Here is a 57,671-nt window from a genome sequence, read left to right on the forward strand (position 1 = left end):
GACGCCGAATAACGCAGGAGGCACAATGACAACGGTTCGCGCAGCAATCACTCAGACCACTTGGACAGGCGACAAGGAGTCGATGATTCAGAAGCACGAGCAGTTCGCTCGGGATGCGAAGGCGCAAGGCGCCCAGATCATCTGCTTCCAAGAGCTTTTCTACGGTCCCTATTTCGGGATCACTCAGGACAAGAAGTATTACCGCTACGCCGAGCCTGTTGATGGCCCGATCGTGACGCGCTTCCAAGCCCTGGCTAAAGAGCTCGATATGGTCATGATTCTGCCGATCTACGAAGAAGCGATGACGGGCCTGTATTACAACACCGCCGTCGTTGTTGACTCCGATGGCACCAACCTTGGTTCGTACCGCAAGCACCACATTCCTCACCTCGACAAGTTCTGGGAGAAGTTCTACTTCACGCCCGGCAACTTGGGTTTCCCGATGTTCAACACCGCCGTCGGCAAGGTGGGCGTTCACATTTGTTACGACCGCCACTTCCCCGAGGGATGGCGCGAACTCGGGCTCAACGGCGCCGAGATCGTCTTCAACCCGAATGCCACGAAGCCCGGACTCTCCAACCGCCTCTGGGAGGTTGAAGGTCCAGCAGCAGCAGTGGCCAACGGCTACTTTGTGCTTCAGCCCAACCGTGTTGGTCTCGAAGACAACGAGTACGGCGACGAAGCTGTCGACTTCTACGGCACCAGCCAGGTCATCGACCCCCGCGGAAACTTCGTGGGCGAACGTGGCTCAGGAACCGATGAAGAGATCATGATTCGCGATCTCGACATGGATCTCGTGCAGGAAATGCGCGACGACTGGCAGTTCTACCGTGACCGTCGCCCCGACGCCTACCTGTCGATCCCTAAGTAAGCCATAACTTCAGCCCCCGGTTGTTTTGGCGCCCGGGGAACAGTAGGCACACGACATCGCAGAGGAGCGAATCATGGCCACCACTCTCATTTCCGGCGGTACGGTCGTCAGCTCAACGGGGCGCGCCCCAGCAGACGTCCTGATCGACGGCGAAGTAATCAAAGCTGTGTTGTCTCCCGGCAGCACACTTTTTGGAACTGACATTGCGGCATCCGTCGACAAGGTCATTGATGCCACGGGAAAGTACGTCATTCCCGGTGGCATCGACGCCCACACGCACATGGAGCTGCCCTTCGGTGGCACCGCGGCAATCGATACGTTCGAGACGGGCACTCGCGCTGCGGCGTGGGGCGGCACGACCTCGATCATCGACTTTGCGGTGCAGACCTTTGGCGAGCGCATCCAGGATTCGCTCGCTGCGTGGCACGGCAAAGCGGCGGGCAACTGCGCCATCGACTACGGCTTTCACCAGATCGTCGGCGACGTCACTCCCGAGTCGCTCAAGGCGATGGAGAAGCTGCCAGACGAGGGCATCACGAGCTTCAAGATGTTCATGGCGTACCCCGGAGTTTTCTACTCGGATGACGCACAAATCCTCAAGGCAATGCAGGTGTCTCGCGACACCGGCTTGATGACGATGATGCACGCCGAGAATGGGCCGGTCATCGACGTTCTCGCCGAGCAGCTCGTGGAGCAGGGCAAGACTGACCCGTATTATCACGGTGTCGCTCGTGCCTGGGAGATGGAAGAGGAAGCGACGCATCGAGCGATCATGCTCGCGAAGCTCACTGGCGCCCCGCTCTACATCGTTCACGTGAGTGCGAAGCAGGCGGTCGAACAGATCGCCACCGCTCGTGATCGCGGCCAGAACGTCTTTGCTGAGACCTGCCCGCAGTACCTCTACTTGAGCCTCGAAGAACAACTCGGTGCGCAGAGTGAGCAGTACGGCCACTTCGAGGGTGCCAAGTGGGTGTGCTCGACTCCGCTTCGTTCACGCGAAGAGGGCCATCAGGATGCGATGTGGCAGTCGCTGCGCACGAACGATGTGCAGATGGTCTCCACCGACCACTGCCCGTTCTGCATGAAGGACCAAAAAGAGTTGGGCCTTGCGGACTTCCGCAAGATCCCCAACGGCATGGGAACCGTCGAACACCGCATGGACCTCATGTATCAAGGTGTTGTCACCGGCGAGCTCACGCTCGAGCGTTGGGTCGAACTGACGAGCACCACCCCCGCTCGTATGTTCGGAATCTACGGACGCAAGGGTGTCATCCAGCCCGGCGCCGACGCCGACATCGTGGTCTACGACCCCAATGGTCACACCTCGATCGGTATGCCGGTCGACGAAAACGGCAACCCCACCGGCAAGAAGCACCACATGAACATGGACCACGCTGCCTGGGAGGGCTTCGAGATCGATGGTCACGTTGACACTGTTATCTCGCGCGGCAAGGTCATCGTCGATGACGACCAATACCTCGGCACCAAGGGTGACGGTCGCTTCATGAAGCGCGGCCTCACTCAGTACCTGACCTAAACGGTTTCGCTGCAGCATCCGCTGGCTACCACCAGCGGATGCTGCACTTTAAACGACCTTCCACCACGAATGAGGAGCCCCATGGACTTCGGAGCAGTACTTCAGACCAACCCGCCGTCGGCACGAACCGTTCAACTCGCGAAGCTTGCAGAGGCGCACGGCTTCACCTACGTCTGGACCTTTGACTCGCACATCCTGTGGCAAGAGCCCTATGTGATCTATAGCCAGATCTTGGCCGAGACCCGCAAGGTGATCGTCGGACCGATGGTGACCAACCCGGCCACGCGCGACTGGACCGTCACGGCGTCTACCTACGCCACGCTCAACGAGATGTACGGCAACCGCACCGTCTGTGGCATTGGCCGCGGCGACTCGGCTGTGCGCGTGACCAACGGCAAGCCCACGACCCTAAAGGATCTGCGGGAGTCGATTCACGTCATCCGCGAACTCGCGAACTCGCGTTCGGTCGAATATGGCGGAGCGCAGTTGCAGCTGCCATGGAGCAAGGGCTCTGAGCTCGAGATGTGGGTTGCGGCCTATGGCCCGCTCGCGCTCAAGCTCACCGGTGAAGTCGGAGACGGCTTCATCTTGCAGCTCGCTGACCTCGACATTGCCGCCTGGATGATCAAGAAGGTGCGCGACGCTGCTGAAGCTGCGGGACGCGACCCGATGTCGATCAAGTTCTGCGTTGCAGCGCCCATGTACATCGGTGATGACTGGGAGCACATGCGCGACCAGTGCCGCTGGTTCGGAGGCATGGTGGGAAACCACGTGGCCGACATCGTGAAGAAGTACGGCTCTGACGGAGACGTGCCGAAGGCTCTCACCGACTACATCGAGAAGCGTGAAGGCTACGACTACAACCAGCACGGTCAAGCGGGCAATACGCACGCGGCGTTTGTGCCCGACGAGATCGTCGATCGGTTCTGCGTCATGGGAACCGCTGAGGAGCACATCGAGAAGCTCGAGAAGCTGCGCGAACTCGGTGTCGATCAGTTCGCCGGCTACCTGCAGCACGACAACAAAGAAGAGACCATGCGGGTCTACGGCGAGACGGTAATCCCGGCCCTCACCGAAACAGTGACGGCGAAGGTCTAACCCGATGACGGCAACCCGAAACGATAAGCGTGGGGAGGTTGCCGTCCGCCCTGCGAGTTCGCCGGGTGCGGTGGCTAACCCCGCGCGCACTCGGCTGCTCGGCGGCTTCCTCTGGGGCATCGCTGGCGTAGCGCTCATCGCACTCATCTGGGAGGGCTACAAGTTCTTCGGTCCCGACAACGGCGTGCTCATCGGCGAACTTCGCGTGCTTCCGCGCACGACCGACCTCGCTATGCCTCACCTGTGGGACATGATGACGCGGCTCGCGGAGCCCGTCACGCGAGCAGATGGTGCGCTTCCGCTCTGGGCAGTCGTGGCGCTTGCCTCGCTCATGACGCTCGGAATCGCTGCTGCTGGCTGGGCTGTCGGAGTGATTGTGGGAGTCGTTTTTGCGCTCCTCATGCAACGCTGGCGTCTCGCCGAATTCGGCCTCCTGCCCTGGATCGTCATCAGCCAAACCGTGCCGCTCATCGCCTTTGCGCCGATCGTCAAGAGCTGGGGCTCGCGCGTGGAGATCGGCTCCTTCGAGTGGCAAGACTGGATGTCGGTCGCACTCATTGCGAGCTATCTGGCGTTCTTCCCGATCACCGTTGGTGCGCTCAAGGGGCTGCAGTCTCCCGACCGCATCCACGTTGAGCTCTTCGACACGTATGCCGCTGGCTACTGGCCGACGCTCGTGCGACTGCGCTTGCCCGCAGCCGTTCCATACCTTCTGCCTGCGCTGCGACTCGGAGCAGCGAACGCTGTCATCGGCGCGGTTGTCGCGGAAGTATCGACCGGACTTCAAGGCGGCATCGGACGCCTACTCATTCAATTTGCCGGTCAAGCATCGGGCGACCCCTCGAAGGCGTGGGGCCCCATCTTCGGCGCAATCGTGCTCGGCCTTGTGGCGGCCGGTTCCGTTGCACTGCTCGGCATCATTCTCAAGGACTACCGACGAACCGAGGAGGCCGCATGAGCGACCAGATCCCGACCACCACTCCCGCCGCAGAAACGGTGACGACCGATGTTTCGGATGCTGCTGTTGCCGTTCGCGGTCTCAACAAACAGTTCCAGACTGCCTCGGGCATCGTTCACGCGCTTGAAGGAATCGACCTCACCGTTGAGGCCGGCGAGTTCGTCTCCCTCATCGGCCCGTCGGGCTGTGGCAAGTCAACGCTCATGAGACTCATTGCTGACCTCGATGTTCCGACTTCGGGGGAGCTGACGGTGTTCGGTAAGACGGCGACGCAGGCTCGCCTCGACCAGGACTACGGCATCGCTTTTCAGCAGGCCGGGCTTTTGCCGTGGCGCACGGTGGCAGCGAACGTTGCGCTTCCGCTGGAACTGCACGGGGTGGCATCCGCTGCTCGGCGCACTCGCGTTGCTGACCTGCTCGAGATGGTTGGCCTCACCGAGTTCGCTGACCGTTTTCCTGACCAGCTCTCGGGCGGAATGCAGCAGCGTGTGGCGATTGCCCGCTCGCTGGCAGAGCAACCGCGACTGTTGCTGATGGATGAGCCGTTCGGCGCCCTCGACGAGATGACGCGCGAGAAGATGCAGACCGACCTCGTGCGCATCGCCGCCGACACCGGAGCTGCTGTCGTATTCGTGACGCACTCGATTCCTGAAGCCGTGTTCCTCTCCGACCGCGTTGTGGTCATGTCGCCGCGGCCCGGTCGCATCAGCGACATCATCCCGATGCGATTGGATGCTGCTGACGGCCGCGAAGAACGTGACGACGACCTGCGCGAAGCATCCTCGTTCTTCGAGATGGTGACCGAAGTGCGTGAAGCACTGCACGGCGGAGCCTCGGATGCGGAAAACCCCGCACCGCGCGCCGCCAGGGGAGTGGACACCCGATGACGACAAACACGACCGCCAACGCGATCATCGGTGCCGGAACCGGTGCCACGCGCACCAAGGGCTGGAGCCCGCGAACGGAGTCGATCCTTCGCGTGGTCGCGCCCGTCACGCTCGGAATCATCGTGCTCGCCATCTGGCAGTTTCTCGTCACCGTCGGTGGCGTCTCCGACTACCTGCTGCCGAGCCCGACATCGATCATGGCGGAACTGGTCGCGTACTGGCCAGCCGTCGTCTCGGCAACGGTGCTCACCGGCACGAACAGCCTCCTGGGTTTGCTCGTCGGTTCGCTGCTCGGGATCGTTCTCGCGGCGGTCGCCGCCCGGTGGCGCATCGCCGACCAGATGAGTGCACCGATCATTGCCGCGCTCGCGGTTGTTCCGATCGTGGCTCTCGCCCCGGTGCTCAACTCCATGTTTGGGGCCGACAGCCAGTTCGGTCGCCAAGCGATTGCCGCTATCGCGTCGTTCGTTCCCATCTTCATCAACACCCTGCGCGGGTTCCGCCAAACGCGGCCAGTGCACCGTGACCTGATGAAGGCCTACGCGGCAAGCTCCGGACAGATGTTGCGCTCGCTCACCCTGCCGACAGCCCGCCCCTTTATCCTCACTGGCATCCGCATCGCTTCGTCGCTCGCCGTCATCTCTGCCCTCGTGGCGGAATACTTCGGTGGACCACGCGGCGGACTCGGCAGCCTGATTGCGACCTCGGCAGCCTCAAGCGCGTATTCCCGCGCGTGGGCCTATGTCGGGGCATCCATCGCTCTCGGCCTGCTCTTCTACCTCGCGACGCTCGCACTCGAACGACTAGTGCTGCGCCGTGTACCGACCGGGGGCTCCCGATGACAGCACCCCGCGCAGAAAAGGGAAGGAGATAACCGCTCCACCAGCTCTACCAGCAGTATCCACTTGCACCGTGAATCTGGAAGGTCTGACATGAAGTTCACCAAACGCCGCGCACTCGCGGCTGGAGCGTTCGCCGTAACGGCAGCGGTCCTCCTCGCAGCATGCTCCACCGCCGAAGAGCCCACCAGCGAATCGGGTGAAGCCCTCACCGAAGTGAAGCTCCAACTCCAGTGGCTCCCTCAGGGACAGTTCGCTGGCTACTTCGCCGCAGCCGATCAGGGCTATTTTGAAGAAGAAGGCCTCAGCGTCGAAATCATCCCGTCGGGTGGCGACATCGTTCCGCAAGACGCTCTCGCCAACGGCGACGTTGACTACGCCGTAGCTTGGGTTCCCAAGGTTCTCGGCTCCATCGAGCAGGGCGCCAACCTCACCGACATTGCTCAGATTTTCCAAAAGTCGGGCACCCTTCAGGTGTCCTGGGCTGACTCGGGCATCGATTCCATCGCTGACTTCGAGGGCAAGAAGATTGGCTCGTGGGGTTTCGGAAACGAGTGGGAGATCTTCGCAGCAATGGCTGCTGAAGGACTCGACTCCTCGACCGTGCAGATCATCACGCAGGACTTCAACATGAACGCGTTCCTGCAGGGCGACATCGACGCAGCACAGGCCATGACTTACAACGAGTACGCTCAGCTGCTTGAGTCGACCGACCCCGACACCGGAGAGCTGTACCAGCCTGAAGACTTCAACGTCATCAGCTACGAAGACACCGTAGGCGCCATGCTCCAGGATGCAATCTGGGCTGACACCGAGCGTCTCGACAGCGACGAGGACTACCAGGAGACCACGGTCAAGTTCCTCAAGGCTGTAGTTAAGGGCTGGATCTACTCGGCTGAGAACCCTGAAGGTGCTGCTGAAGGCACCGTCGCTGCTGGTTCCGGTTGGGGCCCCAGCCACGAACTGTGGATGGTCAACGAGACCAACAAGCTGATCTGGCCGGCCGAGAACGGCATCGGCGTCATCGATGAAGCCGCGTGGGACCGCACCGTTGAAGGCGCCATCAGTGCCGTCAACGAAACGGGCGCAAGCCCCATCACCACGGCACCGCCGGCAACAGCATGGTCGAACGACTGGATCATGCAGGCACTTGAAGAGCTCGAAGCCGAGGGTGTAGACACCACCGGTTCCAGCTTCGCACCGATCGACGTCACGCTCCTCGAGGGCGGCAACTAGTCACACTGAATAACCGCTAGTCGGATGCCGCCCTTACTCTGGTGAGGGCGGCATTCGTTGCTTTCACGGCGTCACACCAGCGCCCCGCACCACCTTCTCACCATCTCCTTGCCACCCCGGATCGAAAGGCCTCGCGCCATGACCGAGCAGAACACCCCCGACCTCGATGCCTACGCGCTCGAGCTCGATCAGGCGCACATCTTTCATTCGTGGTCGGCGCAGACTCCCGCCCATGCTGCGGCCGTGAGCATCAAGAGTGGGCTCGGCACCCGCGTGTGGGATCACGCCGGAAACGAATATCTCGACTTTTCTAGCCAGCACGTCAATGTGAATCTGGGGCACCAGCATCCGGCCCTGCTCGAAGCTATCCGGGTGCAGTCTCAGCTGCTCGCGACGATCTCACCGCCGACGGCCAACATCACTCGTGGCGAGGCGGCAAAGCGATTGGCTGCCATTGCGCCCGAGGGATTCAATCGCGTTTTCTTCACCAACGGCGGCTCTGACGCCAACGAGAATGCAATGCGGATGGCGCGGCTCTACACCGGGCGCGACAAGATTCTCTCGGCGTACCGCTCGTATCACGGCAACACCGGCAGCAGCATTGTGGCCACGGGCGACCCGCGTCGCATCCCCAACGAGTTCGCGCGCGGCCACGTGCACTTCTTCGGCCCTTACCTGTATCGCTCCGAGTTTTGGGCGACGACGCCCGAGCAAGAAAGCGAACGTGCGCTGCAGCATTTGCGACGCGTGATCGAGGCCGAGGGCGCAGAGACGATCGCCGCAGTGCTGCTCGAACCCGTGCCGGGGACTCCGGGCATCATGCTTCCGCCGCCCGGCTACCTCGCTGGCGTGCGCGAACTGTGTGATCAGCACGGCATCCTGCTGATCTTCGACGAAGTGATGTGCGGCTTCGGGCGCACCGGCGAGTGGTTCGCGTTCGACGCCTTCGATGCGCGACCCGACCTCATCACCTTCGCCAAGGGAGTGAACTCGGGCTACGTTCCCATCGGCGGTGTGATCATCGATGACCCGATCGCAGCGCACTTCAACGACCGGGTGTTCCCCGGCGGGTTGACGTATTCGGGGCATCCGCTGGCTGCCGCCACCGTCGTGGCGTCGCTCGACACCATCGCCTCCGAAGGCGTGCTTGAGCACGTGCGCGATATCTCGGAGAACCACCTCGGGCCGGCGCTTGAGGCTCTGGCCGAACGGCATCCGTCGATCGGTGAAGTGCGCGGTCGCGGAGTGTTCTGGGCTCTCGAGCTCGTGACCGATCGGGCGACCCGTGAACCCGTGCCGGCCGCAACGATGGGGCGCATTCGGGCTGGCCTCGTGGAACGCGGTCTGCTGCCCTTTGTGGCGGAGAACCGCATCCATGTTCTGCCCCCGTGCGTTGTTACGCCGACCGAAATCGCCGAGGCGATGGAAATTTACGATGCGGTGCTGACGCTCGAATTGGGGTAACCCGGGAGCTGTGACGCACGGTTCAATCGCGCCCCCGATTCGTATACTTGGGTGAAACTCAATTTGTGGGTTCGGTGAGGGGATGACCATGGTCGAAATGAGCGGCACGCCTGGAGGGTCGGAAGATCCGCACGAATTGACCAAGGATTACGCGGAGCTCGAAGAGTCAGAATTCATGCTCGCTCCACGCCGGTATGACCCCGAAAACCTTGCAGCCGGTAAGAAGCTCAACGCAACGAAATTGCACAAAGCCCTGCTCGCGATGGACGAATCCCTCGGTGGTGGTGGCACAATCACCGACCCTGCCGAGTGGGTCACTCAAGAAACCACGGATCTGGCGCTCAGCGATTTCGCCGGCGTGACGATCTTTGCTGAGGACGGTGCGGTGCGGGCCGTCGCGATCGAATTGGGCTCGCCGACCAAGCAGCAGTGGAGCACGCTGTACCCTCAGCTGCGCCGTCTTGCGAGAACCCTCTGGGTGCACTTCGCGCATGATCAGTCTGAGACCTGGGCAGCGAACCGCGAGTAGTCGTTCTCGAGTCACAAGATCACGGGAATTGCACAGGGTGATGAATCAGAATCTGTGCGGAGCAATCGAAGATTCACGCGTGTAGAAAATAGTGAGAACAATGACCCCCATCGCCGCAGAACGCGCATCGTGGCGGTTCGTCGCGATGGCCTGCCTCGCGCTGGCACTCATCACGGGCATTGTGGCGATGCACTCACTTGTGTTGTCCACCTCTCATTCTGAGTCGGCGATGGCGGCCACCATGTCGATGGGGAGCCCCACCGTCGAGGAAGCAACATTGATTACCCCAGCGCTCAGCGCAGTTGACTGCTCGGGATGTGGTGGCGACGCATCCATGGCTCTTATGTGGTGCGTGCTCGCCCTCCTCACCGTTTCGCTCCTCCTTGCCTCGCCCAGACTGGTGCGGGGATGGGGTCAATACCTTGAGCAGCGGCTGATCGCTCCGGCGCAGTCTCCGCGATGGGCGCGTGTGGTGCCGCCGCCGCATCCTGATCTCATAGCTCTCTGCATTAGTCGCACCTAGGAGGCGCACTGTCGATTTAGTTTCGACACGCCTTACGCGGGACCGTTCTGGTCACGCGCCTTTAGTGATTAATTTGGAGAACTTGAGAGATGAAAAATCGAACCGCAGCTACGGCTGCAATCGCCCTGACCGCGCTGGTTGCGCTCTCGGGGTGCGCAAACGCTATGACCCAATCTGGCCACAACCCTGACTCGTTGCCCACAGAATCGGTAGTGGTCGCCGACGCGAACAGCGCGGATGTCATGTTCACGGCCATGATGATTCCGCACCACGAACAGGCGGTTGAGATGGCTGACATGGTGTTGGAGAAAGACGGCATCGACGAGCGCGTGGTGACGCTCGCCCAAGAGATCAAGGCAGCTCAGGGCCCCGAGATCGAGCTCATGACCTCGTGGCTAGAGGGCTGGGGTGTCGGGATGACAGACGGTATGGACGGCATGGGTCACGGTGACGGGATGATGAGCGACTCCGACATGGCCGACCTCGAAGCAGCAGACGGAGACGATGCGTCTCGCTTGTTCCTCGAGCAGATGATTGTGCATCACGAGGGCGCGATCGACATGGCTGAGCTGGAGATTGATTCGGGACAGAATGAGGATGTCCTTGCTCTTGCCCAAGAGGTCATGGATGCGCAGACCGTTGAAATTTCGCTCATGCGGAGCATCATTAGTTCGCTGTAGCGAAGCAGGGTCCGCCGTTTTCGGGCGGCGGGCCATTGCTGTCGTGCAATGCTCAATTGGCTTCGCAACGGATAGGTACTCGCATGGCTACACGTACAGACAAAATTTCGCTCATGGGCTCAGTGTCGTTAGGCACGGGGGTGATGATCGGCGCGGGAATTTTCGCTCTCGTCGGCCAGGTCGCGGAGTTCGCTGGAGACTTCTTCCCGCTCGCGTTCTTGCTCGGCGCGATAGTCGCCGCTATCAGCTCCTACTCGTACGTGCGCTATTCGAGCGTGAACCCGTCCTCGGGCGGAATCGCGATGTTGCTGAAGGACGCCTACGGCCCCGGTGTCGCCGCCGGCTCGTTCTCGCTATTCATGTACGTCTCGATGGTGGTGGCTGAGAGCCTGTTGGCGCGCACCTTCGGCACCTACCTGCTGCGGCCGTTTGGGCTGCAAGATTCTGTGATTCTGGTTCCCATCTTGGGCGTTGCCGCAATCGTCACCGCCGCGATTGTGAACTTCGTCGGCAATACCCTTGTCGAACGCTCGGCGACAATCACCGCAGTCGCCAAAATCATGGGGATCGCCGTGCTCGCTATTGCGGGTCTGATTGGCGTCGCGGCGGCAGGTGACGGATTTTCGGCGAAATCTTCTGGTGACCCCATCAATATCGTCGGGGTCCTGGCGGGAACAACACTGTGCGTTCTCGCCTACAAGGGCTTCACGACGATCACTAATCAGGGTGACGACATCCGAGATCCGAAACGAAACATTGCTCGCTCCATTCTGATTTCGCTGGCAATCTGCACCTTCCTGTACTTGCTCATCACGGTGTCCGTGAGTTCGAGCATCGGTGCGAGTGGGGCTGTGGATGCTCGCAACTACGCTTTGGCACAAGCCGCGGAACCGTTCTTCGGCGCGTGGGGTGTCGGAATCACCGTTGCGATCGCTGTGGTGGCGACGCTCTCGGGGCTGCTCGCGAGTTTGTATTCAGTGTCGCGGCTCTACGGGATGCTGCAGGAGATGAAGCAGGCTCCGTCATTGCCGAAGTCGGTTCCGCATCAGCCCATGATCATCACGGCGGGCCTCGCCATTCTCGTCACCGTTTTTCTCGATCTCAGCCAGATCGCGTCGATGGGTGTCTTTCTCTATCTGACGATGGATATGGCGGTGCAGTGGGGTGTTATCCGCCGACTGCGGGCCAAGATTGAGGCGCGAATCTGGCTTCCGGTGCTGACCATCGTGCTGGATCTCGCCATCCTGATCCCGTTCGCGGTTCTCAAGGTTCAGAGCGATCTCTTTACAGTGATCGTGGCCGCTGTGGTCGCGGCCGCCATTGTCGCGGCTCAGGTCGTGACGGTTCGCACGCGTTCGAGTCGGTAGGGGTAGAGGTGTGCTGGCGTAGTATCTAAGCATGCATGCGGATACGAAGATAGAGAAAATTCAACCGGATAACGACTATGTGGAGATCGCGGTTGAGGTATTTCGGCTATTGGCAGATGCCACAAGAATTCGCATCGTGTTGGCGCTGCAAGATGACGAGCTGTCGGTGAACCATCTCGCCGACATCGTGGACCGCAGTCCGGCCTCGGTGTCTCAACATTTAGCAAAGTTGCGGTGGGGCAAACTCGTGCAGGTGCGCAAGCACGGCAATCGTGTGTTTTATCGGTTGACCGACGAGCACGCGAAACGGTTAGTAATCGAGGCCATCCTTCAAGCCGAGCACACAGTGGATGAATCGCCCGCGCACCACGCATGATCGAGGTTCTGCGCAACAGGACCTACCGAGCACTGTTCAGCGCGCAAGTGATTGCCCTTCTCGGGACAGGGTTACTCACGGTCGCCTTGGGGCTACTGGCGTTCGATCTTGCCGGGGATGCCGCTGGCCGAGTGCTGGGAACGGCTCTCACTATCAAGATGGTCGCCTATGTGGGTGTTGCACCTGTGGTCGCGGCGCTGGTCGACCGGATTCCGAAAAAGGCTGTCCTAGTCGGGGCCGACATCGTGCGCATCGCAATCGCGCTGATGCTGCCCTTCGTCACGGAAGCGTGGCACATCTATGTGTTGGTTTTCATACTGCAGTCCGCGTCGGCAACCTTTACTCCAGCGTTCCAGTCGCTAATCCCTGCCGTGGTGCCCGAGGCACGTGACTATACGCGGGCCTTATCGCTATCGAGGATGGCTTACGACCTTGAGGCCTTGCTGAGCCCAACGATCGCCGCAGTGTTGCTGACCGTTGTCAGCTACAACAACTTGTTTGTTGGCACTGCGATTGGTTTCGCTGGGTCTGCGATGCTGGTCGTGGCGACTGCACTTCCGCGGCATCCGTTGGATCAGGAATCCGGCACCTTCTGGCAGCGGCTTCCGGCTGGCGCATTGGTGTTCTTTCGGACCCCGAGCTTGCGGTTTCTGATGCTGACAAATGTTGTTGTCGCAGCGGGAACTGCGCTGGTTCTCGTGAACTCCGTTGTCTATGCCAAGGGAATCTTCGAGCTAAACGATGCTGCGTTGGCAATTGCTCTCGGTGCCTATGGCGTCGGCTCGCTTATTGTCGCGGTGAACGTACCGAGGCTTGCCGATCGCATCGGCGTGACGCACACGATGCTCGGCGGAGCAGTCGTCGTCGTTGGTGGGCTGATTGCTGCCATCGCCGTCACCATTCTCGCTGTCACCACCTCGACCGGATGGTGGGCACTGCTCGCGACCTGGCTGGTCCTCGGCATGGGGAACGCCCTCATCAGCACGCCATCGTCGAGGTTGCTTGCCGACGCGTCCACGCCTGCTAACCGCAATCTTGTCTATACCGCGCAGTTCGCGCTCTCGCACTCGTGCTTCCTTGTGACCTATCCGGTGGCGGGATGGCTGGGAGCCGTTAGCCTTCCGATCGCCACGGCCAGCCTCGCCCTCGTTGCGCTGGCGGGTGCTGTCGGCGCGTTTCGTATTCGCCGGCGCGCGATAGTTCTCTCACAGTATTGGGGAAACACGGAATCACGTACTGGTCGCTAAGGACTCGGTGCCGGATGCGAGCCGGCCATCCGCTAGTCGCGCCTCGCTATTCGCGCTCGTCGGCTCCGCGGGCGAGGCGTTGCGAGACCCAGACGGGAATGAACGAGGCGAGAATCACGACGGTTGCCACTACGTTGACGAGGGATGCCTCGTTGGGTCGTGCCATTTGGTTCATGATCCAGAGCGGCAGGGTGTCGACACCAGGCGGGGCCGTGAAGATCGTGACCACAACTTCGTCGAAGCTCAGCGCGAAAGCGAGAATCGCGCCGGCAACGAAGGCGCTGCGGAACTGCGGGAACGTCACGAGCCGGAACGTCTGCAGCGGGGTCGCTCCGAGGTCGCGGGAGGCTTCTTCGATGCTGGGGTTGATGCGGCGCAAGCGGGCGAGCACGTTGTTGAAGACCATGACAATGCAGAAGGTGCCGTGGGCGATGATCATGCCGAAGTATCCGACCTCAATGCCGATCGGTTCGAGCACCTGGTTATAGGTGTTGTTGAGGGCGACACCGGTCACGATGCCGGGTAGGGCGATTGGTAGCACGACGAGCAGGTTCACGGTCTGCTTGCCGAAGAAGGTGTAGCGCTGCAGGGCGAAGGCCACGAGCGTGCCGAGGATGAGGGCGATTGTCGTTGCGCCGAGGCCCACGATTACCGAGTTGAGCAGGGCGGCCCGGATGGGTTCGCTCACGAACGCCTTCTCCCACCAGATGGTGGAGAACTCGGCGATCGGCCAGCTCGATAGGCGCGCGGCGCTGAAGGAGTTGATCACGACGAGGAACAGCGGGATGTACATGAACGCGAGGGCAATCGCGACGATAGTGCCGAGGGTGAACTTGGCGCCGAGGGAGAGTCTCAACATGGCGGCATCACATCCGTTCCAGTGCGCCAGTGCGTTGAACACTGAGCAGATAAATGACCACGAAGGCGATCGGCACGAGCGAGAACGCGGCGGCGATCGGAGGGTTCAGGTTGATGTTCGAGGCGATGATGCTGCCGATCATCTGCGTTGAGCCACCGACGAACTTGGCGGCGATGTAGTCGCCCAAGCTGAGGGAGAACGTGAAGATGGAGCCGGCAATGATCGCGGGCTTGATCAGAGGGAGAACGACGGTGCGGATCGTGAACCCGGCCCCAGCGCCCAGGTCAGACGACGCGTCGAACAGGTTCGGTGGCAGCTGGCGGATCGCGGTGTACACCGGCACCGCCATGTACGGCAGCCACAGGTAGGTGAGCGTCAGCACGACCGTGACAATGCTGAAGCCGGGGCCGCTGATGCCGAGCGGGCCGAGCATTGAGTTGAAGAAGCCTTCTTCGGTGAAGGTGATGCGCATGGCCAGAATCTTCACGAGGTAACCGGCCCAGAGCGGCAGAGTGATCGCGACAGCCAGAATGGCGCGCAACTTGGGTGAGGCGACCTTCGCCATGAAGATGCCGAGCGGAACCGAGATCAGGATGCTCAACACCGTGACCGCGAGGGCGATGCCGAGAGTGCGCAGCGAGGTGGTGGCATACGCGGGGTTCGCGATGATCTGCTCAAAGTTGCGGAGGGTGAAGCCCGGCTTCACCTTGGAAGTAAAGGGGTCGGTCACCCAGAACGCCGTCACGAGAAGCATGACAAGCGAAAAAATGTAGATGCCGATGAGCCACAGCATAGGCAGCGCCAGCAGTGCCGAGAGTTGCGCGCGGCGATTCATGGGAGTCCGATCGGTTGGTGCGTGTGGGGAGCTGCTGGTCGAAGCTTGCTGGTCGAGCGAGGGATGAGGGGTGAGCGGGCGAGGCCGCCCACCCCTCGGGCTAACTAGCTCTTAACGGAGAGCCAGGCATCCGTCCACTGCTGGAAGTTCGTGCAGGTGACGTCAGTGCGGCCATCGATGCACTGCTCGATGGGTGTTGTCCAGAACCAGACGTTGCTGAAGTACTCTTCGTCGGTGGCGTTGAAGTACTCGCAGTGTGCTGCGGCTTCGTCGCTCGTGTCGCAGAAAGCAGCGTTGGCAGGAGCCATACCGAAGTTGGTGGCGATAGCGCCGTTCACTTCGGCGGAGCTGGTGTAGTCAACCCAGGCGTAAGCACAGTTGGGCGACTCTGACTCGGCGGCGATCATCCACGCATCCGACCAACCGGTCGAACCCTCTTCAGGAAGAACGCTCTTGAACTTGTCGTCGTCGGTGAGCTTGCGCAGGATCTCCCACGAGGTGCCGAGCGCAGTGGTGCCACCGGCGAACGAGGTGATCTGAGCGGCAGGGTCGGCCCAGTACTCGGAGACGATCGAGTTCTGCTGCTTGAGCAGATCGATCGCAGCGTCGAGCTGCTCTTGGTCGAGGGCGTACGGGTTGGTGATGCCGAGGTCAGGCTCGTGAGCCATCAGGTACACGGCAGCGTCAGCGATGTAAATCGGTGCGTCATACGCGATGATCTGGCCGGCGTAGGGGCTGTCAGCTTCCCACGCAACATCCCAGCTCGTGGGCTCTTCGGTCACAACATCGCTGTTGTACTGCAGGATGTTGGCTCCGCGGCCAATCGGAACACCATACGACTGGCCGTTGATGGTGTCATAAATCTGACCCTTCATGCCCTCAACGATGTCGTCACCGAAGTTGGGAACCAGGTCGAGGTTGATCGGCTGAACGTCGCCACCGGCGATGAGACGAAGGCTCGCATCACCCGAAGCGGAGACGAGGTCGTAGTCGCCCGTGCGCATGAGCTGAACCATCTCGTCGCTGGTGCCAGCCACGCGACGGTTGACCGTGCATCCGGTTTCTTCAGTGAATTCGTCGGACCATGCCGGCTCAACGAAGCCGCTCCACGCGACGATGTTGACTTCGCTTTCCATCTCGCCCAACTCTTCGAGCATGGGGATATCCGGAACGTCGATAGAAAGCCCACCGGTTGCGGTGCTGTCGGTTGCAGCCGAACAGCCCGTGAGGGCGAGAGCGGCAACAGCGATGAACGCTGCGCCGGTCATGATTTTAGATCTCATGATTACTCCTTGATGTGATGAATGGGTGCTGTGCTGTGCTGTGCTGTGCTGCTGGTGTGGATGTGGCTGGCCCGGTTGTGCCGGAATCGCCGGTATTGCAGGGGTGATCTGTTAGCCGATGCGCGAAGCGTGATCGGTGGTCCATTCGACGCGCACCCGGTCGCCGCGTGCGAAGGCGGATTCGGCGGAGGGGTGATGGTCGTTGGCTCGTTCGGCAATCACGCGAACACCCGATTCGGTGTCGACGAGAAAGCGCGTGGTTGGTCCGGTGTAGACGGTTTCTGACACCGTGCCGAGCAGGGAGACGGCTCCGGCGCTCGCCGCGGTGTCGGCGGTGAGCAGGCGCACACGTTCGGGGCGCACGCTCGATTGCACGCCATCCGCAGAGAGTTCGGCGGGGATGAGGTTGGAGAGCCCCAGGAAGCGGGCGACGAACTCGGTCGCGGGAAATTCGTAGACTTCGCGGGCGGTGCCGACCTGTTCGACGCGGCCGTTGTTGAAGACGGCGACGCGGTCGCTCAGGGTGAGGGCTTCTTCTTGGTCGTGGGTGACGAAGATGAACGTGATGCCGACTTCGCGCTGAATTTGCTTGAGCTCGATCTGCATTTCTTCGCGCAACTGCTTGTCGAGCGCACCGAGCGGTTCGTCGAGCAACAACACTTGGGGGCGCAGGATGAGCGCGCGAGCCAGCGCGATGCGTTGGCGTTGGCCGCCCGAAAGCTGGTGGGGCAGGCGATCGGCCACGGCCGAGAGGCGAACCTGCTCGAGCGCGACGCCTACCTGGGTTGCCCGTTCGGCCCGGCTGACGCCGGCAACCCGGAGGCCGTAACCGACGTTCTCGGCGATCGTGAAATGCGGGAACAGCGCGTAGTCCTGAAACACCGTGTTGACCTGGCGGGCGTGCGGCGGAACGGCGGTCACGTCAGTTCCGCTGAGGTGGATGCTGCCGCTCGTGACGTTCTCGAAGCCAGCGATCATCCGCAGCACGGTTGTCTTGCCCGAGCCGGAGGGGCCGAGCATCGAAAGAAACTCGCCGGGCTTCACGTCGAGGTCGAGGGATTCGACAGCGGTGAAGTCACCGAATGTCTTGGAGACACCGGCGAGGCTGACGGCGCCGGGCGCAGGAGTGGGATCCGTGGCGGACGGGGCTTGCTGGGCGGACGCATGCACGAGTGACTCCTTGGAACGACGGTGATCTCTGAGTGAGAGTAAACCTATAGAACCAGAGTTCATATTTCAAGCGTGTGTCCGAATCGTCACAAAAGGGCAACGGCTCAGGTGATCGGTGCGAGAATTGGCCAATGCACTCGACCGACTCGGCAGACGCGCCGCGAAAAAGTGCGGTGGTCGCCGACGACACCGCACGCTCTCGCGATGCCTCGAGGCCCGGCCGGTTGCAGGGTGCGCTCTTTCAGTCGATCGGTGATGCCGGTCGCGCCGAGCTCGTGGAACGCCGTCTCGCCAGCGCAATTACGGGCGGCCATCTGCGGGCAGGGGAGCGTCTTCCCTCCGAAAACGACCTCGCTCGAAGCTTCGGCGTCGCGCCGACTACCGTGCGCGAATCGCTGCTGGCTCTGCGCAGCCAGGGCCTGGTGGTGACTCGTCGCGGTCGCAATGGCGGCAGCTTCGTGGCGGACTCAGCCGATCCGGTTGCCCACGCGCGCACCGCCTTGGCGGCAACATCCCGCGTCGCACTTCGCGATTTGGGCGCCCACTATGCGGCCATTACCGCCGCCTGCGTTCGTTTGGCAGCGCGCCGAGCGGTGCCCTCGGAGGTGCAGCAAGTGCGCTCGCGCCTGGCCCGCCTCGACGAGTCAGATCTCGAACAGTGGCGCAGCACCCTCGACGATGCGCAGATCGAACTCGTCGCGCTGAGCCAGTCGGCCCGTCTCACTCGTGAACAGATGCGATTGCAGGCCGAAATGTCACCGATGCTTCGCCTGATTGACGTGGATGAGACATCCCGTCAGGCCCAACCTGCGCTGTTGGCGAGTGTCGTGGATGCGGTGGAAGCCGGCGACGACCACGAAGCCGTTGCGGCCACCGAACGCATGGTGGATGCCGTGATCAACGCCCTCATCGATTTGCAGTCGCAATCACGCTGAACTAGCGGTGCAGGGCATCTGGTGCATAAGATGCCACGAACAGGATCAGTCAGAGTAGGCGGCACCCGATGATTACCAGCCATAACGCGGCGCAGCGATGACGACAGCAACGAGCACGAGCACAGCAGCTCGCGCGGCGGCCATCGTCTCGCAGTATTTCAGCGCCCCGATCGCCAGTCTCGAAGCCACCGCACTTCTGCTCGGCACCGAGCTAGCGGCATCCGGAAACCTCGGCCCGCTTTCGTCTCAGCAGATTGACGCGCTAGTGGAACCGCACGCTCTCGCGACGGTTGCGCTGCCCGATGTTCACATCTACGGTGCCGGGTTCATCGCCGCCGTTGGACTGCTGACGGATGAGCGAAACCACCTCTCGTGGTGGCAGGGCGATGACCCCAAACGCCTGCTTTTGGCCGCGCAATCGGTGAACAAAGAGCACATCGATTACAGCGAACTCGAGTGGTTCCGTGTGCCGATGGAGACCGGTCGCGGTCACGTTGCCGGGCCCTATGTCGACTACCTCTGCAGTGATGAATACACGATCACGATCGCCGCGCCCGTGCACATCGACGGCACCTTCGTCGGGGTCGCTGGCCTCGATCTCCTCATCGATTCGGTCGAACGGCAGCTGCTGCCCAAGCTCGCCGAACTCGGCGACAAAGTGACCCTCGTCAACAGCGTCGGCCGCGTCGTTATCTCGACGGATCCGCGTCACGCGACCGGCGACGCCGTGCGCGGTGGCGCACTTGCCGAACTCGAGCGCACTGCCTGCGAGGGCGTCGCGCTGGAGATTATCGCGGAGTAGTCGGGTCGCCAGTTTTCTCGGCGGGGCTTAGGGCGAGCGCGAGCAGAACGATCGCGGAGATGGCGAAGAGCCCGATGCCGACGATCGTGGTGGTGCTTACCCAGGGCGAAGCCCAGACCGGGTCGAGGCCCTGTTCTTCGCGAAGGCGGTAGTTCATGCCCTCGATTACGGTGAGGGTGATGGCGGTGATCAGGCCGAGGCCGCCGACGACAGAGAACCACACAACGATGCGCTTCATGAGACGTGTTCCAATCCTGCGCTGCGAGAGGAGTTCGCGAGCATCTTCGTAAGAACTTCGAACTGCAAGTCATCGCGCCGCGGGGTGCCGACGCGCTCATCGCCGTAGGGAAACGGTTTCGTGATGCCGGTGCGCACGTAGCCGCGGCGTTCGTAGAACGCGATGAGTTCTTCCCGCACATCGATCACGGTCATCTGCATCACGGTGACTCCCCACTCCCGAGCCGCGTAGTTCTCAGCCTCGGCGAGCACGACGGATCCGAGTCCGCTGCCCTGCTGGGTGGGATCGACGGAGAACATCCCGAAGTAGCCCTCGCCGTCGACATCCGCCACGTGCGCACACGCCACAAGCTGGTCGCCTCGCTCCGCCAGCAGGATGGTTGAACGGCCCCGCGACAGATCCGTTTCCAACGCTGCGGCGTCGATGCGCTCGCCATCGATCAAGTCGGCTTCGCTCGTCCATCCGGTGCGGCTGGCTTCGCCGCGGTACGCCGACGTAACCAGTGCGACCAGGGCGGGGATGTCGTCGGTCGTTGCTGCGCGGAAGGTCAGGGTCGTCATGGCAGCAGCTTAGGCGCGATCGGAGGGTGGGGCGAAGCCTCCGCAAGCGAGGGTGACCGTGTTGCCGTGGGCAGACCACCGGGCGTTCTGCGCGACCATAATGGGTGAATGCCGATCCTCAATAAAGACATGACGCTGTGCATTTCGCTGGCCGCACGCCCCTCTAATCTCGGCACGCGCTTTCACAACTATCTGTACGACGAACTCGGCCTCAACTTCATCTACAAAGCGTTCACGACGAGCAACATTGAGGATGCCATCGCCGGGGTCAGGGGCTTGGGCATCCGGGGTTGTTCCGTTTCGATGCCGTTCAAAGAGGCAGTGCTTGAGCTTGTGGATGTCGTCGAGCACTCGGCCGCAGCGATCGAGTCGGTGAACACGATCGTGAACAATGACGGCGTGCTCACGGCATCCAACACTGACTACGAAGCTGTCGCGGATCTGATCGCACGCCACCAGCTCGACCCGTCTTTGTCGGTGCTGGTTCGCGGATCGGGTGGCATGGCCAAAGCGGTCGTCGCTGCCTTCCACGGTGCCGGTTTCACTGATGTGACGGTGCTCGCGCGCAATGTCGAGGCGGGCGAAGCGCTGGCCGCGAAGTATGGCTACCGCGCCGTAAGCCTCGACCCGCAGCCGGGCCACGCGGTGATCGTCAACGTCACCCCGCTCGGGATGGCGGGCGACTCAGCCGACGAACTCGCGTTCACACCCGACCACATCCGCGCCGCGCAGACGGTGTTCGATGTGGTGGCGTTCCCGGCCGAGACCCCGTTGATCCGGGCGGCGCGGGATGCCGGAAAACTCGTCATCACGGGCGCTGAAGTCATCGCGCTCCAGGCCGCGGCGCAGTTCGTCCGCTACACCGGGGTCACGCCGACGCCCGACCAGATCGCGCGTGCGTCGGCGTTCTCGCGGGAGTAGTGACTCGTTCTGAGGCTGAACGCGACGCGCTTTCCTTGTCGATGTTCGAATTTCGTATTACATTAAACATATGAGTACAGGTGAATCGGTAAACGGAGTACCCGTCACGGAAGAGCAGATCGCCGCATGGGCTGCTGAGGCAGAGGTAGGGTATGACGTCGCCAAGCTGAAGGAGCGTGGGCGGGGTCGTCCCGGACGAGGCGCTGAGCCTTCGCAGGTCGTCGCATTGCGGCTTACACCTGACGAACTCGCAGCGATTGACGCCCGCGCTGCACGCGAACATAAGACTCGCTCGGAGACTATTCGCGACGCGCTCACCTCGTACGTCGCGTGAAAGTTCACGATTCGCTCTCAAGCATGGCGTTCGGTCGGAAGACTCAATCCAAGCTGCGACATGGTAGCGCTGGTTTGAAGACCTTGATGATGATTCGCATGCGCGCCAGCTGCGTTTAGGATTCGACACGCAGGGTCGACTGCTGGAGACAGTTGTTCTCGTTTCCGACAGCGGAGATGAACTGATCATCCAGGCGGCGAAAGCGCGGTCACAAATGTTGGAGCTGCTGGAGTCCGGCTTTTGCAGAGATCAGCTGCCCTCGACCGGCTCACCAAGATCAGACTCGATTTCTCAGCATTCTGCTGGGGAGTTAGCGTGGGCCGCGAGCTGAACCAAACCCGCGACGCCGAACCCTCACCAGCCTTGACGCTCAGCTATCTCTTCTCGACTGCTTTGGACCGCTTCCACGAGTTCGCTGAGCGATTCGGCGAGCTCTGCGTGGCCATTGGCGCGATCGTACCTAAGCAGCCTTATGTTCATGTCGTCTCGAATTCCGCCGTCGCGACTCTCATGTACCTCATCGGCTGGAGACGTCATGAAGTGCACCGGAGCTGACGGATGAGCGCTTGCGTGGTTCTCCAGAAAAAGGACTAGATCGGGATCGCGCAGGCTGGTTCCAATAAACAAGAAAGTGTGGGTGAGCAGCAACGCGTCGATAAGTGTCTGAAATGCGGCGTATTTGTAGCGTAGGGCGGCGTAGTCGCGCCTCGTGAAAATCGTGGTCGATGGTTGATCAATCGTTCCGTGGACTTTCAGCACCCCGCGGTAATCGCCTCGCATCAACTCCGATGTGTCCGGGTCGTAGTAGTGAGAAATTCGGACCGTTTGGCCGGACTCTTGCTGGGCATAGACGTCGTAAATTTTGTCGAAGTTAGGCGTAGCAACGATGCGGCTATCTAATTGGAAAATTGAAGTGTGGGTGGCCGAGGGGGCGTATTTCGGCGTTACGAATGCTGCGGTGAGGAGACCGTTCCACTCGTCTCGCAACGACGCCTGCAGCAGGCCACAAGCGGAAAGGTAGTCTCCCTCGGCCATCAACGCTTTCACGGGGCCTCTGTCGCCAGGCATTTTGTCTACGCAAGCCTGTAGAAATTCTGACCAATCAGGCGGGCGACTAGTGCCATCGGCGACAGAGACGGACCCTGCTGACGCTCCGGCGCCTAGATAAATAACCACTCGTCGTCTGGCTATTGCGTCTATGAGGGCGCTGGGCCAAGTGATCATGATAGACGAGCCATGTTCGCGGAGAGATTTTTGGCGATTTCTCCAATGATCTTCTCGAACTCCTTCACTTTCTGGAAGTGAGCACCTACCACACCGTCGGTGCCTTTGAGTTCGAAAATAGGTTTGCGAGAACTCTGCGACATTGGGACAAGGCTGTGCAAATTAGGTATGGTTCCCAGATTGTAATCAGAGAGGTTCAGGCCACCAGTCACAGTATCGTCGATGAAATTACGATCGATTGCGAACGGTATTTTTCTCATCAACTCCTCATAGGCTCGCACCGGACGCCTAGATCCCGTTGCGTCACGTTTCGCTGTGTACTGCTGCGATACGTACCCGGCGAACTGCAAATGCCAATCAGGGTCCGACACTTCGAGTTCATCGAGCTCTTGGCTTTGCTGCAGTCCAGACTCCAGCTGTTTTTTCCATTTCTCGACTGAGTTGGAGATATTTTCCATAGCCCGAAGACTAAAGATGTCGATCGACATCGGCAGCACAAAAAAGTCTGCAGCGAGAAGCGCGGCCCGATTGATCGCTCCAAGGGACGGCCCCATGTCAAAAAGAACTAGGTCATAGTCTTGACACTTTTCTAGCAAGTTCGAGAATACGAAGCTCGTTCGAAGTCCACGAGTATTCCCCGCGACAGCTTGCACCCAATCTGTCGCGAGGAGGTCCTCTGTGAGTGCTAATCGGGGGTCTCCGGCGATGACATCAACGCCGAACGCATCGCTCCGAATAGGCAAAAGGTCGGTTGAGAAGCCCCGCCCCTGGGCGAGTGGGCGAATTACTTTGTCTACCGTGAATTTGTCGTTCTCGTAAATATCGTTGACAACTTCATCGCCGAAAAGATTCTGAGTCGCGTTGCACTGTGGGTCAGCGTCCACGATTAGAACTGAGTAATTTAGGCGCAATGACAAATAGGCCGCAAGATTGCACAGAAGAGTGGTTTTGCCCACCCCTCCCTTGTTGTTGAATACGGCTATCGACTGCACTGATGCTCATTTCTTCACAAGATTGATTGATCGCATTCTATGGGGTGGAGGCGAAAACGGAGAGTATCTCGTTTGCCTAATTGTCTCCTCATTTCGTTGAGTGCGGTCGGTGGAGGGGTGCCGAGCACGGGCGAGATCACCGACGCTATCTAACCTTTGGGTCGCCGCAACCGCAGAATCGTCGATTCCAATGCGGTTCGAGAGATGCTTAGAGCGCTCCGAGCGCTGTAGGCCTACCTAATCGGCGCGATGTGGGTGTTCTCTTTGCATGATGAGGCTTGTGAGCGGCGAGGTTCCATTGCGATTGAGCAGCTACTCCCGCACCGACACCGTCACCGTGAACTTGCTGTTGCGTCCGGCCTGGCGGGTGGGGCCGACGGTGCGGTTCAGGTAGTCGCGGTATCCGAGGTGCGTGTTGAAGACGACCCAGAGTTGGCCGCCGGGTTTGAGCACGCGGCGGGCGTCAGCCAGCATCCGCAAAGCAACGCCGGCATGCACTGTCGCGCCGGTGTGGAAGGGCGGATTGCACACAATCAGATCAGCACTGGCCGTCGGCCGTTCGGTGAGGGCATCTTCGCGCGCTGCCTCAACTCGCGCTCCGACACCGTTCGCGTCGGCCGTTTCGCGGGTCGATGCGACAGCGGCGATGGACTGGTCAATGGCAACCACGTGCAGGTCGGGGCGGGCGAGAGCGAGCGATGTGGCGAGCACTCCGGTGCCGCTGCCGAGGTCAACTGCAGTGGCAGCATCCGGTTTCATCTCGGGCAGGAACGTCAGGAGAAAGCGGGTGCCGATGTCGAGGGTGGCCCCGGCGAAAGCACCGCCGTGGGCGCTCACCGTCAGCTCATCGACGGGAAGCTCGGGCTCGCGCAGCACTGACGTCGTCGGATAGCGAGCTTCGACACCGTCGCGTCGCGGGCCCAACGACGTGAGCGTGCGCGACTTTTGGCGAGCACGACCGGCGTTCACGTCATCGAAGGAGCGGCCGAGGATCTCGTTCATCGCTAAGGTCATGTGCTTGATGCGACCGCCCGCAATCACCACGACGTCGGGCGACGCGAAGCGGGCAATGGCCTGAGCCCACTCATCCAACTCGGCCAAGCTGCGCGGCAATTGCATCAGCACCAGGCGGGCGCCCGACAGCAACTCCGCGCCCAAAGTGTGCGACGTGTAGTGCGGCGCAAGATCGCCGGCGTTCTCGGCCAGGGCCAGCTCCGACACCAAAGAATCTTGAAACACGCGGATGCCGCGGCAGTCGTGCAACGACGCCGCGCCCAGCGTGAGCGCCCCATAGTTGTCACCCATCACGACGAGTTCACCGGGTTGGATATCGGCCAATTGCGATTCGGCCTCGTCAAGAATGAGGCGATCGCTGGCATCCACCGCGAAAAGGTTGGGGGCTTCCACGTCGGGCCAACGTCGCAGAGTGGCGAACAGGTGCTCAGACATAGAGGAAGCTCTTTCGGTGGCGCGGCACCGCAGCAAGGCTGAGCGGCTGAGCCCAATCGTAGCCGAGCCCCTTAACCCAGAAAGCGCGCAGCCCCGGCACTAGTGGGGCCACTCGCTCACGGGAATCTAGTTGTAGCCGCGTGTGATGTGGGGCTCGTCAATGCACAGAGGGCATTCCTCTAGATGCGCCGACGGGATGCAATCGCACATTAGCTATTGGGAACGAGCGTGTACTTAGTAGAGAGGTACTCGTGGATGCCTTCCGAGCCGCCTTCGCGACCGATGCCGGACTGCTTCACTCCGCCGAAGGGGGCGGCCGCGTTGGAGAGTACGCCAACGTTGAGGCCCATCATGCCGGTGTCGAGGGCATCGATCATCCGGTTTCCACGGGCAAGGCTTTCGGTGAACACATACGAGACGAGACCATATTCGGTGTCGTTCGCGAGGCGCACGCCCTCGGCTTCGTCGGTGAACTCAACGATCGAGACGACCGGTCCGAAGATTTCTTCCCGCAGGATGTCGCTGTCGGCGGGAACGCTCGACACGATCGTGGGCTCATAGAAGCTTCCTTCGCCGTCAACGCGCTTGCCGCCGGAGACGAGGGTCGCGCCGCGCTTCACGGCATCCTGAACCAACTCGTCGGCTTTGTCGACGGCCTTGTCGTTGATGAGCGGGCCGATGTTGACGCCGTCTTCAGTGCCGCGACCGATCTTCATGTCGGCGACGCGAGCAGCGATCTTCTCGGCGAACTCGGCAGCAACTGAGCTGTGCACGATGAAGCGGTTGGCGGCGGTGCAGGCCTGGCCGATGTTGCGGAACTTAGCCGCAATCGCACCGTCTACTGCCTTGTCGAGATCGGCGTCGTCGAAGACAACGAACGGGGCGTTGCCGCCGAGTTCCATCGAGGTGCGCAGAACGTTTTCGGAGGCCTGCTTGATGAGCGCCTTGCCCACCGGGGTGGAGCCGGTGAACGAGAGCTTGCGCAGGCGAGAGTCGGCAATGATCGGCTCCGACACTTCGGAGGAGCTCGAGGTCGTGACGATGTTGAGCACGCCAGCGGGCAGGCCAGCCTCTTCGAAGAGCTTCGCCAAGAACAGGGTGCTGAGCGGCGTGAGCGCGGCGGGCTTCACCACGACCGTGCAACCGGCGGCCAGTGCAGGGGCAATTTTGCGGGTCGCCATTGCGAGCGGGAAGTTCCACGGCGTAATAAGGAAGCACGGACCAACCGGGCGCTGCGAGACGATCATGCGACCGGTGCCCTCAGGGGTGTTGCCGAAGCGACCCGAGATGCGCACGGCCTCTTCGCTGAACCAGCGCAAGAACTCTCCGCCGTAGGTGACTTCACCGTTGGCCTCGGCAAGCGGCTTGCCCATCTCGAGCGTCATGAGTAGGGCGATCTCGTCGCGGTGCTCCTGCACGAGATCGAAGGTGCGACGCAGAATTTCGCCACGCTCGCGAGCAGGTGTCGCAGCCCAGGAATCCTGAGCGGCCACTGCGGCGTCAAGGGCGCGCATGCCGTCTTCTGCCGAGGCATCCGAAATGGTGCGGATGACCTTGCCAGTAGCCGGGTCAGTCACGTCAAGCGTCTTGCTGCCTGTTGCGGCAACCCACTCACCGCCGATGAACAACTGGTTCGGCACTGCTTCAAGAAGCTGGGTTTCGGTGGAGTTCGTCATTCGGTGTGCACCTTTCGTGGTGGGGAAATCTGCAAGTCAGTCAAACAGCGCTAGCTGAACTTCGGCTTGGCGCCGCGTGGGCGGGCACTGAGCGCGCGCCCAGTGCCCGCTGGCCGCGAGCTAGGCCTTGGCGAGAGCGTCGCGAACGACGTCGAGGCCGTCAGCGATGAGCTCGTCAGAGATGGAGAGCGGCGGGAGGAAGCGGATGACGTTGCCATAGGTTCCACAGGTCAGCACGACAACACCGGCGGCGTGCGCTGCAGCCGCGACCTTCGACGTGAGGGCTGCGTCGGGTTCTTTCGTGGTGGGGTCGACGAGTTCCATCGCGATCATGGCGCCACGGCCACGAACATCTCCGATGCGGGGGTCGCCGGCGCGGAGTCCGTTGAGGCGGCCACGGAAGGTGGTTCCGATTTCACGGGCACGCTCAATGGCGCCCGATTCTTCGAAGGTGCGGATGGTGGCGAGCGCTGCGGCACAGGCGATGGGGTTTCCACCGTAGGTTCCGCCGAGTCCGCCGACGTGGGCGGCATCCATGACATCGGCGCGACCGGTGACGGCCGAAAGCGGGAGGCCGCCGGCGATGCCCTTGGCGGTCACCATGATGTCGGGAACGAGGTTCTCGTGGTTGGAAGCGAAGAGGTCTCCGGTGCGAGCGAAGCCGGTCTGCACTTCGTCAGCGATGAAGATCACGTTGTTGGCGGTGGCCCACTCGCTGAGGGCTGGCAGGAATCCGGGGGCGGGCTCAATGAAGCCACCTTCGCCCTGGATGGGCTCGATGATGATCGCGGCGAGGTTGCTGGCGCCGATCTGCTTCTCGATCTGCAGGATGGCGCGGGCTGCGGCATCCTCACCACTGATTCCGCCATCGCGGAACGGGTACGACATCGGTGCGCGGTAGATCTCGGGCGCGAAGGGACCGAAGCCGCTCTTGTAGGGCATCGACTTGGCGGTGAGGCCCATCGTGAGGTTGGTGCGACCGTGGTACGCGTGGTCGAAGGCCACAACGGCCTGCTTGCCGGTGAAGTAGCGGGCGATCTTGATCGCGTTCTCGACAGCTTCGGAGCCCGAGTTGAAGAGGGCGGTGCGCTTCTCGTGGGTGCCGGGGGTGATTTCGTTGAGCTTCTCGGCGACCGCGACGTAGCTTTCGTAGCCGTTGATCATGAAGCACGTGTGGGTGAACTGGGCGACCTGAGCGGTGACAGCTTCGACAACGGCGGGTGCCGCGTTGCCCACACCGGTCACGGCGATGCCGGATCCAAAGTCGATGAGGGTGTTGCCATCAACGTCGAGAAGCACGCCACCACCGGCAGCTTCGACGAAGACGGGGAGAGTGATGCCGATAGCGGAAGGAACCGCCTGCTTTTTGCGCTCGAGCAGTGCCTGCGAGCGGGGCCCGGGAATCGCGGTGACGAGGTTGCGCTTCTGCGGAAGCGAGGGTCCGCCAACCGGGGCCGGGGCCGCGGGAGCCGTGGAGGTGGAAGAAGAAGTAGACATGGCCACCGGTATCCAATCTGTGTAGACGATGTTCGTTCGTGCAGGCGAGCTGCGGCGTGCAAACGTTTGGTTCAATTTAGTTCGCGGATGCCCGGCACAACAGGCACAGAGTGGCACTCGTTGCGGCAATAACTGACAGAATGGCAGCAGGAGGATTGCCATGCCCACACCCCTCGCCGACGTGATCGCGACCGAGCGTCTCGCGCTGCGTCCGCTCACCGCCGCTGACACCTTCGAGCGCACGGTCACGTGGGTGCACAACTCCGACCTCGATGATCCAACGCCCTTCGTCACCGAGGGCCAATTGCTGCTCACGACCGGGCGCCAATTCGTCGACAACGCCGCCCCGGATGCCGAGCCCGACTTCGATTCCTACGTCGCCAGGCTCACGAGCGCTGGCGTCGCGGCGATCGGTTTCGGTACCGAAGTGATCACCCACGGAGTGCCAGCCGGCCTTGTCGCAGCGTGCTCCGCCGCCGGGCTTCCGCTCTTCGAAGTGCCGTACCGCATCCCGTTCATCGCCATCAGCCGCCTCGTCGCCGACAACGAAGCCGAGCAAGCGCGCGCCGGCTTCGACCGCGCCCTCGCCGCCCAAAACGACATCGCCAGCGCCGCCGTCGGCAAAGGCCGCCTGCCTGCTGCGGCTGCCCGCGCCGCCGAGCACCTCGACTGTGGCGTCTGGATTTTCGACGCCGACGGCGAGCTCGTCAGCGACAGCTCCGAACCTCAGCGCGGCGGCCCAAGCGGGCGCGGAGTCGCCGGCCGTGCATCCGCCAGCCGTCCCGCGGATGCCGCCCCCGCCATCCGCAGTTCGGTCACGACCTTGCTGGGTCGGGCTCGTCGCGCGCGCGTCGTTGAGCAGTTGCCGGGTGAGTACCGCGTGGTGCAAACGCTGGGCCCAAGCGGACGCTTGTGCGGGGCTATCGCGTGGTCGCGCGACACCGAATTTGGGGCACTCGACAATTCGGTGATGACGGTGTTGGCGGCGCTCGCCGAGGTGTCGCTCGAGCAGACCGAGAATTTGCGGGTGGGCCATCGGGCGATTCTGGAGCAGCTTTTTCAGTTGTTGAAGGATGGCCGGGTCGACAGTGTGCGGCGTGCGGTGCGGGTGGCCGGCATCGAGTTGCCGGCGGAACGTTTCGCGGTCGCGGCGCTGGAGTTGAGCCAGACCACGGCGAGCGTTCGCGATGTGCTCGAGCGTTGGGCCGCTCGTGCCGAGAGCACGTTTTTTGCGGTGGCCGATGGCCGGCACTTGCTGGTACTGATCGATGCGAGCCAGCTGCGTGCCGAGAAACGATTCTTTGCCGCCAACGAACTCACCGTTGGGCTCTCGGCGGTGCTCGGGTGGAGCGAGCTGAACGTCGCGATCACCCAGGCGGTGCGCTCGCTTGAGGCGGCGCCGGCCGGAACAATCACCGAATTTGACAGCCTCGTGGGCGAGAGCTTTTTCGGGTTGCTGGCGTCGAGTTCGGTGGCCGATATTGCTCACGCCCGCCTCGCTAGCGTCATCGAATCGGCCGACGGCCTCGCGCTGCTGCGGGCGGCGCAAGTGTGGCTGCGGCACAACGGTCAGTGGGATCCGGCGGCACGCGAGTTGGGCATCCATCGGCACGGGTTGAAGTCGCGGATGCAGCGGCTCGCCGACCTCACCAATTTGAGTCTCGACACCTTCCAGGGCCGTGCCGAGTTGTGGGCGATGTTGGCTGCGATCGACCTCGGTGAAACCGGCTCGTAGCCGCATCGAGAATCGGCGCGCAAAAACTCTAACTTCCAATTTTCAGGATTTCGCCTGTAGCCTACGAACAAATCTCGGCGGCGTCGCCGGTCATTTTCGAGCAGCGAGGAGCCTCTCATGAAGACCTTTCAAGTGATCAATCCCTACACCGGCGAAGAGGGCACGGCCCACCCCGCTGTCAGCGACGAAGTGATCGAGCAGATCGTCGCCGCAGCCCACTCTGAATACAACGGCGGAATGAACCGTGATCAGGTAAAAGAGCGTGCAGCGATCGTCACGCGTATCGCCGACCTTCTCACCGAACGTTCGGCCGAATTCGGCGAAATTATCGTGCGCGAAATGGGCAAGCCTTTGGCCCAAGCGGTGGGTGAAGTTGAGTTCTCCGCCGACATTTTCCGCTACTTCGCCGACAACGCTGAAGCGTTCCTCGCCGACGAACAAATTCCCGCCGGATCGGGCACTGCGTGGATTCGCAAGAGCCCCATCGGCCCAGTTCTGGGCATCATGCCGTGGAACTTTCCGATCTACCAGATCGCTCGTTTCGCCGGCCCGAGCATCGTTCTCGGCAACCCTGTTTTGGTGAAGCCAGCGCAGCAGTGCCCCGAGTCATCGGCCGCACTTGAAGCGCTCATTCACGAGGCCGGTTTGCCGATCGGTGGCTACCAAAATGTGCTCGCCGACAACGACCAAATCGCCGCGATGATCGACGACCCCCGCATTCAGGGAGTCTCGCTCACGGGCTCCGAGCGTGCCGGTGCGATCGTCGGCGCTGCGGCCGGAACCAACCTCAAGAAGAGCGTGCTCGAACTGGGTGGCTCCGACCCGTTCATCCTCATGTCGACTGACGACATGGATGCCACGGTCGAGGCTGCAGTTGCGGCTCGTGTCGACAACAACGGCCAGGCCTGCAACGGCGCCAAGCGCTTCGTCATCATCGACTCGCTCTACGAAGAGTTCGCCGAGAAGTTCAGCGCCGCGATGGGTGCCATCACGGTCGGTGACCCCATGGATGAGAGTACCGAGCTCGGACCGCTGTGTTCCGTAGCCGCCGCCGAAAACCTCGAAGAGCAGGTCGCAGAAGCAGTGGCTGCCGGCGCCACCTTGCGCGTCGGAACCGGCAAGCGCGACGGCACCAAGTTTGCGCCAGCCGTGCTCGAGAACATCAGCCCCGAGAACCCTGCGTACATCACCGAGTTCTTCGGACCGGTCGCTCAACTGCACCGTGTAGCCAGCGAAGAAGAGGCCATCGTGCTCGCCAACGCGACGCCGTTCGGCCTCGGTTCGTACGTCTTCACAACGGATGCCGAGCAGGCCGACCGCATCGCTGACGGCATCGACGCTGGCATGGTTTACATCAACGAGGTCGGCGCGGATGCTCCCGAGCTGCCTTTCGGTGGAGTCAAGAACTCCGGCACCGGTCGCGAACTTGGTTCGCACGGCATCGACGAGTTCATGAACCGCAAGCTGGTCAAGCGCCCGTAAGTGCCGGGGCGCCTCGGCGCCCTACGCGCCTTCAGCGAGAGCTCGGGCGGCCGCTGCTTCAGCGGTTCGTCCGAGCTTGTCAAGGCTTTCGGCGAGATCAAACGCGGTGATCTGACGCAGGCGCTCGTGGTCGGCAGCTTGCTCCATCACTGACTGCAGCACCGCCACAGCTTCGTCGTGACGCCCCTCGCCGGCCAAAACGTTGGCAACGAAGCGTTCGCAGTTCGCACCCGCAACGGGATCGCCTGCCGCGCGGTATTCATCCGCTGCTGTGAGTGCGAGTGCCACCGACTCCTTCGGCTTGCCGAGGCTCGCGAGAGAGCGTGCCTTCGAGTCGGTCACGTCGGCGTGCAACCAATCGGCGTTGTGTTCGGCGGCCAACGCCAGCACCTCATCCAGTGCCTCAAGGCCGGCGGCGTTGCCCGCTTCGGCGTGAGCGCGCCCCGACTGGTGCAGCACGCGCACAAGCAGGTTGAGGTCGTCCGGTGTAGCGCGAGCATGCGTCACAGCATTCTCAAGCAACGTTGCGGCCGTCTCGTGGTCGCCGTGTTGCGCGTGCACACTCGCGCTGTCAGCAAGAGTCCGTGCTGCGCTTTGGGTGTCTCCGGACTCAAGGTACAGCTCCGTTGCGGTCTCCCAGGTGCCAACAGCAGAACCCGGTTCGCCAGAGTCAGCGAAACCGTGCCCGAGCCAAAACAGAGTTTCGCCGCGGCTGCCGGGCGCGGCCTGCGCAGCAGTCTCTTCTTCGAACAGCGAGAGCAAAAGCTCGATGGCTTCTGCCGACTCTCCGCCGCGCACGAGCGCTCGGCCGAGGGCGTAGCGCGCCCCTACGGTCTCGATCTCGAGGCGTTCGGCATAGCGGATTCCGAGACGGAAGCGACCAGCGGCATCCGTGAACTGTTCGGCTTCGTCATAGAGGCGTCCGGCCAGAATGGTGGTGTCGTGCAGCGGGCCAGCAGCATCGATTGCATTGGCGCATTCGGCCGCCGCATCCGCGCTAGCGGCACCGGCAGCGAACTGGCCGCCACTGCCCAAAATGCGGGCACGAAGCGCGTGCGCGTGAGCCAAAACACCGCGGTTGGATGTCGCCCCCAGCAGATCATCAAGGTGCGCGAGTGCGCGATCAGTGTCGCCAGCGGTGGCCGCCAGATCGGAAAGATACCGCAGCGCGTGGGCGCGCAGCAGGGGCATCTCGCCAGCCTCGGCGTGCACGAGTGCACTCGCCGCGAGCTTCGTCACAGCCTCGAGATCGGGCTCCTCGCCGCGCAGCAGCACGCTCAGCAGTGACAGCTCGATGTCGGCGATCTGGGCGGGAGCCAACTCCTCCGAGACGCCAACAGCGACGCTCAGTTTGTCGAAATCGTCTTGCTCGGCGCGACCAAACAGAGAGAGGCCGAGCAGCTCTTCGAGCGACGCTTGCGCCTCGTTGCCGTGCTCACGGAGAGCCGGGATACGTTCGGCGAGAGCAGCCTCGGCTGCAGCGAGATCGCCGGTAGCCACGAGTCCGGCAACCAACGTGCTGAGGGCAGCCGTGCGCTCCGTGCCCGTTGCCAGTTCCGCAGCCTTACGCGCGGCGGGCAATGCGGTGGGAAGCCAACCAATTGCGGTCAGCTCTTCTGCTCGCAGCAGCCAGCCGGCGGCATCCGTCGGTTCGGCGTCGGCGGGAGTGGGGGCGGCAAGAGTTTCACTCGTGAGGCTGAGGGGATAGTTCTCGTTAGCGAGATTTTTAGCCTTCTGGATGCGCGTGGCGCGGTAGTTGTTGTCGGCGCGTTCGTCGAATTGGTCGCCGATCCGGCGCGCGGCAGCCCACGTGGCGGTGGCAAGTTCTTCGGCGGTCCAGGTGCCGTCGTGCTCTCCGAAGAGTGCCGTGAGTTCGTTGCTTTCGGCGCCGCGAACAACTTGCTCGCCGAAGCCGGCGGCGGTCACGGCGTCGAGCAGCACACCAGCGGCGACGAGACCGGAGAACTGGCCGTCGGCGTTGAGCTGGTCGTGCACAAACCACGAGAGGTGGCGTTCGAGCATGGCCAGGCCGCGGGCTTCATTGCCGGTGACGGCGCAGAAGATGAAGTGATTGGCGATGATGCTGAGGTTGTCGGCGTTGTCGCGCGCGAGGTTGTAGCTGCGAAAGTGGGCGGCGCGAGCATCATCGAGGCGGCCGGCGCGCAGGTAGGGGAGCAGGGCGCGCGAGAGGGCGGCTTCTGGCTCATCGCCGCAGCTGTAGCCACCTTCGATGAGTTCGTCGAAGAGCACGATGGCTTCGGCGTCGCGCCCGGTTTCTGTGAGGAAGCCGCTGGCATCGCTGCGCACACAGGCGTCACAGTGGCTGTAATCGTCGCGGGGCGTCACGGCGAGTTGGGCGCGCAATTCTTCGGCGCGGTCGAGCTGGCCAAGACGCCAGGCCGTGGCGAACTGGGAGGTCAGCACGCCGCTCTGGCCGATTCCGGCGTCGCGGTAGTGGCTCTCCATGTCGGCGAGAGCGCCGGAGATGTCGTCGGTGCCGAAGATGGGTGAGCTCGCGAGGGTCGTCGCGATCCACTTGAACTGCCACATGAGCCCGGCACCACCTTCGACCACGTCGTCGGGAAAGCGCACAGGGTCAGCGTCGTGCTTGGCGAGGCACCACGCGAATGAGGAGAGCAGAGCTTCGGTGTCGCCAAGCTGATTCGCGGATGCCGTCAGCCGAATGCGCGCACGGTACTCCAACTCTTCGTCCCCCAGTTCGACCGCGAGCGCAATCGCCTCATCGACGCGAGCTCGTTCCTCGGGGCCGAAGGCCATCGTGTCGATCTCGCTGAACAGTTCGGTGATGCGGGCGACGCTCATAGGGAAGAACTTTCTGGGAGGGAATCACCGAGTGCGACACTCATGGCGATCAGATCTGACATGGAATTGGTCATCATGGCGCGGTCGCGCACGCTGAGGGGGCGTTGGCTGGTGAGCAGGGCTTGAACGTAGAGCAGTTCGATGGTGCGGGAGAAGACGGCGTCATCACTCAGGGTGGAGAGGGTGACGACGACGGGGTTGTTCCAGTTGAGGCACAGGCGGGCGAGGGATTTGCTGGTGCCGTCGCTCGCGAGGCGTTCCTCGGCGAACGCATCCATTTTGCCGAGCACGTCTTTCCACAACCCGGGGCGACTGATTTCGCGGGCCGCCCGACGGTCGATGGAACGCAAGACTTCGGGGTCGGCGAGGTAGAGGCCCGTGACGTCGGTGGCGGTAACGCCGCGCACAATCACAGCGCAGCCGGCATCCGCGAGCACAGCGCTGGCACGGTCTTCGAGCTTTGCGACGACACTGCGCGCGTCAAGCGGTGGCACCTCGAGAAAGTCGAGTTCGTCGAGCACGCTCACGCGGTCGACGGTGAGTCCGTTGACAAGAGTGGGGAGCAGGCGGGCGATCTCGGTGTCGTAAATATAGCCACCGTTGATCACTGGACGGTCGGGGCTCGCGATGCTCGCGATCTGCCGAAATTCGTCCACCGTTTCGGCGTAACGCAACTGGGTGTGATCGCGCGTGAGGCTCTCAATCGTCATGCGCCCCAGCGTGGTTTCGACGCTCAGCCACGGAGTGATGAACTTCGCGAGTTCTTCGTCGTGGATCACGAGCGACTTGAGAGCGAGTGAATGAATCTGCACAAAGTCGTTGAGCTGGGCCGGATGCCGGGCCGCCATTTCGAGCACCCACTGTCGCAGCACCGTGCCGATTGCTGCCCGCGTGTGCTCGAGGATGTCGTCGTCCACGAGCGATTCGCGGCTTGCCGTCGGGGTGAGCGAAGTGCTGTTCAGCACGACGCGCACGAAGAACGCCCAGTCGGGTAGCAGCGCATCCACGTTCTCGCTCAGCAGCATCCGGCCAAGGTAAACGCGGTTTGCTTGACGAGCCCCTGGCGGTGGCGAGTGGGGCAACACATAGGCGACACCCGTGGTGCTGGTGCCGGGCACACTCAACGGAATGGCGGCGAAGGGCTCAACGCCGAGCAACTCGCGACCGTAGATCAGCAGCTCGGATGCCGTGGCGGTGTGAGCATCGAGGAACGGCGCATCGTGCGTGACGGTTTCAACACCGCCGCCGGGCAGGTCAACGCGAACCCCCACCGGCAGAAACTCGGCGAAGGTCTTAGCCAGGGCGAGCACCGTCGAAGTGCCGAGCAAGTCGTGCTGATCGAAGCGCGGCTTGAGCGAGACGGTGGTGCCGATGGGGAGGTCGCCCTCCAACTCGCGCACGCTGAACGTGCCGTCGCTATTGCCGATCCACTCCACTGGGGCTGAGCCGCGAGCGGAGCGGGACTGAATCACAATCTGGTCGGCCACCATGAAGCAGCTCAATAATCCGATGCCGAACTGCCCGAGGTAGTCGCTGCGCGGCAGATCGAAGATGTCGCGTTTCGAGGAGCGCCCGACGGTCGAGAGCAGCTCGGTCATTTCGTCGGCGGTGAGCCCGATGCCGTCATCCTGAAACTGGAATGTGTCGTTGTGCTCGCTGAGGGGAGTGATGCGGATGCCGCGGCTCGCGTCGTCACCGTCGAGCTCAACCCGGGCGGCCAGCGCATCGCGCCCGTTCTGCAGTAGCTCACGCAAATACACTCGCGGACTCGAATAGATGTGCTTGCTCAGGAGGTCAACGACTCCCGTGAGGTTCACTTGAAAGGAGTGGAGATCGTCTCGGGAATCGGCGTTCACCCCAAAAGTCTCTCATCTGTTGGTCGATCTCTCGAAGTACACAGCGTTCACCTAGCCACGAGAGACCGCGCGGGTATAAAGTTGAGTCATCTCAACTCAAGTTTGTGGAGGGTTTGTAAATGGCGAACATGCAGGGTGCCCCAAGTACCGATGAAGAGCAAAAAAGTGCTCTCGAAAAGTACGGGGTAAATCTCACCGAGATTGCACGCAGTGGCAAACTCGACCCCGTGATCGGGCGTGACGCCGAAATTCGTCGTGTCAGTCAAGTGTTGACGCGACGCACGAAGAACAACCCTGTACTCATTGGTGAGCCCGGCGTCGGAAAGACGGCTGTTGTTGAAGGCCTCGCTCAGCGCATCATCGCCGGAGACGTTGCCGACTCCCTCAAAGACAAGCAGCTCATCTCCCTCGACCTCGCTGCCCTCGTCGCCGGTGCCAAGTACCGTGGCGAGTTCGAAGAGCGCCTCAAGGCCGTGCTCAAGGAGATCAAAGACTCCGACGGCCAAGTCATCACGTTCATTGACGAACTTCACACCCTCATGGGTGCGGGTGGTGGCGACGGTTCGGTCGCGGCATCCAACATGCTCAAGCCCATGTTGGCCCGTGGTGAACTGCGACTGATCGGTGCCACAACGCTCGACGAGTATCGCCAATACATCGAGAAGGATGCCGCGCTTGAGCGCCGCTTCCAGCAAGTATTCGTCGGCGAACCTTCTGTCGAAGACACCGTCGCGATTTTGCGTGGCCTCAAGGAGCGTTACGAAGCCCACCACAAGGTGACCATCGCGGACTCCGCGCTGGTGGCGGCCGCAGCACTCAGCAATCGCTACATCTCGGGTCGCAAACTGCCCGATAAGGCGATCGACCTCATCGACGAGGCGGCAAGCCACCTCAAGATGGAGATCGATTCCTCGCCCGTTGAAATCGACAAGCTCAAGCGTGCTGTTGACCGCCTGCGCATCGAAGAGCACGCTCTCAAGAAGGAAAAAGACGAGGCCTCGAAGGCGCGACTCGCGAAACTCCGCGAAGATCTCGCCAGCCAGAGCAAGTTGCTGAACGAGTTGGAAGGGCGCTGGAAGCTCGAAAAGGCGAGCCTGACCGACGTCGGTGAGCTGAAGACTCGCCTCAACGATGCTCGTATTGCCTCCGAGCGCGCGATGCGTGACGGCGACTACCAAAAGGTGTCGAAGCTCGAGTACGAGACGATCCCATCAATCCAACGCGCCCTCGTCACCGCCGAAAGCAACGAGCCAACCGGCCCCCGCATGGTCAATGACCAAGTGACCGAAGAAGACATTGCTGCCGTTGTGGCCGCGTGGACGGGCATCCCTGTCGATCGCCTCACCGAGGGCGAGACTGAGAAGCTCTTGCACCTCGAAGCGGAACTCGGCAAGCGTCTCATCGGTCAAAAGGAAGCCGTGCAAGCGGTCTCCGAAGCGGTTCGCCGCACGCGGGCCGGAATCTCCGACCCCGACCGCCCCACCGGCTCGTTCCTCTTCCTCGGCCCCACCGGCGTCGGAAAGACCGAACTCGCGAAGGCGCTCGCGCAATACCTCTTCAACGACGAGAAAGCTCTCGTGCGCATCGACATGAGCGAGTACGGAGAGAAGTTCTCTGTCTCGCGCCTCGTCGGTGCCCCTCCCGGCTACATCGGATTCGAACAGGGCGGTCAGCTGACCGAGGCTGTGCGCCGTCGCCCTTACTCGGTGATCCTGCTCGACGAGGTCGAAAAGGCGCACCCTGAGGTCTTCGACATTCTCCTGCAGGTGCTCGATGATGGTCGTCTCACCGATGGCCAGGGCCGCACTGTCGACTTCCGCAACGTCATCCTGATTCTCACCAGCAACTTGGGCAGCCAGTTCATCACTGACCAAGAGCTGCCGTGGGATGCCCGCAAGGCTGCCGTCGATGACCTCGTACGCAAATCGTTCAAGCCGGAGTTCATCAACCGTCTCGACGACATCGTGGTGTTCCAGCCGCTCTCGACCGATGACCTCAGCCAGATCGTTGAGCTCGACATCGACCGTTTGGGCAAGCGCCTCACCGATCGTCGCCTGCAGCTTGCTGTGACCCCGGATGCTCGCACTTGGCTTTCGGAGCGTGGCTACGACCCCATCTACGGCGCACGACCGCTCCGCCGACTCATGCAGCGCGAAATCGACGACAAGCTCGCCAAGGCGTTGCTCGCTGGCGAGATTCGCGATGGTGACACCGTGCTCGTGGGGCTCGCCGAGAACGGCGAAGGCCTCGAGGTGTCTCGGTCGGAGCCTGACGCCGGCTAACCCGCGCGCTTAGGCAACCGCTAAGGCAACCGCTGAGACGAACTGCTTAGAGGAACATGGGCCGATCGTCGTCGTTCTCGGTGTCGATCGCGAGTTCGACGACGACGGGAACGTGGTCGCTTGGGCCATCACCCTTGCGCTCTTCGCGGTCAATCGATGCGCCCGTCACGAGTTCGTCGAATGCGGGCGAACCGAGCACGAAGTCGATGCGCATTCCCTCATCGCGAGGGAACCGCAGGCGCTGGTAGTCCCAGTAGGTATAGCCCTCGATGTTGCGGCTGCGGAGAGTATCGATCATCCCGGCCTCTTCAAAGGCCCGGAAGGCTGCGCGTTCAGCGTCGCTCACGTGAGTCTTGCCCTCGAAGGCTGCGATGTCCCAGACGTCGTGATCGAAGGGGGCAATGTTGAAATCACCCATCAGGGCGAGAGGCTGTTCCGGATTGTCGCGCATCCATTGAGCAGCTTGCGTCTTGAGGTTGGCGAGCCACTCGAGCTTGTAGGGGTAGTGCGGGTTGTCGAGCTCGCGGCCATTGGGCACGTAGAGGCTCCACAGCCGGGCGCCCTCAATGGTGACACCAAGAGCGCGCGCTTCGATCGGCACTGTGCCGTCATCGAGCGCTTTGCCGAACCCTGGCTGGGTCTCGAAGCCGACCGAGACATCCTCCATGGGGAGGCGGCTCGCGAAGGCCACGCCATTCCACTGGTTGAGGCCGTGGAGCTCGACCTCGTAGCCCGCTTCGGTGAACGCTTCGAGAGGAAATTGCTCGGGCTTGCACTTGATTTCTTGCATCGCCAGTACGTCAATATCTTCGCGGAGCAGCCAGTCAACGACGCGGCTGACTCGGGTTCTGATGGAGTTCACGTTCCAGGTGGCAATGAGCATGCTTCAACGGTAATAGGTCTACCCCCGCATTGGGCGACGACAGGTGCGGCCTCGCCCCGTAAAGTCATCGTATGCAGCAAGATATCCTTCTCGACGAAGCTGCGGCAAAGGCTGACCGTCTCGACCGCCGCAACGCGACAATCCTCGCCATCTTGGGCTTCGTGGGCGTCACCATCTCGGGTGCTTTGCTGGTTTTCGGCGAGACCATCCTCTAGGAGGTCCGCGACAATGGGTATTCTGTACTCGTGACCGACGCCAAGCAACAGCTCATTGAGCACATTTCCGCCGATGCCGTGTTCCACGGTGATTTCACTCTGACGAGCGGAAAGAAGGCCACCTACTACGTCGACATGCGTCGCGTAAGCCTCGACCACCGCGTCGCTCCGCTCATCGGTCAGGTCATGATTGACCTCATCGCCGATGTGCCAGACATCGTTGCTGTCGGAGGGATGACGATGGGGGCCGACCCGATCGCCGCCGCGATTCTTCACCAGGGTGCGGCCCGCGGCCTCACCTACGACGCTTTCGTCGTGCGCAAGGAGCCCAAGGATCACGGCCGTGGTCGTCAGGTCGAAGGGCCTGAGCTCGAGGGCAAGCGCGTCATTGTTCTCGAAGACACCTCAACGACCGGCGGTTCACCGCTTGCCGCTATCGAGGCGCTCGAGAAGGTCGGCGCGATCATTGCCGGCGTTGCTGTCGTTGTCGATCGTGACACTGGCGCCAAGGAGCGCATCGAGGCCGCCGGCTACCCCTACTTTTCAGCGATCGGGCTTGGTGATTTGGGGCTTACTCCGTGACCTCTGGCGACAACGGCTCGGGCGCTGGTGACAACCAGGAACCTCGCGAGTCCTCCTTCAACTGGGGACTCACTCCGACCGAGCCCGAATCGCCACCCAAGCCCACCCGGGCAACTCCTGTAGACCCGGAACAACCCGCCGATTCTGACGTTCCGGCGAGCTCACCGGCACCCGAACACCCCCAGGCTCCTGCGGCTCCCCAGGCGCCCACACCTCCGCAGGTTCCCGAGCATCCCGAAACGTTCGTTGCCCCCGCTGTTCCGCAGCCAACCGCGCTTGAAGTTCCTTTGCCGCCAATGACGCCATCGCCAGGCACGCCGCCGCCGGCAACGCCCGAGGTTCCTGGGCTTCTCAAGCTCCCGCCGATGCCGGGCGAACAGCCTCCCGTGCAGCCGCCAGCATCCCCTGCCGCGTCACCAGCGGCCGCCCACTCTGCCGATTCTGCGCAGCCCGCCGATCCCGTTGTTCCTCCGCGCGAGCCTCTCATCGAGCCGCCGCCGACCGAAGCAATCAACGTCGCAGACCTGCCAACCGGCGCCATGGATATCTCTGATCTCCCCACCGGGGCGATGGACATTTCCGATCTCCCGACCGGCGCGATGGATATCGCCGACCTGCCGACCGCCGCGATCAGTTCGGCTGATCTGCCGACAGCTGCAATGGATGCCGCCACTCGGCGACAGGCTCAGCTGCCGGCGTCGGTTGACCAATCGCTGGAAGGCGCGACCGAAGTCATGGGAGCGCAGTCGCTCGAAGGCATCTCGGCAGAGTCGGAATCTGTCGAGCACGACGCCGTGAGCGACCTCTTCGGTGAAGACAAATTCGTGGAGTACGAAGATCAGGCGCTCGTCGCGCAGGTGCCAGCGGTCATTTCACGACCGCGGGTTCCCCAGCCTCCTCGACCGCCGATTCCGCGCGGTCAATTGATCGGGCTGGCTATCGCCGGAGGTCTGGTCGCGGCGCTCGCCTTGGTCGCACTGTTCTTGGCGGGTACTCGCCTCGGCCCCTCCGTAATGCCTGCTGCGGTTGCCTCGCCGACCCCGTCGGCGACAGCTACTGCCGTTGTTCCCGTTGTGGGCCCTCTAGCACCGGGAACCTATCAGTGGAATGAACTCGCCGGCGGCGAGTGCCTTGACCCCTTCGCTTCTGCCTGGGAGCAGGAGTACACCGTGATCGATTGCACGCAGCCTCACGCCGCGCAGTTGCTCACGATCGGCCTGTTCGAGGATGCAGCGTCGGATCCTTATCCAGAAGCAGAAGAGCTCGCATCACGCACAGCGACAGCCTGCTCTACGGACGCTGTGATCGACTTCGCGGCGGCGCAATCATTCTCTAACCTCGAAATCGTGGCGAGCTTCGCTGCAAACGCGAGCGACTGGGATGCCGGAAACCGCGACTACTACTGCTTCGCGACGCGCTCCGGTGATGCCGCTCTCACGACATCCGTCGCTCAACCGCAAACGCCCTCCGAATAGCGGGATGGCCGGGACTGGCCGGGACTGCCGGTTCAGAGCGATCGGTGCGTGGCCAACTAGTTCAGTAGGTCCGCGACGCTGTCGAGAACTTCGTTGGGTCGGAACGGGTAGCGGTCGATTTCTTTCTGATCGCTGATTCCGGTGAGCACGAGAACAGTGTGGAGACCCGCCTCGATGCCGGCGACGATGTCGGTGTCCATGCGGTCACCAATCATGCCGGTGGTTTCGCTGTGGGCGCCGATCTTGTTGAGCGCCGAGCGGAACATCATCGGGTTCGGCTTGCCGACGATGTAGGGCTCCCGACCAGTGGCCTTGGTGATGAGAGCGGCGACCGCGCCCGTTGCGGGCAAGGGGCCGTCAGCACTCGGGCCGGTGGCATCCGGGTTGGTCACAATAAAGCGGCTGCCGTTGCCGATGAGGCGGATGGCCTTGGTGATGGCTTCGAACGAGTAGTTGCGGGTTTCGCCAATCACGACATAGTCGGGGTTGGTTTCCGTCATGATGAAACCGGCTTCGTGAAGGGCGGTCGTGATGCCAGACTCGCCGATGACGAACGCGCTGCCGCCCGGAATCTGCTCTTTCAGGAAGTCAGCCGTCGCGAGCGCAGAAGTCCAAATTGCCGACTCGGGAACATCGAGACCCGACGCCTTGAGCCGGGCGCTCAGATCGCGCGGGGTGAAGATCGAGTTGTTCGTGAGCACCAAGTAGGGCTTCTTCTCATCGCGCCACTGCTTCAGCAGCTCTGAGGCGCCGGGAACGGGATGGTTCTCATGAACGAGAACACCATCCATGTCGGTGAGCCAGCATTCGATTTCGTCACGATTCCTCATGCGCTCATGTTAGCGAACACCGTCTCCTCTGACAGCCGTTTGGTGATGATGGCGATCGCGTCGGGATTCTGTTCGACGAGGACCACGCGACGCTTGAGGGCTTGGGCGACGGCACCGGTTGTGCCGCTTCCGGCGAAGAAATCGAGCACCCAATCGCCGGGCTGGCTGGATGCCTGAACGATGCGTCGCAGAATGCCTTCCGGCTTCTGCGTGGCGTAGCCCGTTTTCTCTTTACCGGTAGGGGACACGATGGTGTGCCACCAGACATCCGTCGGCAGTTTGCCGCGGGCTGCCTTTTCTGGCGTCACAAGACCGGGCGCCATGTAGGGCTCGCGGTCGACTTCTTCGTTATTGAAGTAGTAGTTCTTCGGGTTCTTTACATAGACAAGGATCGTGTCGTGCTTCGAGGGCCACTTCTTGGTGGCACGGGCGCCATAGTCGTAGGCCCAGATGATCTCGTTGAGGAAGCTCTCGCGCCCAAAGAGAGCGTCGAGAGCGACTTTGGCGTAGTGCACTTCGCGGTAGTCGAGGTGGAGGTAAAGGGTGCCGCGGTCGTCGAGCAGGCGCCAGGCCTCCTGCAAGCGTGGCTCTAAGAATTCCCAATAATCGGCGAACGTGTCGTCGTAGGAATACAACACTCCCTTAATCGTGTCGTAACTGTTGCCTCCGAAGCCCACGCGCGTACCTTCGGTCGAACGTTGCGTGGTTAAGGCTTGACGGCGCTGCGTCCGCCCAGTGTTGAACGGGGGATCGATGTAGATCAGCCGGAAGCTTTCGTCAGGCAAAGTGCTGATCACGGGCAGGTTATCGCCGTGCACAACAAGGTCGGGTCCATCGGAGGTCCAAGGCGGCTGCATCCCTTGAGATTAACAGCCGGTGGCGCGCTCGGGTCACACAGGCACGAAGCACCCTATGAGGTCGCTAAGAATCAGAGTTCTAGCCCCAGTGCGGGGCGGCTTCGGCTGGTTAGGCTGTCCAAAACTTCGACCAACGGTTTATGGTTGGAGGAGATGCGCTCACCCGAAGGGCTATTCGTTGACGATGCGATGACCCGCAAAGTCAGGGATTTTGACTCGGGGGAGAGAAATAGTGCGGCACAACAGCATCAACGTGGAGCGCACGCAGCGTAGTGCTCGAAGCGCGTTCATGCGTGGCGTCGCATCTGTCGTCGCCTTCGGTCTTCTCGTGGCCGGACTGACTGTCATGCCGTCATCGCCCGCCGAAGCTGCCGTCGTGCAGTGGGGAACCAACGCCGGTACGTCGCCGAGCTACCAAACCACCGTCAACGGTGACTTCCTCATGGCCGGTAACGGCGTTCTCGCCTGTAACCGACCGCTCTACTCGGCGGCGCAAATTGGTACCTGTATCGACCTGCACTCGGCATCGGGTGGAAACGGCAATACGGCCAACGACAACTTCTACCTCGAAAACTCGAACACGGTAGCCGGCTTCACCACCAACTCGAGCTCGGCAAACATCACCATCCCCGCGGGCGCCGGCGTCAAGAAAGCTTTCCTGAGCTGGAGCGCCAACACCGGTGCTTACACGGGGATCACGGAAAATGCGTGTGCGAGCCCGAACGCGACGCGCGGCACCGCTCTTATGCCTGCCGGTTCGGCAACCGGTTATCGCACCGCGCCCGCCAAACTCAAGGTGGGCACTGGCGCCGTCACTACCGTGGCGCCGACGACACTGCTGGAAGACCCGGTCGGCACGCCCTCGTCGATTTACTACAGCGCAAGCGCTGACGTCACCACAGCTTTCGCTGGAGCGGCCACGGGAACCCCGCTCACGGTATCCGCTGGCGACCTGTGGGCACCGCAGGGTGCTGGTTGCTACGCCGGCTGGACTCTGACGGTCGTTTACGACTACGGCATTTACATTCCGAGCCAACCGCTGTCGCAGCCGCACCGCATCATCTTCTACGAGGGTCACGTTCGCATGACCGCCGCTGAGGCACCGCTGACGGTTGCCTTCAACGGTTTCAGCGCGATTGCCACCGGAACTCGCGCTGGATTCTCGCTCTATGAGGGTGACCGCATCATCCAGGGCGACATTGCCGAGTATTCGCGCGGCAACGGCGGCTACACGCAGATAGCCAACAGTGCGGGCAATGCAAATAACATCGGAATCGGTCGAGGAGAGGGCTCTGTTCGCTACACGGCGCTCACCGACGTCGGGCCCTTTACGAACCAGAGCGTGGATGTCGCGACGACCAACCTGACAAACGTGCAGGCGGGCGACACCTCCGTCAACCTCCGCATGAGCACGAGCGGGGACTCGTACCTGCTGCAAAACGCGATCCTTTCCGTGCCCAGCGCCGGAATCAATATCTCCAAGACCTATAACGGAACGCTCGACCAGCAATCGCGCACGGCAACAGAACCGGCAACCTTCACGATCACCGTGACCAACTCAGGCGTCGGGGTTCTGCAGAACATTGTCGTCGCAGACGACCAAACCAACTGTGCACGCACATTGACCGGCGTGACGCTTGCCCCGCTTGAGTCGTATACGTACACGTGTGTTGCGAATGGTCCAACGACCGCCAGCTACGACTCGACTGCCTCAGTGACGGCGAGCACTGTGGTGGGAAACAGTCCGGCGACAGGCAGCGACTCCACTCGCGTGCTGCTGTCTTCGATCTCCCTCGCCAAGACAAGCGCGCTCGCCGGTGGAGCAACCGGTCGCGCCGGCGACACCCTCAACTACACCTTCACCATTAAGAACAACGGCGACTCGCCCCTTACCGGAGTAGCGGTCACTGACCCGCTGCCCGGACTTTCCGCCATCACCTACTCCTGGCCGACAGGAACCGCTGGCGCCCTCGCCGCTGGTGCCTCCGCGACGGGAACGGCAACGTACACGCTGACGCAGGCAGATGTCGATGCCGGTTCGATCGCGAACACGGCGAGCGCCACCGGCACGGATGCCGACGGCGGTATCAAGCCCGTCGCGACGGCCAACCGCACCACGCCCATCCCGGTGAATGCTGTTCTCGAAACCAAGAAGACTGCAGCGTATGCCGGTGCTGGCGTCGGCAATGTTGGCGATACCGTCAACTACTCGTTCTCTGTGAAGAACACCGGTAACGTCACGCTCACTTCGGTGACGCTGACTGACCCGCTCACCGGCCTCTCGGCGATCGCCGTCACATGGCCGGGCACCGCGGGTCGCCTCGCACCGGGCCAGACCGCCACGGGAACCGCGACCTATACGGTCAAGCAGGCGGATGTGAACGCCGGCAAGATCGTGAACCAGGCGAGCTCCACCGCGCGAACTCCCAAAAACGTTGCCGTCACGGGCGTCAGTAATGAAGTGACGCTAGCAACCGCGCCTGCCTCTCCCGCGCTCACCACGACAAAGTCGGGAACAGTAGCCAACCCCAAGGGTGTCGGCAGTGTCGTTACCTACAACTTCAGCGCGAAGAACACCGGAAACGTCACCCTCACTGGCGTCGCGATCACTGACCCGCTCGCCGGGCTTTCTGCTCTGACCTACTCCTGGCCGGGCACCGCCGGCACCCTGGCTCCTGGCGAGACCGCCACCGCCACGGCGACTTACACCGTCAAACAGTCGGATGTCGATGCTGGCCTCGTGCGCAACACAGCCTCCAGCTCGGGAACATCACCCGGCGGCACGACCGTCACTGCGGCATCCCCTCGAGTGGATGTTGCGCTTCAGACTCGCACCCCCGCCGTTTCGCTGACAAAGTCGGGCGCGCTCGCGGGCGGTTCAACTGCTGGCAGCACCGTGAACTACTCATTCGTTCTGACGAACTCGGGCAACGTGACGCTGACCAATGCGGGCATCACCGACCCACTCTCGGGCCTCTCTTCGATCACGTACGGCACGTGGCCGGGCACCGCAGGCACTCTCGCGCCCGGTCAGTCCGTCACAGCAACCGCGACCTACACCGTGAAGCAATCGGATGTCGATGCCGGTGCGGTCGTGAACAGTGCGACGGCGAAGGCCACACCTCCGACCGGTGCTGACGTGACGCGGACGACTCCCGCGACGGTTCCGATCACGGCTGACGCCAAGATGGTTGTCACCAAGTCGGGCGCGTACACGACAGGATCCGGCGCTGTCGGCTCGGTTGTGACCTACACCTTCAGCGTGAAGAATGACGGAAACGTCACCCTCAGCCAGGTGGCTTTGGCCGACCCGCTCTCGGGACTCAGCCCCATCGCGGTGACCTGGCCCGGAGCATCCGGAGTATTGGCTCCCGGTCAGACGGCTACGGGAACCGCGACGTACACGGTGAAGCAATCCGATGTGGATGCGGGTTCGGTCAAGAACACGGCTACGGCTACGGCGAAGACTCCCACCGGCGGCACGGTGACACAGGCCTCCACGCAGTCTGTAGTGCCCACGGTCGCACCGACTCGACTCATCACGACCACGAAGTCGGCAACGATTGCCGGCGGCGCAACCGGCAAGGTCGGCGACGTCATCAGCTACTCGTTCAGCGCGAAGAACGACGGTAACGTCACACTCTCCGGTGTCACGATTGCTGACCCGCACACTGGCCTCTCGGCGCTGACCTACACGTGGCCCGGTGCCACTGGCGTGCTCGCACCCGGCCAGACCGTCACCGCAGTTGCGACTTACACCATCAAGCAATCCGATGTGGACGCCGGAACGGTTAAGAACATCGCCACCGGTAGTGGAACTCACGCCGGCACTACCGTGAGCAACCCCTCGTCTGAAATCACCGTTCCGACCGTCACGGCGAACCCCGTTGTCACGACGCTCAAGTCGGGTGCGCTCGCCGCCGGTTCGACCGGCCGCGCTGGCGACACCGTGAACTTCTCGATCAAGCTCACCAACTCGGGCAACGTCACCCTGACCTCGGTCTCGGCCACCGACACGCTCCCCGGTCTCTCGGCGCTCACTTACGGCACGTGGCCCTCGGGCACCGCCGGAACGCTCGCGCCCGGACAGTCGGTTACGGCCACCGCTACCTACACGCTCAAGCAGTCAGACGTGGATGCCGGCTCGGTATCGAACACCGCCACCGGTTCCGGCACCCCGCCCACCGGCGCCGCCGTCACCAGCGTCAGCCCCGCTACGGTTCCGATCACTGCCGGCCCCGCGCTCAGCGTCTCGAAGTCGGGCGCGATCACGACCGGAAACGGTTCCGTGGGCGATACCGTCACCTTCTCCTTCGTTGTGCGCAACACCGGTAACGTCACCGCCACTGGCGTTGGCATCTCCGACAGCCTCGTCGACCTCTCCGCCGTGACCTTCGGCACCTGGCCGAGCGGCACAGCAGGCACGCTTGCTCCCAACACTCAGGTGACCGCTACGGCCACCTATCTGATCAAGCAGGCTGACGTTAACGCTGGCTCTGTGAAGAACACGGCCACGGCATCCGGAAGCACGCCGTCGGGCGGAACCGTGACGGCAACGTCCCCGCAGGCTGTCGTGCCAACCGTCGCATCATCACCGGCAATCGACACTCAAAAGTCGGCAAGTATTGCCGGCACGGGTGCTGTCGGCGATGTCATCACGTACACGTTCACCGCGAAGAACATCGGTAACGTCACGCTCACGGGCGTCTCGATCGCGGACCCACTGACCGGGCTTTCGGCTCTGACCTATGGCACCTGGCCCGGCGGAGTTTCCGGAACGCTTGCGCCCAACGCGCAGGTCACGGCCACGGCGACCTACACAATCGCTCAGTCGGATGTCGACGCGGGTTCTGTCAAGAACACGGCGACCTCGCAGGGCTCGTTCGGGGCGACGACGGTCACTGACCCGTCACCTCAGATCACGACGCCCACGATCGCCTCGGTTCGCACCATATCGCTGACCAAGAACGCGGTCCTCGCGGCGGGCGCAACCGGCGTCGCTGGCGATGCCGTCAACTACAGCTTCGTCGTGCGCAACACCGGTAACGTCACGCTCACGGGCGTTGGCATCACCGATCCGTTGCCCGACCTTTCGGCCGTCACGTTCGGCACTTGGCCGAGCGGAACAGCCGGTCGTCTCCTGCCGCAAACACAGGTCACGGCTACTGCCACCTACATTTTGAAACAGTCGGATATTGACGCCGGCTCAGTCGCGAACACTGCGACGACCCGCGGCACCCCTCCCACCGGTGCCGTCGTGTCGGCGACCGCTCCCGCTACCGTTGTCGTCGCCTCGAATGGTGCCCTTGCGGTAACGAAGACGGGTGCGGTCACCTCAGGCACCGGCGGTGTCGGCAGCACGATGACCTTCTCGTTCTCGATCACGAACCCCGGAAACGTCACGATGACGGGTGTCGCGATTGTGGATTCCCTCGTGGGCCTTTCCGCGCCGCTATACACCTGGCCGACCGCGACGGCCGGGCGACTTGCTCCGGGCCAGACGGCGACCGCGACCGCGACGTATACGGTCAAGCAGGCCGATGTAAACGCGGGCTCGGTAGCGAACACGGCAACAGTGTCGGGCAAGACTCCGACGAACGCAACGGTCACTTCTGCACCGTCGACCGCGAACGTGCCCACGATCACGGGTGCCCCTGAGCTCACCACCACAAAGTCGGCGAACGTCACTTCGGGAGCCAAAGTCGGCGACTCGATCACCTACTCCATCGCGATCTCGAACACGGGTAACCAGACCATCACCGGCGTCGCTCTGACGGACTCGCTCGTCGGTCTCTCCACTCCTGTTGTCACGTGGCCGGGTGTGGCGGGAACCCTGGCTCCAGGCCAGACGGCTACAGCCCTCGCAAGCTACACCGTGAAGCAGTCGGATGTTGATGCTGGCTCGATCGCCAACACGGCGTCAGCAGCGGGAACGGCTCCGGGCGCGACTCCCGTCAGCGATGACTCCAACCCCGTGGTGACGACCACCGTTACTCCGGCGCCGACTCTCTCGCTCGTGAAGTCCGGCACGCTGCCGGCTGGATCCACGTCCGTTGCTGGCGAAGTCGTCACGTACAGCTTCGTCATCCGCAACACCGGCAACGTCACGATCACGGGTGCCGCGGTCAGCGACCCACTCTCTGGTCTTTCGTCGATCACGTATGGCACCTGGCCGTCGGGCACCACCGGAACGTTAGCGCCGAACACTCAAGTGACGGCCACCGCTACCTACACGGTGAAGCAGACGGATGTTGACGCGGGTTCGATCGCGAACACCGCGACCGCAACGGGAACGGGCGTCATCGGCGGTGCTGCTGCTCCGAAGACCAGCAGCGCTACGGTTCCGCTCGCCTCGACCGCCAAGCTCACGGTGTCGAAGACGGGCGCTACGGCAGCCGGGGCGAACAAGCTCGGCGACACCGTCACTTTCTCGTTCGTCGTCAAGAACACCGGAAACGTCACGCTCTCGAGCGTCGGCATCACTGACACTCTGGCGGACCTCTCGGCTGTCACCTTCGGCACCTGGCCGGGCGGCACGACCGGAGTTCTCGCTCCGAACGCGCAGGTCACCGCTACCGCGACGTACACAATCAAGCAGTCTGACGTGAACGCTGGCTCCGTCAAGAACACGGCTACGGCATCCGGAACGCCGCCATCGGGCCCCGTTGCTACGGCATCCTCGACCCAGGCTGTCGTGCCGACTGTTGCCGCTTCGCCTGCGCTCATCACGACCAAGAGCGCTGTTGTCGGCGGCACGGGAACCGGCGCGATCGGCGACACCGTCACCTACACCTTCACGTCTCGCAACTCCGGTAACGTCACGCTCACGGGCGTCACGCTGACCGACCCGTTGAGCGGGCTCTCCACCCCCACCTACGTGTGGTCGGGTGGCGTTAGCGGCCAGCTCAACCCGAACGGAACCGTCACCGGAACCGCCACCTACACAATCACGCAGGCGGATGTTGACGCCGGCTCGGTCAAGAACATTGCGACCGCAACGGGTACGCCTCCCACGGGCGCTGCCGTGACTGCTCCGTCGCCGCAGCTCGTCACACCGACGATCGCGTCTGCACCGAAGATCGGTGTGACCAAGTCGGGCGCTCTCGCGCCGGGCGCGCAGGGTGTTGCTGGTGACGTTGTCACGTGGAGCCTTTCGCTCACCAACTCGGGCAATGTGACGCTCACCTCGGTAGCGGTCACTGACTCGCTTCCCGGCGTCTCCGCCGTGACCTATGGCACGTGGCCCTCGACGGCAGGAACCTTGGCTCCGGGCCAGAGCGTGTCAGCCACGGCAACGTACGTTCTCACGCAGGCCGACATCGACGCCGGCGCTGTCTCGAACACCGCTAATGGTTCGGGTACTCCGCCGCGCGGTTCACCCGCGACGGCCACTGCTCCCTCAACCCTTCCGCTCGCATCGAACTCCAGCATCACGCTCGATAAGACCGCAGCCATTGTGTCTCCCGGCACGGGCGTGGTGGGTGACACCATCCGCTACACGTTCACCGCCGAGAACACGGGTAACGTCACCCTGACCAACGTGATCATCGCCGACCCGCGTCCCGGACTCAGCGCACTCACCTACGGCACCTGGACCAGCGGCACTGTTGGCCGCCTCGCTCCGGGTCAGACGATTACGGCAACGGCTGACTATGTCATCCGCCAGGCCGACCAGAACGCTGGCGTTGTGAACAACACGGCGTCCGTTTCGGGCAAGCCTCCCGCAGGCGCGAACGCCACGGCGTCGTCTGCTGCGGTAGCTACTCCGACCGCAACGCGCGTTCCCGGCATCCTCACCACCAAGACCTCGAGCGTGGCCGGAACCGGTGCCGTTGGCGATGTCATTACGTACACGATCACCGTGCGCAATACGGGAAACACGACTCTCACGTCGGTATCGGCGAGCGACCCGCTCTCGGGACTCAGCACGCTCACCTACGGCGCTTGGCCTGGCGGCGTGACGGGAACGCTGCAGCCCAACACCCAGGTTGTCGCCACCGCGAAGTACACGATCAAGCAGTCCGATGTGAACACGGGTTCGGTCACGAACACGGCAACAGGTCAGGGCACGTCGCCCTCCGCCGGCGTGATCACTGACCCCTCTGATGAAGTCATCACTCCGACCGTTGCGGCGAACCCCGTGGCGACCTTCGCGAAGTCTGGCGCGCTCGCCCCCGGTTCCGTTGGTGTTGCCGGCGACGTCATCACCTACACCTTCACCACGAAGAACACCGGAAACGTCACACTCACGGGTGTCTCCGTCGCCGACCCGCTGGCTGATCTCGGCGCCATTTCGTACACGTGGCCAGGTGCCACAGGTGTGCTCACCCCGGGTCAAACCGTCACCGCTACCGCCAACTACACGGTGAAGCAGTCGGATGTGGATGCTGGCTCTGTCAGTAACGCCGCGACGGCCACCGTCACTCCGCCTTCCGGCACGCCCTTCAGCGAGACGGACTCAGAGACGGTCTCGATCACGCCTACTCCCGGAATCTCGGTCAGCAAGGTTGCCTCCGTCGGTGGAACCGGTGCAGAAAACGACGTCATCACCTACACGATGACGATTCGCAACACGGGTAACCAGACACTCACCGTCGTGACGCTCATCGACAACCTGCCTGGTTTGAGCGCTCCGACCTTCGTCTGGCCGGGAGCGGACAATGAGCTTGCGCCAGGCCAGACAGCCACGGCGACCGCAACGTACACGATCGATCAAGACGACCTCAACGCCGGCGAGGTAACCAACACCGCCAACGTGACCGCGCAAACTCCGGGCGGCGGCCCCGAGGTGGCGGCAAGCTCTGGCGCCGTCGTTGTCGCGACCGGTGCCCAGCGTCCCGAGCTCACGACAACGAAGACCGCCAGTGTCGTGCCGAGCCCGGCCGCTGAAGGCACCACGATCACGTACTCGTTCCTGGTGGAGAACACGGGAAACGTGACCATCGAGAACCTCGTTCTCAACGACCCGCTCCTGGGTGCAGCAACACCGACGTTGTCCGCGACATCACTCGACCCGGGTGAATCCGCCACAGCAACGGCGAACTACACGATCACTCAGACCGATGTCGACGCCGGTTCGGTGACGAACACGGCGAAGGCTGCCGGTGCCACTACAGCAGATCCCGCCGTGCCGGTTGAAAGCCCGGTCTCTTCGGTGACGACTCCGACCGCGCCCGCCGCCCCCGGTATCTCGGTCACGAAAACAGGCACCGCCGCTCAAGACGCCGGCGACCTGATCGACTGGTCCTTCACGGTTACCAACACCGGAAACGTCACCCTCAGTGGCGTGACCCTCAACGATGCTCTCGCCGGCGTGACGCCCGTCTTCGGAACCTTCCCCAGCGGCATCTCTGGTCAGCTGAACCCCGGCGATAGCGTCTTGGCCACCGCTGACGACTACGTCGTGACGCAGGCGGATGTCGACGCGGGCTCCGTCGTGAACACCGTGACCGCATCCGGTACTCCGTCGCGTGGTGCCGTCGCCAATTCGACCACCGCCGCGACCGTGCCGCTGGCGCCGGACGCTGGCATCACGATCGTCAAGTCAGAAGACGCCACTCCGGCCGCCCGCGGTCTCGGTAATCCGGTGAACTTCACGTTCACCGTGACCAACACGGGTAACGTCACGCTGAGTTCGATCAGCATCATCGACGAACTCGACGGTGTCTCGGCGATCTCGTATGACTGGACAGGCAACCCCTCCCAGACTCTCGCTCCCAATGCTGTGCTGACCGCGACCGCGACGTACGCCCTCACGCAGGAAGACATCGACCGCGGCTTCGTCGATAACGACTCAAGCGTGCTCGCTTCGACTCCTGCTGGAGCGATCCTCGATGAGGATTCCACCACCGTTACGGTCACCACTGAAGCGTCCGCCCCGGTTCTCGTGACGACCAAGAACGCCGTGCTCAACGGCACCGGTGTCGTTGGCGACACGATCAGCTACACGATCACGATGCTGAACGACGGAAACGTCACCGTGACGGATGCCGCAATCACCGACTCTCTCGCAGGGCTCAGCGCTCTCGTCTACGGCGAGTGGCTTTCTGGTGTGGACGGCGAGCTGGCTCCCGGCGAGTCCGTCTCGGCCACGGCGAACTACACGATCACGCAGGCGGATGTCGACGCTGGCTCGGTCAGCAACGTCGCGACCGGCGATGCCGAGTCCGCTCGCGATGGCGCAGCGGTGACCGATGATTCGCCTGCCGCGGTCACGCCTCTCGTTGCTCAGGCCCCCGCCATTTCGGCGACAAAGAGTGGCGCACTCGAGTCGGGTGCTGAGGGCGAAGCTAACGACACTGTCGAGTTCTCGTTCACCATCACGAACGACGGAAACGTCACGCTGACCGGCGTGACGTTGGCTGACCCGCTCGCTGATCTTTCGACCATCACGTACACGTGGCCTACGGCGACCGATGGTGTGCTGGCTCCTGGCGCCACGGCAACCGCTGTCGCGACCTACGAACTCAAGCAGAGCGATGTGGACTCCGGTTCAGTAGTCAACCTCGCGACGCCGTCGGGTATCGACCCCGGTGCCGTCACGGTTGATGGCTCCGAAGTAGCGGCAACCGTTGTCGTCGAGCCCGATGCGAGCCTCAGCGCGAGCAAATCGGGCGAGCTCCGCGCTGGCGGAATCGGTCAAGTCGGCGACATCGTCGACTACGTGCTGATCGCGACGAACACGGGAAACGTGACACTCCACGACGGAGAACTGCTCGACCCGCTGCCCGGAATCACGCCTCCGGTCATCACGTGGCCGAACCCGGCAGAACCTGGCGTGCTCAAGGTTGGCGAGTCCGTCACGGGAACCGCATCGTACGCGCTCACTCAAGACGACGTTGACCGCGGATTCCGGGACAACACGGCGCGCGTTCAAGCCCTCACGCCGAATAACGTCCTTGTTCCCGCGATCACGAACACCGTCATCATTCCGACCGTTCGCCCCGCTCCTCTCCTTACCGTTGACAAGTCAGCGGTCGTTGCTGACGCTGGCGAACTCGGCGATGAGATCGCCTACTCCTTCACGATCACCAACGCCGGAAACATCACCGTGGCTGGCATCACCTTGGCCGATCCTCTGCCAGGCCTCACCGATCTCACCGTCAACTGGCCTGCCGCCAACACCACGCAGTCACTCGCCCCCGGTGAAAGCGTCGGAGCAACCGCAACCTACGAAATCACTCAGGGCGACGTCAACAACGGTGACGTCACCAACACGGCAACCGCGAGTGGAACCGACGCGCAGGGCACAGCGGTCACCGGTGACTCTCCTGAGGTCGTTACCGAGATCGTCGCCGCCGCTCCCTCGCTCAGCGCGACCAAGAGCGCGGCCCTTGCTGCGGGAGCAACGGGAGTCGCGGGCGACACTGTTGAATACAGCTTCACCGTCACCAACAACGGAAACGTCTCCCTGACATCCGTCAACCTCATCGATCAGCTGCCGGGACTCACTGGTGTGACGTTCGGCACGTGGCCGACGGCGACTGACGGCCTGCTCAATCCAGGCGACGATGTCTCCGCAACCGCAACGTACACACTGCTGCAGAGCGATATCGATGCTGGTTCTCTCGCGAACAGCGTCAACGCGATGGGCGTTCCGCCGACCGGATCTGCTGTGACACAGCCGGCCTCCGCAACGCTTCCGCTCACCCCAGCCCCCGACTTCACGATCGTGAAGACCGGAGACCTCGGCGCGCAGCTTGGCGAAGTCGGCGACGTTGTTGACTACTCCTTCAGTATTACCAACTCGGGCAACGTGACGCTCTCGGGTGTTGTGCTCATCGACTCCATGCCTGGTGTCAGCGCTCCGGTCATCGTGTGGCCAGGGGCTGAACGAGTTCTTGCTCCCGGTGAAACAGCCACAGCCACTGCCGAATATACGATCACTCAAGACGATGTCGACGCGGGTTCTGTAACCAACATCGCTGAAGCCTTGGGTGCGACCCCCGACGGTAGCGAGTACTTCGAATTCTCCGATCCTGCGGTGAACCCCACCATTGAGCGCACGGCATCAGTCACGATCGACAAGGTCGGTACAACTCCGGATGGCGCGGCTCTTGGCGACCTCGTTCACTACAGCTTCACCGTGGAGAACACCGGAAACACGACCCTCACCGATGTTGCGATTGACGACCCGCTCGTCGGACTGTCGACCATCGTCTATTCCTGGCCCGGTGCCGACGGCGAGCTCGCCCCTTCTGAGACAGCAACGGCGACCGCAACGTACGCGATCACGCAGGCTGACATCGACCGCGGCTACGTGCGCAACTCGGCGGATGTCGACGCAACGTCACCGCTGGGTGCCGTTGACGATTCAGTCGGCCCCATCGATGTGCCGACCGTCATTGCTGCTGCAGCGATTGAAACCACCAAGAACGGTGCGCTCGAGGCTGGTTCAACTGGCTTCGCTGGCGACATCATCGACTACTCGTTTACCGTGCGAAACAGTGGAAACGTCACGCTCACGGGTGTCACGCTGACTGACCCACTCACGGGTCTCAGCGCGCTGACCTACACGTGGCCGACCGCGACGGACGGCACTCTCGCGCCCGGCCAGAGTGCAACCGCGGTTGCCACTTACGAGCTCACGCAGGCTGATGTTGATGCGGGCAAGGTTGACAACACGGTGACGGCCGAGGGAACAACTCCTGCGGCAGGCACCGTCGACGACACTGCCGATGAGACAGTGACGATCACGCCAGCACCCGTGCTCACGCCCTTCAAGTCGGGAACGATTCTGAATGGTGGCGTCGGTGCTGTGGGCGACACCGTGCAGTACACGCTCACCGTGACCAACGACGGAAACGTCACCCTCTATGAGGGCCAGTTGCTCGACCCGTTGCCCGGACTCTCGGTTCCGGTTATCACGTGGCCAGATAGCGAAAAGCCTGGTGAGATTCCGGTTGGCGAATCTGTCATCGGTATTGCGACGTATGTAATCACGCAGGCAGACGTCGACCTCGGCTATATCCCCAACACGGCAGACATGTCGGCGAAGACCCCGCAGGGTGTCGTCATTGTCGAAGCCTCGAACGAAGTTATTGTGCCGATGGTGTTGCCGGCTCCGAACATCACGGTCACGAAGTCTGGTGCGCCTCAGGGCTCGGCTGACCTCGGCGACACAATCGACTACTCGTTCGAGATTCTCAACTCGGGTAACGTCACCCTCGATTCCGTCACACTGACAGACCCACTGCCGAGCCTCTCGGCGATCACGATCACGTGGCCAACTCCGACAAGCCCTGGCGTGCTCGCTCCCGGTGAGATCGCTACCGCCACGGCGGACTACGAGATCACTCAGGATGACGTGGATGCTGGCGCTGTTCTGAACATCGCGACCGCTGATGGCGTTGACCCCAACGGCACCGACGTCACCGATGACTCTGAAGCGAACACGGTTCCGACAGAAACGATTCGCGCCGAGGTTGAACTCACCAAGAGCGGTGTTCTCGCTGACCCGGCTCGCGCCGACGAGGGCGACACCGTTAACTGGTCGTTCGAGCTCAGCAACACCGGCAACGTCACGCTCACCGGTGTGGAGATCGTCGATTCCCTCGCGGACATCTCGGCTCTGACGTACACGTGGCCCGGCGCCGACGGCACGCTCAAGGTGGGCGAATCGGTCACCGCAACGGCGACATCCACGCTCACCCAGGAGCAGATCAACGCCGGAACTGTGGCCAACGACGCAGTCGGTTCGGGCACGCCTCCACGCGGCGATGCCGTGAGCGACCCCGCGACGGCAGCGGTTGTGCTCGCGTCGCAGGCTGGCATGGACGTAACGAAGGTCGGAACCGTGGATGGCGTCGGCAATGCTGGCGACACGATCGATTACGACTTCGGCATCACAAACTCCGGAAACGTCACCCTCACGCTCGTCGACCTTGTTGACGCTCTTGCTGGTGTCAGTAACCCGGTCTTCACTTGGCCAGGAACCACCGGCGAGTTGCAACCAGGTGAGACGGTTACGGCCATTGCTGATTACACGATCACTCAGGATGACGTCGACCGCGGCTCTGTCTCCAACGTGGCGACCGCCAGCGGAAAGCCGCCCATCGGTGACACGATCACGGTGAGCACGACGGTCACCGAAACGACCGTCGCTCCGGCCGCTGCTTCGCTGCTGCTGAGCAAGTCATCGAGCACGGGTGCCAGCGCCGGTGTCAACGACATCATCACCTACACGTTCGAGGTTGAGAACACCGGAAACGTCACGGTCGACGCGATTGTTATCACCGACCCGCTTCCCGGCCTCAGCACCCCCG

At 62.4% G+C, this 57,671-nt stretch carries 41 protein-coding genes (1 of these 41 only partly in view); 25 read left to right on the plus strand and 16 right to left on the minus strand.

The features are described from left to right. The first annotated feature begins 25 nt into the window (after window positions 1-25). The 14 genes from I6E51_RS01975 to I6E51_RS02040 all read left to right on the plus strand — a co-directional run bounded on the left by I6E51_RS01975 (window position 26) and on the right by I6E51_RS02040 (window position 13,612). The gene (locus I6E51_RS01975; protein ID WP_197106754.1) at window positions 26-871 is read left to right on the plus strand and encodes a nitrilase-related carbon-nitrogen hydrolase; all 846 of its coding nucleotides are present in this window, start codon (window positions 26-28) and stop codon (window positions 869-871) included. Between the two features lie 73 nt (window positions 872-944). Continuing rightward, window positions 945-2,408 carry a dihydropyrimidinase gene (gene hydA, locus I6E51_RS01980; protein ID WP_197106753.1) on the plus strand — a complete coding sequence of 488 codons (1,464 nt, stop codon included), beginning with the start codon at window positions 945-947 and terminating at the stop codon, window positions 2,406-2,408. Window positions 2,409-2,489: 81 nt separating this feature from the next. Continuing rightward, window positions 2,490-3,506, plus strand: a complete 1,017-nt coding sequence (locus I6E51_RS01985) for a TIGR03842 family LLM class F420-dependent oxidoreductase (RefSeq protein ID WP_197106752.1) — start codon at window positions 2,490-2,492, stop codon at window positions 3,504-3,506. 4 nt (window positions 3,507-3,510) lie between these two features. Next, window positions 3,511-4,464: an ABC transporter permease gene (locus tag I6E51_RS01990; RefSeq protein ID WP_197106751.1), complete on the plus strand. Its 954-nt coding sequence runs from the start codon at window positions 3,511-3,513 to the stop codon at window positions 4,462-4,464. Further along, complete coding sequence (locus I6E51_RS01995; RefSeq protein WP_197106750.1) at window positions 4,461-5,351, plus strand: ABC transporter ATP-binding protein; 891 nt, start codon at window positions 4,461-4,463, stop codon at window positions 5,349-5,351. Before I6E51_RS01990 ends, I6E51_RS01995 begins: the two co-directional genes overlap by 4 nt. Further along, window positions 5,348-6,193: an ABC transporter permease gene (locus I6E51_RS02000; protein ID WP_197109266.1), complete on the plus strand. Its 846-nt coding sequence runs from the start codon at window positions 5,348-5,350 to the stop codon at window positions 6,191-6,193. Before I6E51_RS01995 ends, I6E51_RS02000 begins: the two co-directional genes overlap by 4 nt. A 90-nt stretch (window positions 6,194-6,283) precedes the next feature. Beyond that, on the plus strand, window positions 6,284-7,426 hold the full coding sequence (locus I6E51_RS02005; protein WP_197109267.1) for an ABC transporter substrate-binding protein: 1,143 nt from the start codon (window positions 6,284-6,286) through the stop codon (window positions 7,424-7,426). A gap of 138 nt (window positions 7,427-7,564) precedes the next feature. Beyond that, window positions 7,565-8,890 carry an aspartate aminotransferase family protein gene (locus I6E51_RS02010; protein WP_197109268.1) on the plus strand — a complete coding sequence of 442 codons (1,326 nt, stop codon included), beginning with the start codon at window positions 7,565-7,567 and terminating at the stop codon, window positions 8,888-8,890. 97 nt (window positions 8,891-8,987) lie between these two features. After that, the gene (locus I6E51_RS02015; RefSeq protein ID WP_197109269.1) at window positions 8,988-9,419 is read left to right on the plus strand and encodes a hypothetical protein; all 432 of its coding nucleotides are present in this window, start codon (window positions 8,988-8,990) and stop codon (window positions 9,417-9,419) included. Between the two features lie 100 nt (window positions 9,420-9,519). Then, on the plus strand, window positions 9,520-9,942 hold the full coding sequence (locus I6E51_RS02020) for a DUF6153 family protein (protein WP_197109270.1): 423 nt from the start codon (window positions 9,520-9,522) through the stop codon (window positions 9,940-9,942). 89 nt (window positions 9,943-10,031) lie between these two features. Then, window positions 10,032-10,622 (plus strand): DUF305 domain-containing protein, encoded by a 591-nt coding sequence (locus tag I6E51_RS02025; protein WP_197109271.1) that lies wholly within the window; start codon window positions 10,032-10,034, stop codon window positions 10,620-10,622. Window positions 10,623-10,705: 83 nt separating this feature from the next. Then, window positions 10,706-11,989: an APC family permease gene (locus I6E51_RS02030; protein WP_197109272.1), complete on the plus strand. Its 1,284-nt coding sequence runs from the start codon at window positions 10,706-10,708 to the stop codon at window positions 11,987-11,989. Window positions 11,990-12,020: 31 nt separating this feature from the next. After that, complete coding sequence (locus tag I6E51_RS02035) at window positions 12,021-12,365, plus strand: metalloregulator ArsR/SmtB family transcription factor (RefSeq protein ID WP_197106736.1); 345 nt, start codon at window positions 12,021-12,023, stop codon at window positions 12,363-12,365. Next, window positions 12,362-13,612 (plus strand): MFS transporter, encoded by a 1,251-nt coding sequence (locus I6E51_RS02040; protein WP_197109273.1) that lies wholly within the window; start codon window positions 12,362-12,364, stop codon window positions 13,610-13,612. Before I6E51_RS02035 ends, I6E51_RS02040 begins: the two co-directional genes overlap by 4 nt. A gap of 46 nt (window positions 13,613-13,658) precedes the next feature. Here the strand turns inward: I6E51_RS02040 and I6E51_RS02045 are convergent, their stop codons facing one another. The 4 genes from I6E51_RS02045 to I6E51_RS02060 all read right to left on the minus strand — a co-directional run bounded on the left by I6E51_RS02045 (window position 13,659) and on the right by I6E51_RS02060 (window position 17,759). Next, a complete protein-coding gene (locus tag I6E51_RS02045) occupies window positions 13,659-14,471 on the minus strand; it encodes an ABC transporter permease (RefSeq protein WP_197106734.1) in 813 nt (270 codons plus the stop codon). Window positions 14,472-14,478: 7 nt separating this feature from the next. Next, entirely contained in the window at window positions 14,479-15,306 is an 828-nt protein-coding gene (locus I6E51_RS02050) for an ABC transporter permease (protein ID WP_197109274.1), read from the minus strand. A gap of 104 nt (window positions 15,307-15,410) precedes the next feature. After that, window positions 15,411-16,589: an extracellular solute-binding protein gene (locus I6E51_RS02055; RefSeq protein WP_197109275.1), complete on the minus strand. Its 1,179-nt coding sequence runs from the start codon at window positions 16,587-16,589 to the stop codon at window positions 15,411-15,413. A gap of 111 nt (window positions 16,590-16,700) precedes the next feature. Next, window positions 16,701-17,759, minus strand: coding sequence for an ABC transporter ATP-binding protein (locus I6E51_RS02060; protein WP_197109276.1), 1,059 nt, complete (start codon window positions 17,757-17,759; stop codon window positions 16,701-16,703). A 131-nt stretch (window positions 17,760-17,890) separates the two neighbouring features. Here I6E51_RS02060 and I6E51_RS02065 point away from each other — a divergent pair, with 131 nt between their 5' ends. Together I6E51_RS02065 and I6E51_RS02070 are read left to right on the plus strand one after the other, a co-directional pair. Further along, complete coding sequence (locus I6E51_RS02065; RefSeq protein WP_197109277.1) at window positions 17,891-18,694, plus strand: FadR/GntR family transcriptional regulator; 804 nt, start codon at window positions 17,891-17,893, stop codon at window positions 18,692-18,694. Window positions 18,695-18,791: 97 nt separating this feature from the next. Then, complete coding sequence (locus I6E51_RS02070; RefSeq protein ID WP_197106729.1) at window positions 18,792-19,496, plus strand: cache domain-containing protein; 705 nt, start codon at window positions 18,792-18,794, stop codon at window positions 19,494-19,496. On the opposite strand, the gene I6E51_RS02075 is transcribed toward I6E51_RS02070, so the two are convergent. Both I6E51_RS02075 and I6E51_RS02080 read right to left on the minus strand, forming a co-directional pair. After that, window positions 19,483-19,734, minus strand: coding sequence for a hypothetical protein (locus tag I6E51_RS02075; RefSeq protein ID WP_197109278.1), 252 nt, complete (start codon window positions 19,732-19,734; stop codon window positions 19,483-19,485). The two genes, I6E51_RS02070 and I6E51_RS02075, sit on opposite strands and share 14 nt — an antisense overlap. Beyond that, a complete protein-coding gene (locus tag I6E51_RS02080) occupies window positions 19,731-20,294 on the minus strand; it encodes a GNAT family N-acetyltransferase (protein ID WP_197109279.1) in 564 nt (187 codons plus the stop codon). The genes I6E51_RS02075 and I6E51_RS02080 overlap by 4 nt, the downstream gene beginning before the upstream one ends. A 108-nt stretch (window positions 20,295-20,402) precedes the next feature. Between I6E51_RS02080 and I6E51_RS02085 the strand changes: the two genes are divergently transcribed. Beyond that, window positions 20,403-21,215 (plus strand): shikimate 5-dehydrogenase, encoded by an 813-nt coding sequence (locus I6E51_RS02085; protein ID WP_197109280.1) that lies wholly within the window; start codon window positions 20,403-20,405, stop codon window positions 21,213-21,215. A gap of 70 nt (window positions 21,216-21,285) precedes the next feature. After that, a complete protein-coding gene (locus I6E51_RS02090; protein ID WP_197109281.1) occupies window positions 21,286-21,549 on the plus strand; it encodes a ribbon-helix-helix domain-containing protein in 264 nt (87 codons plus the stop codon). Between the two features lie 354 nt (window positions 21,550-21,903). On the opposite strand, the gene I6E51_RS02095 is transcribed toward I6E51_RS02090, so the two are convergent. The 5 genes from I6E51_RS02095 to gabT all read right to left on the minus strand — a co-directional run bounded on the left by I6E51_RS02095 (window position 21,904) and on the right by gabT (window position 28,387). Next, window positions 21,904-22,596 carry an SIR2 family protein gene (locus I6E51_RS02095; protein ID WP_197109282.1) on the minus strand — a complete coding sequence of 231 codons (693 nt, stop codon included), beginning with the start codon at window positions 22,594-22,596 and terminating at the stop codon, window positions 21,904-21,906. Between the two features lie 173 nt (window positions 22,597-22,769). After that, window positions 22,770-23,765 (minus strand): ParA family protein, encoded by a 996-nt coding sequence (locus tag I6E51_RS02100; RefSeq protein ID WP_197109283.1) that lies wholly within the window; start codon window positions 23,763-23,765, stop codon window positions 22,770-22,772. A 312-nt stretch (window positions 23,766-24,077) separates the two neighbouring features. Continuing rightward, window positions 24,078-25,214 (minus strand): class I SAM-dependent methyltransferase, encoded by a 1,137-nt coding sequence (locus I6E51_RS02105; RefSeq protein WP_197109284.1) that lies wholly within the window; start codon window positions 25,212-25,214, stop codon window positions 24,078-24,080. Between the two features lie 209 nt (window positions 25,215-25,423). Beyond that, the gene (locus I6E51_RS02110) at window positions 25,424-26,890 is read right to left on the minus strand and encodes an NAD-dependent succinate-semialdehyde dehydrogenase (RefSeq protein WP_197109285.1); all 1,467 of its coding nucleotides are present in this window, start codon (window positions 26,888-26,890) and stop codon (window positions 25,424-25,426) included. Between the two features lie 120 nt (window positions 26,891-27,010). Further along, window positions 27,011-28,387 (minus strand): 4-aminobutyrate--2-oxoglutarate transaminase, encoded by a 1,377-nt coding sequence (gene gabT, locus I6E51_RS02115; protein ID WP_197109286.1) that lies wholly within the window; start codon window positions 28,385-28,387, stop codon window positions 27,011-27,013. A gap of 160 nt (window positions 28,388-28,547) precedes the next feature. Here gabT and I6E51_RS02120 point away from each other — a divergent pair, with 160 nt between their 5' ends. Beyond that, on the plus strand, window positions 28,548-30,122 hold the full coding sequence (locus I6E51_RS02120) for a PucR family transcriptional regulator (RefSeq protein ID WP_197109287.1): 1,575 nt from the start codon (window positions 28,548-28,550) through the stop codon (window positions 30,120-30,122). Window positions 30,123-30,239: 117 nt separating this feature from the next. After that, complete coding sequence (locus I6E51_RS02125) at window positions 30,240-31,604, plus strand: NAD-dependent succinate-semialdehyde dehydrogenase (protein ID WP_197109288.1); 1,365 nt, start codon at window positions 30,240-30,242, stop codon at window positions 31,602-31,604. A 21-nt stretch (window positions 31,605-31,625) separates the two neighbouring features. On the opposite strand, the gene I6E51_RS02130 is transcribed toward I6E51_RS02125, so the two are convergent. After that, window positions 31,626-34,427, minus strand: a complete 2,802-nt coding sequence (locus I6E51_RS02130; RefSeq protein WP_197109289.1) for a hypothetical protein — start codon at window positions 34,425-34,427, stop codon at window positions 31,626-31,628. Beyond that, complete coding sequence (locus tag I6E51_RS02135; protein ID WP_197109290.1) at window positions 34,424-36,283, minus strand: HSP90 family protein; 1,860 nt, start codon at window positions 36,281-36,283, stop codon at window positions 34,424-34,426. Before I6E51_RS02135 ends, I6E51_RS02130 begins: the two co-directional genes overlap by 4 nt. Before the next feature lie 119 nt (window positions 36,284-36,402). Between I6E51_RS02135 and I6E51_RS02140 the strand changes: the two genes are divergently transcribed. Then, window positions 36,403-38,565 carry an ATP-dependent Clp protease ATP-binding subunit gene (locus I6E51_RS02140; RefSeq protein ID WP_197106711.1) on the plus strand — a complete coding sequence of 721 codons (2,163 nt, stop codon included), beginning with the start codon at window positions 36,403-36,405 and terminating at the stop codon, window positions 38,563-38,565. Between the two features lie 46 nt (window positions 38,566-38,611). Here the strand turns inward: I6E51_RS02140 and I6E51_RS02145 are convergent, their stop codons facing one another. Continuing rightward, on the minus strand, window positions 38,612-39,448 hold the full coding sequence (locus tag I6E51_RS02145; protein ID WP_197109291.1) for an exodeoxyribonuclease III: 837 nt from the start codon (window positions 39,446-39,448) through the stop codon (window positions 38,612-38,614). A 71-nt stretch (window positions 39,449-39,519) separates the two neighbouring features. Between I6E51_RS02145 and I6E51_RS02150 the strand changes: the two genes are divergently transcribed. The 3 genes from I6E51_RS02150 to I6E51_RS02160 are packed head-to-tail and all read left to right on the plus strand — an operon-like array spanning window position 39,520 to window position 41,720. Further along, a complete protein-coding gene (locus I6E51_RS02150) occupies window positions 39,520-39,663 on the plus strand; it encodes a hypothetical protein (RefSeq protein WP_197109292.1) in 144 nt (47 codons plus the stop codon). A 30-nt stretch (window positions 39,664-39,693) separates the two neighbouring features. Continuing rightward, window positions 39,694-40,245 (plus strand): orotate phosphoribosyltransferase, encoded by a 552-nt coding sequence (gene pyrE / locus I6E51_RS02155; protein WP_197106708.1) that lies wholly within the window; start codon window positions 39,694-39,696, stop codon window positions 40,243-40,245. Next, entirely contained in the window at window positions 40,242-41,720 is a 1,479-nt protein-coding gene (locus I6E51_RS02160) for a septum formation family protein (protein WP_307783765.1), read from the plus strand. Before pyrE ends, I6E51_RS02160 begins: the two co-directional genes overlap by 4 nt. 56 nt (window positions 41,721-41,776) lie before the next feature. Here the strand turns inward: I6E51_RS02160 and I6E51_RS02165 are convergent, their stop codons facing one another. After that, window positions 41,777-42,550 carry an HAD-IIA family hydrolase gene (locus I6E51_RS02165; protein WP_197106707.1) on the minus strand — a complete coding sequence of 258 codons (774 nt, stop codon included), beginning with the start codon at window positions 42,548-42,550 and terminating at the stop codon, window positions 41,777-41,779. Then, entirely contained in the window at window positions 42,547-43,407 is an 861-nt protein-coding gene (locus I6E51_RS02170; RefSeq protein ID WP_197109293.1) for a site-specific DNA-methyltransferase, read from the minus strand. The genes I6E51_RS02165 and I6E51_RS02170 overlap by 4 nt, the downstream gene beginning before the upstream one ends. A gap of 232 nt (window positions 43,408-43,639) precedes the next feature. Here I6E51_RS02170 and I6E51_RS02175 point away from each other — a divergent pair, with 232 nt between their 5' ends. Next, window positions 43,640-57,671, plus strand: partial view of a DUF11 domain-containing protein gene (locus tag I6E51_RS02175; RefSeq protein ID WP_197109294.1) — the 5' portion only. It continues 4,196 nt past the right edge of the window; the window shows 14,032 of its 18,228 coding nt (coding positions 1-14,032); its start codon is at window positions 43,640-43,642; its stop codon lies beyond the right edge, outside the window.

Source organism: Salinibacterium sp. NSLL17 (assembly GCF_015864935.1).
GTDB lineage: Bacteria > Actinomycetota > Actinomycetes > Actinomycetales > Microbacteriaceae > Rhodoglobus.

Coding starts and splice junctions, on each gene's coding strand:
- I6E51_RS01975 (WP_197106754.1), top strand. CDS start 26: ATGACAACGGTTCGCGCAGCAATCACTCAGACCACTTGGACAGGCGAC.
- hydA (WP_197106753.1), top strand. CDS start 945: ATGGCCACCACTCTCATTTCCGGCGGTACGGTCGTCAGCTCAACGGGG.
- I6E51_RS01985 (WP_197106752.1), top strand. CDS start 2,490: ATGGACTTCGGAGCAGTACTTCAGACCAACCCGCCGTCGGCACGAACC.
- I6E51_RS01990 (WP_197106751.1), top strand. CDS start 3,511: ATGACGGCAACCCGAAACGATAAGCGTGGGGAGGTTGCCGTCCGCCCT.
- I6E51_RS01995 (WP_197106750.1), top strand. CDS start 4,461: ATGAGCGACCAGATCCCGACCACCACTCCCGCCGCAGAAACGGTGACG.
- I6E51_RS02000 (WP_197109266.1), top strand. CDS start 5,348: ATGACGACAAACACGACCGCCAACGCGATCATCGGTGCCGGAACCGGT.
- I6E51_RS02005 (WP_197109267.1), top strand. CDS start 6,284: ATGAAGTTCACCAAACGCCGCGCACTCGCGGCTGGAGCGTTCGCCGTA.
- I6E51_RS02010 (WP_197109268.1), top strand. CDS start 7,565: ATGACCGAGCAGAACACCCCCGACCTCGATGCCTACGCGCTCGAGCTC.
- I6E51_RS02015 (WP_197109269.1), top strand. CDS start 8,988: ATGAGCGGCACGCCTGGAGGGTCGGAAGATCCGCACGAATTGACCAAG.
- I6E51_RS02020 (WP_197109270.1), top strand. CDS start 9,520: ATGACCCCCATCGCCGCAGAACGCGCATCGTGGCGGTTCGTCGCGATG.
- I6E51_RS02025 (WP_197109271.1), top strand. CDS start 10,032: ATGAAAAATCGAACCGCAGCTACGGCTGCAATCGCCCTGACCGCGCTG.
- I6E51_RS02030 (WP_197109272.1), top strand. CDS start 10,706: ATGGCTACACGTACAGACAAAATTTCGCTCATGGGCTCAGTGTCGTTA.
- I6E51_RS02035 (WP_197106736.1), top strand. CDS start 12,021: ATGCATGCGGATACGAAGATAGAGAAAATTCAACCGGATAACGACTAT.
- I6E51_RS02040 (WP_197109273.1), top strand. CDS start 12,362: ATGATCGAGGTTCTGCGCAACAGGACCTACCGAGCACTGTTCAGCGCG.
- I6E51_RS02045 (WP_197106734.1), bottom strand. CDS start 14,471: ATGTTGAGACTCTCCCTCGGCGCCAAGTTCACCCTCGGCACTATCGTC.
- I6E51_RS02050 (WP_197109274.1), bottom strand. CDS start 15,306: ATGAATCGCCGCGCGCAACTCTCGGCACTGCTGGCGCTGCCTATGCTG.
- I6E51_RS02055 (WP_197109275.1), bottom strand. CDS start 16,589: ATGAGATCTAAAATCATGACCGGCGCAGCGTTCATCGCTGTTGCCGCT.
- I6E51_RS02065 (WP_197109277.1), top strand. CDS start 17,891: ATGCACTCGACCGACTCGGCAGACGCGCCGCGAAAAAGTGCGGTGGTC.
- I6E51_RS02070 (WP_197106729.1), top strand. CDS start 18,792: ATGACGACAGCAACGAGCACGAGCACAGCAGCTCGCGCGGCGGCCATC.
- I6E51_RS02075 (WP_197109278.1), bottom strand. CDS start 19,734: ATGAAGCGCATCGTTGTGTGGTTCTCTGTCGTCGGCGGCCTCGGCCTG.
- I6E51_RS02080 (WP_197109279.1), bottom strand. CDS start 20,294: ATGACGACCCTGACCTTCCGCGCAGCAACGACCGACGACATCCCCGCC.
- I6E51_RS02085 (WP_197109280.1), top strand. CDS start 20,403: ATGCCGATCCTCAATAAAGACATGACGCTGTGCATTTCGCTGGCCGCA.
- I6E51_RS02090 (WP_197109281.1), top strand. CDS start 21,286: ATGAGTACAGGTGAATCGGTAAACGGAGTACCCGTCACGGAAGAGCAG.
- I6E51_RS02105 (WP_197109284.1), bottom strand. CDS start 25,214: ATGTCTGAGCACCTGTTCGCCACTCTGCGACGTTGGCCCGACGTGGAA.
- I6E51_RS02110 (WP_197109285.1), bottom strand. CDS start 26,890: ATGACGAACTCCACCGAAACCCAGCTTCTTGAAGCAGTGCCGAACCAG.
- gabT (WP_197109286.1), bottom strand. CDS start 28,387: ATGTCTACTTCTTCTTCCACCTCCACGGCTCCCGCGGCCCCGGCCCCG.
- I6E51_RS02120 (WP_197109287.1), top strand. CDS start 28,548: ATGCCCACACCCCTCGCCGACGTGATCGCGACCGAGCGTCTCGCGCTG.
- I6E51_RS02125 (WP_197109288.1), top strand. CDS start 30,240: ATGAAGACCTTTCAAGTGATCAATCCCTACACCGGCGAAGAGGGCACG.
- I6E51_RS02130 (WP_197109289.1), bottom strand. CDS start 34,427: ATGAGCGTCGCCCGCATCACCGAACTGTTCAGCGAGATCGACACGATG.
- I6E51_RS02140 (WP_197106711.1), top strand. CDS start 36,403: ATGGCGAACATGCAGGGTGCCCCAAGTACCGATGAAGAGCAAAAAAGT.
- I6E51_RS02145 (WP_197109291.1), bottom strand. CDS start 39,448: ATGCTCATTGCCACCTGGAACGTGAACTCCATCAGAACCCGAGTCAGC.
- I6E51_RS02150 (WP_197109292.1), top strand. CDS start 39,520: ATGCAGCAAGATATCCTTCTCGACGAAGCTGCGGCAAAGGCTGACCGT.
- I6E51_RS02165 (WP_197106707.1), bottom strand. CDS start 42,550: ATGAGGAATCGTGACGAAATCGAATGCTGGCTCACCGACATGGATGGT.
- I6E51_RS02170 (WP_197109293.1), bottom strand. CDS start 43,407: ATGCAGCCGCCTTGGACCTCCGATGGACCCGACCTTGTTGTGCACGGC.